Raw genomic sequence first — 47622 nt, forward strand, 5'->3', positions numbered from 1 at the left:
ATGTGTTGCTGATAGAGACAAGCTACCTGCCTTGCTATCTTTGTAGATAGTGTAGAAAAGGATAACCCTTATCTACGTCCTAAGAAAGGTTTTTTGTAATCATCAGAAACCCCCACTTCAAGCTATGCTAAGTGGGGGAGGTTCATACCAACCATAACTCATATTGATTAACTCCTTCTTATACCTGTTTATTTTTTTATTATACCTTATTTAATTCCTTTCAAAGAAACAAGACTATAATTTTTTATAGTCTTGTTTCAAACCTTAGCTCATATGAATATGCGTACTAATAAAGTAATTAATGCCATTTAGAACACAAGGATTAATTGCTACCATTTTTCGTAAAACATGAGAACTAATTGAATGACTGTATCCTTTCACTCTATCTAAATAAATATCCTTCACATCTTTTAATGCAGTTACAATTAGTTCTTCTACTTTTTTCTTTACAATTGTCAAAATAACTTCCCCTTTTTAATAATTTAAATTCTCTTAAAATTGATGGTTTTTAAGAATATGAATACCTGTTAAGAAATAATTCAATCCGCTAATTCCTTTACCTAAAATTACCTCCTGAATTAAAATTTAAAATTTACCTGTTTTATATATTTCTATATATTTTATTAAAATAGTGTTATCTATATAACACTAAAAAAGACCGCAAATACAATGCGGTCTAAATAATATCTTTATATTTATCGAATTTAGGCAACACTTCTCTATCAAAATACGCTTTTAATAATGGTTTGGGTTTTTCCTTAAAAGCCTTTTTGCCTTCCTTTTCTGTTACCATTTTTACATATTGAGCATAATAGCTATCAAATTGACTTTTTTCCATCTTATCAATCATATCACTTTTATTATTCTCAATAATATCATCAATCCCTTTTCCAAGTTCAGTTGCCCACATACAAATATAGATGTTTTTATCAAATTCTGTTTTTAACTTATCTGTCATCTTTTTAAATTGATTATAAACATTTATGTTGTATGACATATCTGCATCATAAGCTACACAGATATGTTTAATTTCTAATCCTGTTTTTTCTTCTATATTTTTTATTTCATTTTCAATATTTCTCCAACTACTAATACCTTGCACAGAAATAGCCACGCATCCATATGTACTTGCTATTTTTCTCGCTTTAAAACGTCCTTCAGTAATAAACAATGTAGTATGTTTAATACGTTCAGGATAAACAACATCTAAAGGAGCTCCTGCACCTGTACCATTCATATACATAGTACGACCGTCACCTTCCTCAGCAAATGTGGAAGAAAACCAAATATATCGTCTTGAATCATCATGTGTCTCATCTAAACGAATTTGAATTCCTGCGATTTGACCCTTCGCATTTTTTATAGGAATGCAGATACCTTCCTGTGTTTTAAAGAGATAAAATGGAACCATTATTTCTCCATCTTCTGTTTGGAAAGGCATTTTGTAATTTTCTGTACAGTAAAAGCCTGGAACATCTTTTAATATTTCTGGTGTGTAGCCAAATTCTTCATACAGAGACTTATAAAAATTCCCGAAATATAAAGAATGTCTTCCAGGAAAAGAAAAGTATCCATCAGATTCAATATCCTTATCTGATAACCCCCTACCCTTCAAATATTCTTTATGCTCTACGGTTAATTTTTCATGACCTTCACATATAGATAAGCCTCTGCTAAATACAGAAAAAACATTATGAAGAACTTCTATATCTGCTCTTTCTTCTTCATAATTAATTTTTTCTTTATAATCAAAATATACTTTTTCAACATTTCCAATCATTTCGGCACTTACATCTTCACCCAAAACCTCATTACATTCTTCTTTTGTAATTAAACCGAATTCTAATGCAATTTTGATTGCTGATTCTCCAAACTTAATCTTGTCATATTTTGTAATAAAACTAATCGCATCTCCTCCTTCATTACAGGAGAAGCATTTAAAAATACCTTTTTTATCACTAATATGAAATGAGCCTAATTTATTGTCATTATGAAAAGGACACTTCGCTTGAAAAGAATATCCTCGTCTTACTACATCAATGCGAGTTTCTAATACACTTGAAATAGGAAGTTCCCTCACCTTTTTAATAACCTCTTCAATAAACTCTTCAATAAACTCTTCTCTGTTCATTTCCATAATAAATACCTCTCCTTATTCTTAATCAATTCTTTCTTTTTGAAATATAGGCAAAAGAAAAGAGCAAGGGATATATCCTTACTCTTCTCCTGGGCTAATCCCTCTTCTTAGAATGGTAAATCGTCATCAGCGATATCAATTGGTTGACCAACTGGATTGTCAACTGGCGTTTGATTTCCTTGTTCTTGATTTTGATTATTATTTGCATAGCGTGTAACTTTAAAATCCCGTGCAACTAAATCAAAATACGTTTTTCCATTATATTCTCTACTTTTTAAATTACCCGTAATGATTACAATGTCACCTTTATGTAATGCTTTTTGCATTCGTTCACCTAAAATTTCCCAACCTGTGATATTAAAAAACGTACTTTCTTCTTGTTCCAGGTTAATCCCTAAGGCGTATTCTATTTTTTTCGCTACATTTTGAGAAACAATAGAAGTTTTTGCAACTTTTTTGCCATTTTGAACATCCTCAATCTCAACTTCTTTTGTTACACGTCCCTCAATAACGCCAAATGGTGCTTTTTCACCTTCACCTTTTGCGAATGATGCGAATGAATAATATTTTTTTTCTGCCATAATAAATAACACTCCTAAATTTTATTTGATTTTATAAAAATACCTAATTTATATATTTCTATGTATTGTATTTTATTAGTTAATTTTTTATAACTAAAGTTAATGATAAATTATATTTTTACTAAAGTCAACGGAAAAAATAGACTATTATGCCTATCTTTTTTGAACTTTTTACTTAATAATTGGCATTGCAAATTCTTTTGAAACATCTAAGGTATATGCCAGGTTCTCTCCACGAATATCTGTAATTTCTAAGCGACTACCTTTTTTAGAATACACATATCCTTTTGAAGCAACACTGTTATTCTTGTCATAATCTACTACTTTTCGATTATCTGGTGTTTTGAATGGTCGAACATCCTTTCTAAACCCATCTTTACTATTCAATACTTGTATTAATTGTTTTGGATGAGTTTTTTCATTCACTTTTTGTGAATAAATCAACGTTTCGTCATCTCCATCGGGAACTAATGGCTCTACACGATTTGACCCCAATTTGTGCATTTCTTTTACATATAAATCATTTGGTTTTAAACGTAAAACAATAGAGTCCTCTTTACCAGTACCAAATTTATTGTAGGCAATAATTTCATTTTTTACTGCAAATAACCCTGTTGTATTGTCACCTATTTCAATCTTTGTTTCTTTTTCAGATTTTAAATCAGCACTATGAATAAAATTACTTGTCGAAAAGACTAACTGACCTTTATCTACTAAAAACTCCCCAACTTCCTCAAGAGATACATATTTTTTGTATGTTGATTTATCTTTTATATGTGTTAACTCTTTTCTGTCACTGGATAAAAGTACCACATTTTTACCATCTGATTGGAATGTATCGAACTCAACTAAAGCATCTGATACAGATACAATTTCTTTTTTCTTCAGTTTCTTTCCATCCACTGTAATTTCATAGAAAGTATGACTGTTTTTGTTGTATGCATATACCGAATCTAAATTCTTACTTCTTGAAAATTTAAACTCATTCCCTTTGCTGTCGCCTAAAGAAATACTGTCTAACTCATCTCCACTTTTCGTATGTAATAAGGATACCTTTCCGTTCTTGTTTCCAGTTATAATCGCATCAGCAAGTTTGATGTTCTTATCAAAAAGTGTTTCTTTTTTTCCTTTATCATCGTTGTCATGAAAGAAAATAAAGTATGCACCTGTTCCAATACCAATCGTTACCGCTATACTCAACGCAACAAGACACTTATCTTTGTGCTTTTGAAATAAGTATTTTAATTTTGTACTGTTCATGCTTTCACGCTCCCTTTTCTTATTTTTTCCTCGATGTATAGTTTAATTGCTGTCAGAGCAATTCCAATTGCATCGGTTTCATGATTCGTATTAGCTTTAATCCCATGTTTCTCGCAAAAATCTTTTATGGCCTTTTTTAAATCTTCTTTTGTTGCCCTTCCATACCCTGCAACATGTTTCTTTACAGTTCCTGGAACAAAATCCTTAATCCATAAACCTAATTCTCCTGCTACAAGAAATACAATTCCTGTTACCATATTTGTTGTCATAATTGAGGCAGATTTATTTCGATTTTCTTTTTTGCCCTTGGCTTGTTCACCACTACTTTTCTTTTTTGTATTTACTTTGGGATTACAAAATAACTTTTCACAAGCTATGATATCTGTATTATATTTAAGATTGTAAGTTTTTATCATTTCATAGATATCAAACAATCTATCCTCTAATTCCTCACTGGATTCTGTAGTCAATGTACCTGTCTCCAATTTCCTATATTCATTTGTATTAATATTATATTCAATAAATGCATAACCTAAATTTGCTAATCCTTGGTCAATTCCACAAGCTATAATTGTATTCACTCTACATTCACATCAACCGATAAACCGCACTTATCAAAAGATTCCTGCAACAACTCGATAAATTCCTTATCTTTGGTAGAGACAACAATCTCTTCTGTTTCCATTAATAATACTAACGATACAATAAAACTCAAATCATGAATTAATGGAGAAAATTCTTCTTTTACTTTATATAATTGAATCCCAAAACTCTCTTCCATCGTGTCTACGGTATAAATATCCTTATCTGTGTCCATAATCTGCACTCGTTCATCATGAAAAGAAATCGAAAGGTTTTTAAACGAATATAACGATTTTCCTTTTTTCATCAATGTTTGAAAGCAGATAAACGGAATATTCGCTTCTTCTACATCCTGCATGACTTCATTTAATGCATTATCCATACTTTGTACAAACAGGGATGTACTTCGTTTCAAACCATATGTGTTAAATCTAATAAAAGTATCTACATGAAGCTCTTTCTCTGTTTGTAAAAATTCTTTTAATTTTGAAATGATTAAATCAATGAGAGGGGGCATTTTTTCTACTTGTTTTAGTAAATCATGACTTAAACAAGCTGAAATATATGCATCTTCAAATCCCTTTTCTTTCATTTCAATTTCACTATATTGCAAAAACGCCCTTTTCGTAATATAGCGAGCTAACACATTCAACATGCGTTTATACCCCTCTTTGTTCGTCCATGTTATGTCTAACTGATTGCTATCCTTTAAAACTGCATAAATCATTAAGGGAGTTAAAAGGAATTCTGCGTATAATTCTTTTAAATCCTCTGTATTTTTTACCGTAATTTTATTCATCGTAACACCTCTATCTTTTTTATTTTTCTAATTAAATTATCTAATTTATACACACTATAGTCAACGTAAAAAGGGTTCATCTCTTTTCTACCCAGAGACAAACCCTTTTTTATTTAAATCTTTATTCCTCTCTTACCTCTTGATTTTAAATCCACTTCAGATAACACAACCTCTTTTCCATTCACTTTCTGTATTTTTGAATTATTTTCATTGTATATACAGAATCCTTCAACAACATCTTCTTCAGGAAGCCCCATAGATTTAACACCTTTTGCATTTTTTCGTAAAATTGGTATTTCATCTATATTAAATCGTAGGACATAACCTTTTTTAGAGAATACAAGAATATCTTTATCTTCTGCTTGAAATGGAGTTACTTGAATTAATTCATCATTATCTTCCAGTTTGGTCGATACAACGACTGCCCGATTCGCAATTAATTCACTACACATTGTTTGTTTTACTAATCCCGTTTTCGTCATCATAATCACATCTAATGTTTCTAACTGTGTATTCGTTGTGATATATAATGGATATTCATTTTTCTGCATTTTGCCTAATACTTGAATAGGTACTCCCTTATCCTTTATTTTCACTTTTGGAATATCTATTAATTTGATTTGATACAATCTTCCTTGATTGGTAAATACAGAGAGTTTTTCTGTATTTTTTGCTAAAATTCTTTGCTTGAACTCATCTATAGTTTCGGTTGAACTTCTTTCTATAGAAATCGTATCCACTGTCTTTGCATATCCAAATTTATCAATTAATACCCAAATATCTTCTTCTTTCATTTCTTCTTTATATTCAATCGTTTTTGCTTCTACAAGTTCCGTTTGTCTTTCACGTCCAAAAGCCTTCTTAAAATCTTTTAAATACTTCTTGATAACTTTCAACATTTCTTTTTCACTACTTAAAACTAATTCATAGCTTTTAATTTCAGTATTTACTTCCTCATATTCATCTTTTAACGCTTCAACTTCTAAACCAATTAGCTTTTGAAGTCTCATATCTAAAATAGCTTGTGCTTGCCTCTCTGTAAACGAAAATCCTTGTGCAATTTTTTCATGTTTTTTCGTTTTAAAATCAATATTATCTGTATTACCTTCCATAAGACACAACTTTACTTCTTTTGATTTTTTGGCTCCCCGTAGCATTTCAATGATAGTGTCCATAACATCTTCAGCTTTAACCAAACCTTCTAAGATTTCTTTTCTGATTTGTGCTTTACTAAGAAGATATTCATATTTCTTTCTTGTAATTTCTTTTTGAAAATCAAAATAGTGTTTACAATACTCTTTTAAATTTATAACAGTTGGGATATTATTAACTAATACTAAGAATTGATAAGATTCACTTGATTCCAAAGGCGTTTTACTATACAACTTATGTAAAAGTTTTTCTATGTTCACACCTTTTTTTACCTCTAAAATAATTCGAATACCATCTTTATCACTTTCATCTCGTACTTCGACAATTTCATCCAATTTCTTTTCAATTACCATTGTAATTAACTTATCAATTAAATTTGTTTTAGAACCTGCAAATGGATATGGGATTTCTTTTACAATTAAATTCGTCCTACCATAACCTGCATCTTCAACATCTATCTTCGCTCGTATAATCGCTTTTCCGATACCTTTTCTATAAAATTCTTTTATTTCATTCTTATTTACAATGATTCCTCCTGATGGATAATCAGGTGCTTGTATAATATCAATCAATTCTTCAACATCAATGTTTTGATTGTTTGCATACGCAATTAATGTATCAATTACACCGTTAACATTATTTGGTGGCGTTTTATAAGCCATCCCTACCGCAATCCCTGAACCACCGTTGACCAGTAAATGAGGAAATTTTGCAGGTAAAACAACAGGCTCTCTTTCAGATACATCGAAATTATCTCTAAAACCTACAACACCTTTTGATAAGTCACTTAACATTTCCATTGCTACATATGATAACCGTGCTTCTGTATACCTCATAGCGGCCGCACTGTCTCCATCTACTGAACCAAAATTACCATGCCCATCTACAAGAGGTGCGTTCTTTACAAACTCCTGAGATAGCTTCACCATAGATTCATACACAGCCGAATCTCCATGAGGATGATATTTACCAATAACCTCCCCTACAATACGTGCTGATTTCTTATATGCCTTATCAGGTAGAAACCCTAAATCATGCATTGCATATAAGATACGTCTATGTACAGGCTTTAAGCCATCCCTTACATCAGGCAACGCCCTATCCACAATGACAGTAAGAGCATAATTTGTAAATGAACTTCTCATTTCTTTAGAATATGATATTGTTTCAATATTTTTTTCCAATTCTATCAACTCCTTTAGTGTTATAACAAGTCAATTCGCTTATTATTCTTCTACACATTCTATTGTTTTTTCCTTATTGTTAATAATTTTTATATAAGTAATAGTCTTTAATTGTTGTAATATAAGCATTCCATTTCTTACATATAAAATGATTATATCATATTAACATTGACTATTGTCAATGTAACGAAGTACTTAAACCTTTATCATTCTACAATGAATTCTACTTTTAGAAAAGCTATGAAGCACAAAAAAGATAGTCCATAAAATGGGCTATCTCAAAGAATTTTACTACAAATTAGTTTTGTTTTTTTGCTTTACGTCTCATTACTAAACTCGCTACTAATGCTAATCCACCTGCAAGAATACTTCCTACACTACCAATTAGGCTTCCACCTGTTTCTGGTAGTTTTTTACCTGTAGAATCTACTTTTGTTTCTTTAGGAGCTTCTTTCGATGTCTGTTTCGCATTTTTTTCTACTTTCTTATCAACAGATTGTTTCACTTCTTCTTTTACTGGCTCTTTTTTATCTTCTGTTACAGCAATTTTATCTTTGTTTTTGCCATCTTGATTTTTTGAAATTGTTCCAGTTCCCTTATCTTCTTTTGCTTTGATTTTATCATCAGTTGTTTTATCTTTATTTTTGTCATTTGTTCCAGTGGTTTTATCTTCTTTCACTTTATCATCTGTTTTAGTACCTTTATCTTCGTTTGTACCTTTGTCATCTGTGCCAGTCCCTTTATCTTCCACCACTTTTACATTCACGAGAGATTCAATTGTAGAACCAGTTGTACCATCTTTCACTGTTACAGTAATGGTTCCATTTCCATTATCTTTAATAGAAACTTTATCATCACCATCTAAACCTTTTACTAATTTTTCTGAAGGAATGGACTGAAGTTTTTCATCGTTTTTAACAGTTACATCTTTTACAAAATCAATGACTTGAACATCTAATGTTTTTGTAGAAACTAACTCTTCTTTATTTGCAACACTTAAACGAATCGTTTGATGACCAACTTTAGATACATCAATATTTTCTTTTACTTGAATTGCATTTGTTACATCACCCTCAATTTCATCTTCTGCTTTTGCTCCTGACTCTTTTACAAAATCAATATTTGTGCCTTTTTTCATAAATAACTTATCTTTTTGAACTGTCATTTTAGGAGCGTGGATTTCTTGAACTTTTACAGAAGCACTTACAGTATCACCACTTACATCATCTTTTACCATTACAGTAATCGTTCCATTATTGTTATCTTTAATGAATACACTGTCTGTATCAACTAAACCTTTTACAAGTTTATCTGATTTGATTTTTTCAACACTGAAACCTTCTTTAATTTTTACTGTGTCTACAAAGTCAACAACATGAATTGTAATTTTCTTCTCAGCAACTTCACCTTGTTTATCAGCTACGATTAATTTAACTGTTTGTGCAGATACATCAGATGCATTTACTTTACCTTCTACTTTAATAGAGCTTGTTAAGTCGCCATCTTCCTTATCTTGTGCAGTTGCATGAACCATTTTTAAGATATCTATATCTTGTCCTTTCTTAACAAGAATTTGAGATTTTTCCACATTAATTACTGGTGCATTGTTTTCTTTTACTTTAACAACTCCACTTACAACACTATCACCTTTTTCATCTTTTACGGTTACAGTAATTGTTTTATCATTGTTATTTTTAATAGATACACTATCTCCTGTATCAAAACCTTGAACCAATTCTTCATGTGGAATGCGTTCATAGTCTGCACCTTGTTTCACTTGTACTTCCTCAGCAAATTTTACAACTTGCACATTAACAGTCTTGCTAATCGCTTCACCGTTACTATCAGTTACACTTAAAGTCACTGTTTGATTTCCTAATTTTTGAGAGTCAAATCCAGTTTCTTTAATTTTACTTGTTAAATCACCATCTTCTTTATCTGTTGCAGTTGCTTGCATCGCAGAAGCTACATTTTTTAACTCGCCTTGTTTTACAAGGATAGATTCTTTTCCAACATGAATTGTTGGTTTGTTACCTACTTGATTTTTCGTAACATTTACCGTTTTCGTGATAGAATTCTCACCATCCGTTACTTTTACGGTAACTTGATTGTTTGCTTCATCTACATTCATGATACTTACGGAAGCTGTACCAGACAAACCTTCAACAAATTCTTTTGCGTCAAGAGTATTGATATCTTTACCTTTTTCAATTACTACCGCATCTTTAAATCGTACTACGTTTAAAATGGCATTTTCATTCACACTTAATCCTGTATTATCTGTAGCCTTAAGCGTTAATTGATGCTCCCCTAATACAGAAATATCTATATTACCTGTCACTTGAATATCTAAATTTCCAGATTCCTTATCGTGAGCCTTTGCTCCTAAAGATTTTACAATATCAACGCTTGTTCCTTGCTCAACAAGAACCTTATGTTTTTCGACAGTAAGAACTGGCATCTCATTTAATACAACAGGAATATCATGAGTGATTGTGTTGCCAAGGCCGTCAGTAACTTGAACCATTACATATTGAATACCATCTTTCTCATGAAGGCGAATAACTTTACCAGTCACTCCATTATCTAAACCGCTCACTACAAATTTTTCGATTGGAAGTTGTGTTGGGTCTTGACCCTGAACGCTGTTAAAACTTTCAGCAAATTTCACATCATTTACCGTATTCTTTTTTTCCTCTTTCTGTTCTTTTGAATCAGATGTTTGCGTTTGTCCTTCATCAACCGCCTGTTTTGGTTGTTCATTTACTTCTTGTTTTTGATTTTCTTGTACGTCTTTATTTTCTGTATTTAATTCTTTCACAGGCTCAATACCATTTTGTTGTCCCACAATCTGTGTTTTAGATACATTCGCTTCTCCATCTTGCAAACTATCTGCAAATGCACTATTTGGATTTCCAAGTACTCCTAACCCTACTACCGCTGTCAAAGCTGTTCCTACAATTCTTGATTTTGTTTTATTTTTCATTCTAATCTCCTCCAGTATATGTATATTTTATTTTTTTAATATTTTCCACGTTTTATATTTTTACTTTATTACAACTATTTAACATTTAATTATAAAATATTTTTTACGAAAAATTTAGGTTTATACTCCTTAAAAACTGGATATATAGCTTTAATAATATATGTTATTTACGGACTAAATAATCCGTAAATAACTGGTATTTATTACTGAATTATCCTTAGTTTAAATATAAATATTTGCATTATGAGCTTCATTTATAATGAATTCTCGTCTTGGCGCTACGTTGTCACCCATCAACAGTACAGTTACATCATTTGCTTCTTTAGCATCTTCTATTTTTACTTTTATTTGTTTTCTTGTTTCAGGGTTTAATGTCGTATCCCATAGCTGAGTTGAAGACATTTCTCCCAACCCTTTATATCGTTGAATTCTCTTGAATTTATTACCTAATTCACCTTTTATAGACTCTAACTCTGCATCTGAATAAGCGTAAATTGCAGACTCTACTTTTTTTCGTCCTTGTTGTTCTTCATGTACAACTTGATATAAAGGTGGTACTGCAATCCAAACATATCCATGTTCAATTAGCGGACGCATGTAGCGATAGAAGAAAGTGAGTAATAATGTACGAATATGAGCACCATCTACATCGGCATCAGTCATAATAACAACTCGACGATAATTAACCTTAGAAATATCAAAATTCTTTCCATGACCACCGCCAATAGCAACAATAATACTCCGAATCTCTTCATTAGATAGAACTTTATCCATTCTGGCCTTTTCTACATTAAGAATTTTCCCCTTTGCAGGAAGGATAGCTTGTGTCTTTCTATCTCGTGCCTGTTTAGCAGTTCCACCTGCTGAATCACCTTCTACTAAATAAATCTCTTTTTTTTCGACAGGTGTTTTAGGAGAAGCAGAAGCTAATTTTCCATTGGTTTGCAATTGAGCATCTTTCTTTTGAATATTTTCAATTCGTGATTTTTCTTCTGTTTCACGTATTTTTGATACTTTAATTGCATTTTCAATAATTGTCGTAACTTCCTTCACATGCAAATCAAAGAACTTAGGACCTTCTACTTTTATAACATCTTCTACAGCTCCTTTTGCGTCACTACTACCAAGCTTCCCTTTGGTTTGTCCTTCATATTGTGGATTGGGATGGCGAATAGACAACACAGCTACTAATCCTGTCCGAATGTTTTTGCCATCAATTGTACCCTCTTTTGCTTTTAACAAACCAAGTTCTTTTGCATATCCATTTATCAGTCGTGTAATTCCCGTTCTTACCCCTGATACATGAGTACCACCCTCAACAGTAACGATGTTATTACAATAACTAACCACATGTTCATTAAATTCTTGTGTATATTGAAACGCAAATTGAACCTCAATATCTTTTGACACACCAGAGAAGAGAATAATGTCTGTCATTACAGGTTTAGAATCATTTAATTGTTTAACTAAACCACAAATCCCCTCTTTTTCATAAAAAGTCTTTTCATAATTTGTTCGTTCATCTACTAATAGGATTTTTAAGCCTTTATTCAAGAATGCAGATTCTTGTAATCTTTTTTCAATCGTATCAAGATTCCATTCCATTGTTTCAAAAATCGTATCGTCTGGTAAAAAACGAACTTTGGTACCATGTTTGTCTGTATCTCCAATAGAAGGAAGTTCACCATTTTCAGTCAGTTCGATTACTGGATTACCACCATTTTCATAACGGTCTTTATACACTTTTCCATCCTTATGAATCTCAACTTCCAAATAAGAACTTAACGCATTAACAACAGATGCACCCACACCATGTAAACCACCTGAAATTTTATACCCATTCCCACCAAACTTTCCACCTGCATGAAGAATGGTATAAATGACCCTTGCAGTCGAATAACCTGTTTTGGAATGAACATCTATAGGTACACCTCGTCCATTATCTTCAATAGAAATAGCATTATCCTCATGGATTCTTACAGCAATTTCATCGCAATATCCCGCTAAACTCTCATCTATAGAGTTGTCAATCATCTCCCAAATTAAATGATGAAGACCTTTTGTATTTGTAGAACCAATATACATCCCTGGTCTTGTTCGAACAGCTTCTAAACCTTCCAATATCTCTATGGAATTCCCATCATATACTTCATTCATATTATCAACTCCTCGCTGTTTTCTCTCTAAAAATATCATACATTTACCATTTACTATTGTCAACGAGATACAGGTTGTAGTAAAGCACTTTTCAAGATTTAAAATGCCGAAAAGACTTATATAATAAGCAATATATAAACACGATACGAAAGGGGAAATGTAAAATGGTATTACTTATTATCAATGTTTTATTAAGTGCCATCTCAGGAATAGCACTATTACTATCTCTCGTTAACCTAATAAAAATGTTAAAGGTACATCATAACTTACCAGATGAAATCAAACAGCAAACGAAAGCAACAATTTTAACCAGTTTTGTACTTTTAGCATTTGCTATTGGATGTATAGTTGGAGCAGTTTTCTTATGGAATCAATTATTCTTCTATGTATTCATTATTTTATCTGGATTCTTATCATTAGCTATTCATCAGTTGATAAATGAAAATTTAGCAGAATTTGTAGACTAAAAAGAAGCAGGATTACCTGCTTCTTTTTTTATTATCCAAGCCAGTTAATACTACTTTTTGTTTGGTTAAACCCTGCAAAATCTAAAATATCGTTTCTTGAATCCTCATCTTGACGTGAAGGGTGACGGCTACAACAAGTATTAACTAACTGTAATCTATCTCCAATCTTCTGTGCATCACGTCCCCATAAAAACCAAACAGCTTGTGGGTTCTTCGTGTTAATATACTGAAGCAATTCAAACGAAAAATCTCTCCAAATATGTCGATGAGTTCTTGCATTTCCTGAACCACTTTTGCAAGTAAAATAAACGTTTAAGAATAAGACCCCTTGCTCCTCTAAAGAACAAAACCATTCTTCAGGTGGCTTTATAACAAACTTTCCATTTTTAATTTCCTGTTGTATTTTTTTATATGTCTTTATATTTTTATAAAATTTAATGTTATTTTCCATTCGATAAATACTTCTAATTATATTTTGAAGCAACTTCCCTACTTCTTCATCTCCCCATCCCTTTATTGTTGCGTCCTCAAAAGACCTCCCTGTTGCCTTACCTTCTATAGGATAAGGGTCGTGTCTGACGGAGTAAAATCTTCTCCAATTTCAGATTCAATCTCCTCTAACTCTTGTTTTCTATCCTCTGTCAAAAACGGTTTCCATGACTGATGCACATTGTTAGGAATCAACATTTTTCAACATCTCCACTATTTAAATAAGTAGTATCAAGCTATACTTCTCGTACAATTCTTTTTCTTCTTTAATTGTACATTAATTAATTGTTCGTTTTGAATGACTGGAACATACTCAAATATCTCCACTCCACCCACCAATTGCAGTGATTCAAAAATGTGATATTCGCATTTAGGCATGAGGGTTATGAACCTAACATCGTTCACTCGTTTCATTTTCTTTATTTCATTTCTATAATACATACTTTGCCATACAATATCTGTATCCTCTGCTACTTTCAACTCTATTACAACATATGTACCCGATATATCTCTGGCCAATATATCAATTCTGCCTTTAGGAAGCATGTATTGTGTACTTACCAACCGCAATCCTTTTTCAATTAAAGATAAATTTTGTTTCATATACAATTCTAACATCTCTTCTGTGATTAATTCGATATTTGTACTCATTTGACTGGAAGAAGCAATACATCGTTTATACATCCCTTCTAATGATTCATGTACATGATTTTCACTATCATAATAAAATCCTTCTATCTTATCAGGATTCGAAATGTAAACACCAAACAATTGATTCAATAATAGTAAGGATTCATATTTTACACGATGCCAATAGTTAACTTCTCTTCTATATTTTTTACAATGTTTTTTTGCTTCCTTCTTAATACAACTGATTGTCTCATTTAAATATTGATGGACATCTTGTAATTTACCTTCTTGATTCATGACAGGTTTTAAAGTAGATACAAAACACCAATCTTCAATAATATTCGAAAAACACTCTCCTATAATAGGTTGTGTAGAAATATCTTCTCCTTTATATCGAATAAAACCCTCTCGAATGACTAATCCCAATTCTGATAATAGAAATTTTATAAAATTACTCTTATGAAGAAAATCGTTTTTATTCTTTTTACTTACATCCATACGACTGCATGTGTATCGCAAAAAAACATAACGATATAGCGTTTCAAAATCATCTATTCCATACATTTCACCTAATTCATTCTTTATTAAAAAAGATATTTCATCTTCATAATAACTCATTAAAACACCTCAAATCTTAAACAATTATCTTGTAATTTATCCAAAGAGAAACTATAATAAGATTATAAAATTCATTGACTATTGTCAAAAGAAAAAGTCAGGTTTATCAATTAAATTATGGATGTAATACATACTTTCTTTTTTAAACATCGTACTTAAACTGATGAAAACTAAATATTAATGGGAGCTGATGTAATAATGGCAAGAGACACTAATTCATTACAAATTATTCGATTCGATGGAAGAGACTGTTTTATGGAGGTCATGAACACGGGATTTGATATCGGAAAAGTTTACATGAATTTCATTTCTTATGACCAAACAAAAAAGGCAGGAGAACGATATACAGCGAAGATTCCTATTTATCTGGATATAGATAAATTCTTAGTTCTTTCAGCAGATATTATGTCTGGAAAAATTCACAAGTTAGCTGAAAATGAAAAAGCAAAAGGTGAAAAATATCCCGCTAAAATTTTCGATGATATGGGTGGTACACCTGCTGAGTCATTAAAACAGCGTGGAAAAGAACGTGAAGATGGTATGAGCGAATCTCGTGTTCTTAAACTGTTCCCTGGTGCTAAACTTCCATTCCTTTTCCAAGCGGAACTTGGAAAAGGCGAAAGAAATGACAAAGGATTAATCGTACCTCGTTATGGTGCAAAACCTGAACAATTGGTTAGGATTCCAATGCAAGGTGATGACTTAAAACGTTTTGCACTTGTCGTAAAGACACATGTTGATGCTTATATTTCTGCTAAATATTCCAATGAACAATCAGAAAAAGCAATTAAAGAATTAAAAGAAACTTCAAAAAAACTGGAAGAGTTACTTAAAAAATTCGACCAAAAAAATCAACAAACAAAATAAGGAAGCTTATAGCTTCCTTATTTTTATAAGAGGTGAAAATACATGATTAGCACATTAAACAAAATTGATGAAAGGCACTTTAACAATTTTATTCTATTATCAAGCTACTACTTTTTGATGACAATGGCATTTTGGTTTCTATCTATCTTATTTGAATCTCAACGAGTCGTAACAATGCTATGTATTGGATTAGAAATCGGATGTATGTTCTTGTTTATAAAGAGACTACAAATCAAATCTCAAAAAGAATTGAATGGATACATCATTGGCCTAATTATTTGGGCTTTATGCAACATCTACATTGGCGGTGGTGGAGTATTTTTTGTTGGAATCCCATTATACATCAATAGTTCTTTATTTGTTCATTACTATTACTTGTTAGGATGGGGACGTATTTTCGTAGAATTAGCATTATTTACTTTGCCGTATATTATTACGTTTAAATTAGCATATAAAAAATCGCAGGAGAACTAAATTAAATAGACTAAACTAATAAGAGGATATTATGTTCAATATATGAGCATATATCCTGTTTTTTTGAGAATGCAAAACCCCTCCGAAACATAAACCTATATACATAACAATTTCATCTATTCGTACTTTTAATTTATTTCTAAAAAACTTTTACATCAAAAACAGCATTATAAAGAACATAAAAATATACAGTAACGAATAATTACTGTACATGACATGCATTGCTATTAAGCAACTTTCTCTTGCTCAATAAGTCTTTTTATTTTTAGTAAGCATTGTTTTTGTATTTTAGATACATTTGCTTGACTCATATTTATATCTTCAGCAATTTGCTTTTGTGTTTTTTCAATTCCATTATCTAATCCATAACGATATGTCATAATATACTGCTCATCTTCAGATAATTTTTTAATCGCTTGTCGAATCATTCGTTTATGGCTATCTTCAATTACTTGGTCCTCTAATGTTTTTTCATCACTATTTGATTCCACAACAATATCTTCTAAATGAAAACCATTCCCATTTTTATCAACTGACAATACTGTATTTAAAGAAACATTGTTTATTGTATGTTTTTTCTCTTTTCTCAAGAAAAATAAAATTTCATTAATAATACAACGAACTGCAAATGTTGAAAATTTTACATCTTTATTTTTATCAAATGCTTTTAATGCTTTTGCATATCCTACCATCCCTGCACTACTTAATTCGTCTGTATCAATTTGTGAGCTTGCAAATTTTTGTACAACGTAATAAACAAGTCTTACATTTTCTCTTGAGTAAATTTCTTTTTCCATTTCTGTTAAATTTGTCATATGATTTATCCCCTCTTTCAAGATTATTAATCTAACAATAAACCATATTATATTCATTAACTATAGTTGATATGCTTGAACGTGTTCAATTAAAAACAGGCTTGAAAAATAAAAAAGAGCACTTCTTATAAGCACTCTTTTAATAAAATATCCATTTTTGAACTTTCACCATATTGATATAGTTTCTCTCTTAATTGCTCTACGCTCATGAAACTATTTTTCGCTGACAACAACAACCCTTTCATCATTTCGAAATTATATACATCAAATAAGGCTTCATATAATCTTCCCTTCATAAATGCTTTTGCTTCCTTTGTTTGTTCATGATATTCTTTAATGAAATTTTTATATGTGATTGAACCTGCATTTTTTTTAAATAGAATGTAATCATTGTAAATTACTCCATAACCTTTTTCTAATTTTCTTTTGTAATAGGTTTTATAATCTAATATTTGTCCATCACAAAAGAAATCCGCAGATTCTCTGAAGATAGGAAAATTATCGTTTTTTCCAAGAAGACGAAATCCAACGACTTCCATCCCTAACTCATCTATATATCCATTAATTTTATTTGGCAATTGTTTCATTTTTAAATTCCGCTCCCTTGTATAAATAATTTATATTAAATACCTGTTTTTATAGTCTTTATATTATATGTAAATCAGCTAATAAGAATTATTAAACTACACATTTTATTGACTATAGTTAATGATGGTGTTAGAATTTGTTTACATAAGGAATGAAAGGGAGTTGATAACGTGAAGCTTCGTAAGTCTTTTGTCGGGCTCATGGCATTTGCAGTTTGTGGTATGATGTTGGGTGGTTGTCAATCTAAAGACACTGCAAAAGAAACACAACAAACAAAAAAAGAAGATACATATACAGAAAGAAAAGTATCCGTTGATTATTCAAAACCTGCGGAAGAAATTCTTCTTTCTTATACTGAAAAAGGAATGAATGAATTCAAACGAAATTTTCCTGATAAGTTAGCAATGGACTTTGCCCTAACTTCTATCGGAAAAGATGCTCCAGATTTTGAATATAAAAATATTAAAGGCGAGACAGTTAAGTTGTCTGAATTAAAAGGAAAGAAAGTAGTCCTTGATTTTATGAGAAATGATTGTCCTGTATGTAAAGAAAGCTTACCTACGGTAACAAAAATGAAAGAGACCTATAAGGATGTAGTATTTTTGCCTATTTTCCCGAAAGACTCTAAAGAAGAAATTGAGAAATTCTTTAAAGATTTGAATTTAGAAGTGAATGAGAATTCAGTTGCAGGAAAAGACAATGGAGAGAATTTATCTATTGTTAAAAACTACAACTTAAAACTTGTTCCAAGCTTTATTTTTATTGATGAATTTGGAAAAATCTCATATACATGGATTGGTTCTACTGATGAAAAAATCTTTAAAGATACAATGGATACCGCTTTTGGTAAAAAGAAGCTCTATGACTTTGTAAAAACTGAAAAGATTGATAAAAATGGAAAAGTGGTAGAGGGAAAAACTGAACAAAAAAAAGAAGAGCCTAACAAAGAAAGTAAAGAGAAGAAATAAGATATTTGTAAAAATAATGAACAATTAAATCATTTATTATAACGAGGTGTGAAAGTGAACCAAAAGACTTTAGATGTCTTGCAGGACTCAATAAATTTATTGATAGAGGTCAGAGATTGGATGTATGTAGTACCACATACGAATTCAAGAGGATTTAGTACAAAAACACATTACTGGTTCAATTATGATGACTTTAAAATGTTCAGAAAACCAGATGAAGTAGGCATAGCTGTCAAAAATGATTTAGGGATATTTGAGCATTTCAGCTACAGTGAATTTTTAGCTTTTTTTGAGCGAGGATGACACGAAAAACGCATCACAGAATGATAATTTGATAGAACGTCCCACTACTCATTACAAATACAAAAATAAAAATGGTGCTCTTCTATAGAGCACTTTTTCTACATAAAAGGAGAGTGATAATCATGGAAAAAGTAAAAGCAATTCCATTAGAGGCACATATATTTTCAATTACAGATAAAGAAGAAAGACAAGCATTAATTGAAGAATATCGAAATGTTATGCATAATTATTATGTAATTAACTTGAAAAAATTTGTAGCTTCTTTATCAAGACAACCACGAAGAATGGCTACTCGTGCATTTAAAAAAAGCGGGATTAATGTTGAAACTACTACAAGTTACATCATTTCAAAAGAAGAATTAGCTTCTTTCGGGATTAATTACTTTGATGTAAGAGAAATGATAAACAAATAAAAAGAGCAAGGGATAATTATATTATCCCTTGCTCTTTTTTTCTTCTAACAAACGAATCAATAAATTCATCAATGTTTTCGAATTTTTTTCGATTTTCTTTTCCGACTTTTTCGGAAACTCTGTATACCTCATATATCCATTAGATGTTTCTTTAAAGCAAATTGCCCCAATAGCAGAGACTGTACCCTGTTTTTCACTTTGCTCATTATGCTCTATGGAATAAATGCAAGAAATAACGTCTTTTCCTTCTTTCACAATGCCTAAGTATAAATTTTCAGAGACATGTAATAATATTTTTTTGTCATGCAATAATAGGTCAGGTAGTAATAACTCTGTTACAACATGAATATGAGAATACGGAACTGGAGAAATTCTGTTAAAATCACCAGAGTTATTCGTTCCAACCTCCCAAATCTTATGAATTGGTGTATTTTGGTCATCTATTAGAGCAAAATATTTACCCCCAATTTCATTGAACGAAAGTAACTCTAATGATTCGGATTTATTAACATAATTAATGAATTCATCTTTTGCTCTTTCAAATGCATTATCCATGTATTCATAGACATCTATTAATTCATTTGGCTCTAAATGAATGTCTCCCTTTGCATTTGTTAGGATTTTCGTTGCATCTGTTTTACCTAATTTGTCAACACTAATTGCCTGATAGGTATTATCAGGATTTTTTTCTAAAACTTTTATGTGAATAATATAATCATTCATTACATAAAAAACTTTTATATATGTTTTCTCTCTAACATTTAATTTATTGATAACAATATTAATTTTCTCTGTCATGAGTCTCACGCCTTTCTTTTTCTATACAAAAATCATATCATATAGTCAATGAAAAAAAGAGGAGTTACATGTCTTAGCAAGTCGTATTATTTTTTATTCAATTATTCTTTCCACCTTATTCTTAAATTCTTCACCTGCTTCAAAGACAGGTGTTTCCTTCGTAGGAACTCTAACTTCTTTATCTGATAATGGAATTTTTATAGTTCTACACTTTCTTTTTTTCTTGTAGAATTTTCCGAAGCCTTTTAAAGAAACTGATTCTCCATTTTGTAAAGCTTCATAAATAACACTTATAAAAGTTTCTACAGCTAATTGATTTTCCGCTTTTGATAATCTATTCCTTTCTTGCATTTTTTCTACTAATTTATTTTTATTCATGCATTGTCCCCCAAATTATCCCAAAAAAACATTTTTTAATATATGCAGGAATTATTTTACAATATATAATCGTTTTATTCAAATATTTAGTAGATGTTTTCTTTTTATTGTCACTCATTTTTATAGAACATAAAAACCTAATAACGTTAACATTGTGTATGCTATAAGGAAAAATGGTGCGAATGGTACCATTGTTTTCTTTCCTTCTCTTTTTAACATAAATATTGTTACCATTGAGTAAACAAAGTGAATTGCACAGGATATAAATAACAAAACAATTGTATAATACCCTCCTAAATACATACCTAATATACCCATAAATCTTATGTCTCCACCCATTTTATGCATCAACGCCATAGCAGGTATTAACAGAAAAACAAAACCTATGAGTCCTCCAAATACATGCGTCCATTGATATGAAATTCCAAATGGAACAATGATTAATGCAAAACGAGTTAATAAAAATACCATATTAAACTTATGGTAAATTTTCATGTTTTTCAAATCCGTATATGTGGCCACTAATAAAAATCCTAATATAATTGCGACCACCCAAATATGACTATTTACATATAATATTTCCTCTTTAATATTTAAAAAGAATCGTTGTATTTCAAGCACAAAATCCCCTCCTAAAAATCATTTTCCTTATAGTAGATTTTTAGAAAAAGATACATATCTGAATTTTGTCTGATTTGGTTTGAGATACGACAGTTCCCCATAATAAAAGAACATAGTTAGAAAAACACTATGTTCCTTTATTTCTATCTGTATACCATTCTTGTAACACTTCGAATAATTAATTCCACAGTTCCATCTTCTTTTTGACCATTGTATGTTACTGTAAAATTCGAATCATTACGAGCACTGTACATATCTTTTGACAATCCACCTAAATTATCAAAGTATGAACTATTTTTAATTCTTACTTTACTCACTGTATCTAATACAATTTGAGGTCTTTTCTTTTGAGATTCTCCTAATCCCCAAGTATCATTGCCAAAGTCCACTTTTACTTGTTCTACATCGAAATTAACAATCGTTTTATTCGTTTTTACGTATTTTCTAATTTCTTGTTTATACTTAGCGGAAATTTTTCTTTCATAATCTGATAAGTTTACAGATTTGTCTCCTGTATCTATTTCATTTTTATTATCAATAGAAAAGATTTCATCACGTAGTTTATGTGTGTCTACGGTAGCTTGCAGAGCATTTATACCTGAAGTATCCATAATGGATTGAATTTCATTTACAGTCCATGACTTAGTTGCAATATCAGAAAATGCGGTTATAGCAAGGAGGACAATGAACACAGTTATTACAACCAGAATAGAGAGTACGCCCTTTGTATTTTTTAAGATTTGTTTAATTTTTTGAAACATCTTGTTCACCTACCCAAACATCATAATTATATTTAAATTCTGAAGTTACATATCTTTTTTGAACTGCATTTTTGTCTTTTGATGCACCTGGAACAATGTATCCCCAAAGATTCCATTTATATTTATAATTCAACTGAATATCCATAGGCGATTGATAATCAACTTTAAAATTTGTAGCAGTTGTTAATTTTTTCGTTTCGACAATTTGACCATTTTCGTTATATCGAATCAAAGTTAAGTCCCATTCATTTTCTTCAATCCCTGCACCTTTTAGATGTTCACGAATTTGTGTTACAAGTTCTCTGGAATCTACATAAGCTTTTTCTCCACCTGGGAAACCTTTTGGTGCTTGATTCATAACTCCACCTTGCACACCTAATTGACGTGCTACTGTGTTCGTTTGCTGTGATACAACATATTGTTTATATGTAATCGTAACAACATCAAATAAAAAACAAATAAGAGCAACAAGAACTAATAAACCTATGACATATTCAAATAAACCAAATCCTTTTTGTTCTTTCAATTTCTCTTTTAATCTCTCTTTCAATCTATTCATGTTTGCACCCCTTTCTATTTCCCTATAAAAAAGGAGCGTTTTCCTCCAACGCCCCCCTTTTTACTCTTTATTAAGATACTTGTAATTTATCGACAGTTCCGCCCGCTCTTGTTAAGAAGTCAACGATTTTATCTTTGAAGATAAATAATGCTGTTGCTAACACTAATACTACAGAAATCCAAACAATGATTTCTACGTTAGATGCACCATCTTCGCCACTTAATACATATTTCGCTCGATTCATTAAATTATGCATTCTACCCTCTCCTTTTTAGCTTTTTAGCTTTTAAATTTTTGTAATTAGTTAACTTGTAATTTATCGACAGTTCCACCTGCTCTTGTTAAGAAGTCAACAATTTTGTCTTTGAAGATAAATAATGCTGTTGCTAATACTAACACTACAGAAATCCAAACAATAATTTCTACGTTAGATGCACCATCCTCACCATTTAGTACATACTTTGCTCTGTTCATTAAATTTTTCATTAGAACATCCCCTCCTTGATTTATTTTTCTTATTTTATTAAGGTTCTATAATCTTTATAACAATTTCGTCGTTGAATATAGTGTTTATCCTTAATTGTTATTACTGGAATATCATATTGAAAAACACATCAATATATAACAAAAAAAAGGCCGATGAATGTTCGACCTTTTTTCTAATATGATTCTTTTTTACATAGATGACAATGTAGTCATTGAATAGAATGTTGGTAATCCAAACGCTCCAATTAGAGTTAGTAGTAACGGACCTTGTAAAGCCATTGCTAATAATTGACGTTTTGCAATCTTATTCATAATTGCTTCAAGTTGCATTTCTCTTACTTTATCTATTTGGCGTTCAAAACTTTCTCTTACATCAGCACCCTGTTCTAAATTAAGTCGGACAAGAGATAATAACTCTCTTACCGCAAAAATATCTACTTTTTCTCTTAATTTATCAATCGCTTCTTCTACTGAATGAATATCGCAGTTTACGATAAATTCTTGGAGAAGTGGTCTCCATGCTTCTCCTACATATGGAATACTTCCTTCAACAGCTTGTGTAAATGGAATTCCTGCCGATAAGTAACCTCTTGTAATTCGAATAAAATCAGGGAAACCTGCAAGTAATTTTGCTTTATTTTCTTTAACTGAGTTGTTAAACAAGAAACCAAATAAGAAAAAGAATGCAGTAAACCAAATTAAAGCAAATGGAATAGATACTGGAATTAATAGAACAAGAGCAACAACGCCAATTATTTTTAACGTAACATTCATTGCCATATATTGACTTGCATTGAAATATTTATCCCATTTTGTCATTTTTAAGTCTTTTTCTAATTCATCCATATTCCTTATTTTCATTTTTGGAATGATGTATCTTAATACAGGTCTCGTGATTTTTTCAACAAATGCTCTTGTTTGTTCATCTTCAGTTAAATCAATATTGTTGTTAAATTCCAATTGCTTTAGCCGTTTTTTATGTGTAGAATAATTTTCTGTTGAGAAAAGGAACATGAAAATATTTCTTACAAAAAACAAAAAACAGATTGTTCCGAGAATCATAAAAATATATTTTATAGTTACCGCAGTCATAGTCAAAACACCCCTTTCTTAATCTAATGGTGCACCAATTTTTTTATTAATAAACCAAATGGAGCCCATTATGATTGCACAAATCACCGTTGAACCAACTTTTCCTACTGTTGTGTGCAACATAAAATCTACATAACTATCCGATGTAGCAATTTGATAACTGATAAGCATTGGAATGGCCGCAACCATAATATACCCTTCACGGACAGGACCAGAAATTTCTTTCTTTAAAGTAGCTTTCATTTTTCGATTTTCCTCGTATTGTTGAAATGCTTCTCCTAATAGATTTTCTCGTGCATCTTCTGTACCTAAAGTTGTAGCAATTTGATAGTAATTAGAGAATCGCTCTAAGTATTTATTACCTGTACGTCTTGCTAAGTTATCCATAGCATCTGTTGTTGGCACCCCTAATTCCATGTCTAATACAGTTTGCTTGATTTCACTATACATAGGTTCTTGTCCCTTAAAATCCTCCAAACACTCTCTTACAGACTTCGGGAAATCACTTTGAGCTTTGTAACGTTCGACTACTAAATTAATAAATGACCCTACTTGTTCTTCAATCATACTTAGTCGTCTATTTCTTATGAAGGAAATAAATTGACCAGGAATCATATATCCCACAAGTATAAATAAAGCAGATAACATTGGATTAGAAGTCATAACTAATGTGAAGATTGGGAATACAATTGCAGAAGTGAATGACATTAATTTAAATTCACCGTAAGTAAATTTGTAACCCGCTTGTAAACACATTGTCTCAACTGTATGCTTTGTCGCTACCTTTGCTTTTGTTTCTACCATTCTTTCCAGTTTCAGTTTCAATGCATTTTCTCTTAATTTAGAAGAAGATTGCGATTTCCTCATATGTAACACAGATTTATCTTCTTTCATTTTATCTTTTGTAGAAATGAAAATAAGTGCTAACATGAAAACTGTAAATACAACTAACGCATATTCCATACATACAACACCACCTTTTATTTTTTTCTAATGTTCCTTTTCAACATTTCTTTATTTTATTATTACATTTTGAAGAATATTTAATAGTCTTAAGCTGACGAACCTTGTTCTACAAGAAAAAGCTTGTTTGTTACACAAGCTTTTTCTTAGAAAGATAACTTTATGCAGTTTTTAACACATCTGTATCCCATCCCTCAACCATAGATTTTAAAGTATCTATTTTTACACCTCTTCGTAACATGGTTTTTGCTTTGTCTTGTGAAATTTTGTTGACTTTTATAAAATCTTCTTTTATAAAATCATATTCATAGATAGGTTTTAATTCGACTCTACCTCTCTCGAAATCAAAGCTTATTTCCGTAATACTTGTTACTTTCTTTCCGATTCCTGGAATATCATCTTGTAAAACAATGTAATCCACTGCACTACCAATAATACGCTCTACTACATCAATGCCTAAAGAAGGCATAGCACTCAGATACTTTGTAACAAGCCTGTTTACGATATTAATAGGTTTTCCACCATGCATCGTAAAAATAGTACTATGACCTGTCTCCATCGCTTCTACAGCACTCTCAGCTTCAACACCACGAACCTCACCAACACAAATATATTTTGGTTTTAATCGCAGTGCAGTGTAAATCAACTCTTGAAGTGTAACCTCTAACCTTGAATCATCATTTTGAGTAGATACTAACTCTAAGGTGTGGTCATTTTTAGGGAATAGCTCTTGTGTATCCTCACAAACTAACATTCTTTTATTTGCCTGTGAAACATAAAAATCAAGTAATGCACGAATAGATGTTGTTTTCCCTGAACCAGTTAGACCGCCATATATAATATTACATTCTCCTAAAATAAGAGTTCCTAAGAAATCAGCAATTTCTTGGCTCATTACATTGTATGCAATAATATTTTCTAACTGAAGTTGCTCTTCTTTATGCTTACGTACTGTTAATGAAAAGTCTTTTGGAGAAACTGCCTTTGAAGTGGCTGTATATCTATCTCCATATAATTCGAAATTCACAATCTTTTTAGCACCATTATTGATTTCTTTTCCCGAATCACGAACTAATCTATCAACAAATATTTTATAATGCTCTGGGTTTCTAAAAGTTTTATGGTACTTTTCATTAACACCATTTTTTTCAACATATATTTTATCCCATTCAAGACAAAAGATATCTGAAACCGATGGATTCTTATACGCATCTGCTAAAATAGAATATCCTGCAAGCTCTTCGACCATATTTGCAATAAACAATTCTATATTCTGTTCATAGCCCCTTACATGCATATTATTACCGTACACAATATCTTCAATTTTCTTTTTAAACTCTTGTTTTTTCTTTCTTAGATATTTTTTGTCTTTTATTATCGCTTCATCTTTTTTATCTTTTCCTGCCTCATCCATTTCTTTTTGTAGTTTTTCGGACATTAAATTTCTAACGAATTCTAAGGCATCATCATAACTCATTATGCCTTTTCCTAAGTTACTATTCTTTGAACCCGTTTTCTGAATATCTTTTCTTAATGATTTAAAATCCATTTCCATTTCCATCATTCCCCCTCTTTCTTTTTTGTTATTATTTAAAAGAAAGAAGAAAAATATTACTGTTTTTAAGCTTTATATTGTTCGATAGAAAAAACGTTTCTATCTTAGAAACGTTTTTTCTGCTTATCTTTATTTTCTGCAAGCTTATTATACTCTTCCTCTAAAAATGGTAGGTTGTCCATTTCCCAAATTTGATTAGCAAGTTTAGCAAATTCTAATCTCGCTTTTAATGTCACAGGATTATTATCTAATACAACAGGTCTTCCTTCATAAAGCCGATTCAGAAAAATTGTTTTTGGCAATAATGGAATCTTTACTTCTAAATCAAATCCATTCTCACTTAAATGATTAGCTGTAAATATTAATTTTTCTGCCTTACCCTCTGTATCTTCAATATCTTCATTTAAAATATATTTCACTCTATCAAAGATATCTAATTCTCTTAATGTCTCTTTGTATCGAGCATTATTGCGAACATTATTAAAATCAAGATTAATAATGTAATAAGCTGTATTTGATAGTCTTAATAAAGGATATGTTGTAACGTGAGCTAAAGAAGAGTTCGAGTCAATGATAATTACATCATAATCATCTACAATAGACTCTATTAGGTAGACATAGTGATATGGCTGAATATTTTCAATTTCTCCCATAGTGAGCTGTGAACCAACTAAAGCTTCTAAGTTCTTGCAGTGGTAATATTTCTTAAAGCAACTCTTAATATAATTGTTTACTTCTTCAATTTTCGCTTCATCGTCAATAACGTCTCCATCTTTTGTCATTACTGTCGATATTTTTTCCATAACCGTTTTTAAATTATGTTTATCGTCTTCCATTTGCAATAATGTACCAACTGATAGATTTTGAAGGTCTGCTTCAATTAATGCAACTTTAGGTGGTTTTCCATTTTTCTTCATACCATATTTTGCAATTGCTGTTGCAAGATTCGTAGAGGCAAATGATTTTCCTGTACCTGGTTTAATAGATGAAACAACGAATACATTTTTATATCCATGTTTTTCAATATCATACAGTTCTCCATCTTCAGGAATGTCTACTTCAATTTCTACTACTTCCTTCTCAACTGTTGAGTTCCTAATGTTTCGTAGTAAATATTCTACATTTTCTTTTTTTCGAGGATTATCAAGTAAATTCTCAATTAATGGTATAGTCAAGTGTGTTTCAGGTAGAATATCGTAAATACCAGATAATACAAACATACTTAATTCATTAACTCGTGCTGTATCTTTCATGTCTAATGTTTTTGTTAGATAAACAATTCGAATCATAGGATTATTTTGTTTTACCGCAATTGCTTCTTCTAACAATGATTCCCTACCTGTTAAGAAATCAGAAATAATAACAATATCGGGATTGTAAAAAGAACACGCCTCTGTTAAATCTTTTTTGTATTTAATTTCTCCTAAAAATTCATAACGGTTTATTTTTTTGATAGCATTATCAAGATTATCTAAGCCTGTAGCTAATAGAATTTTATTCATTATTTATTTCCCCCTTTTTATTTAAAAACGTAACAGAGAGTAAATCTTCTCTCTGTTACTGATTTACTGATTGATTGTTATTTATTATTTTCAGCTAAACCTTCGCCAGAAAAGACTTTATCATATTCACCTACGATAAATCCTGCTGTGTCATAATTTTGACTATCATCAAAACGACCAACAACTCGAATGTTTCCAGATTTTAATCGAGCAGAAATTTGTTCAGCTTGGTCAAGCGTAACGGCTAATGTAACAGTAGATAATTTTCCACCTTCACCCGCAGTATTGATGTCTTTACCATCTTGCATGTCTCCTGCATTCTCACCTTTTACACCTTCACTTTTATCTGTATAACGGAATCCATCATCAGTTGTGACGCTATATACAAGAATATCTTGTAAGAATGCCTTAGAGTATTTAAATCCTTTAGTAGAAGAAGCACCACCATTCTTTTCTCCTTCTCCAATAAATACAAGGTCTACTTTATCGCCATGCTTGATATTTCCACCTAATCCATCTATATAGCTAATAGGAAGTGAAATCTTTCTGTATTTCGTTAAATCCATGCTTTCGAACGGGTCAATATTTTTCTTTTCAACTAATTTTTTCTTAAGTGCATACTCACCTGCAATTAGTTTCGTATTGTTATATTTACCAACAATATCTTTTGGAGATAAAGCAAATCCTTTTGTCACTGCTTGAGCAGGAATTGTTGTTTTTGTTAAATCCCCTTCTGTAATTTGAGTGTTCGCAGGAATATCACGATTAAATTGCCATACCGTAGTAGGTGCTATTTGTTGTTGTGTAAAGTAATAAAATCCTCCCGCAAACAAAATAACCCCACCCATTTGAGCAATTGTAATTGCTACTTGTTTCGTTTTCATATATCCTTCCCCCTTTTCGTTTATTCGAATATCATTTTTTCTATCAAAGAAAAAGCTTTCTGTAATTCTCTATTTTTTGAATACAATAAAACAGGAAGACCAATATAATTTGCATTAATAAAGTCTTTATTCAGAGAAGGAATCGTAATTGGAATCTCTACCTGCATCCACTCTGAAATATTCTTTTGGTTTAATTCTGCTTTTTCGTATTTGTTGATAATATAATAGAGTTTTTTATCTAAATTTATTCGCTTATTAAGTTCGGGCAATTTCCTAAGCCATCCCCCAACATGAGACACGTCTTGTGTAAGAGTAAGAAAAATCTTCGTACTATACGCCATAGATATTTCTGTGAATTCATTTTGTAAATCAGAAGGAGCATCCAAGATAATAAAGTCATAGTTCCTTTGAAAAATAAAATACATAAATAAATCTTTTAACAAGGAAGCATTTATTTTTTCTTTATCTTTTTTGGTAACATAATCCTCTGAATAAAATAATAGGTCCAATGAATCAGGAAATTGTTTATAATTTTTAAGCATCATCGAACTTTTTGGTGTATTTTTTATTATACTTTTCATTGAAATGATTGAATTTTCAACTTGCGTATAGTTTTGTTTTTCTATCCCATTTAAAGCGATATCCAATCCTCTTTCAAAAGAGCCTAACTGATATAAATACTCTATAGTCGAACCGATTTCTTTAAAATCAATATACATTGTTCGAAAACCACTTTTTGAAAGATGTAACGCTGTATTAAAAGCAATTTGTGAGTTACCAACTCCCTGTTCACTACCTAAAAACGTTAAGATTTTTTGCTTCATATGAACAGGAATAATGGTTTCTTTTACAACTGTTTCTGTAATTACTTTCGTCTCTGGAATAGGAATTTCAACTATCTTTTCAGGAGTGAGTTCTTCTTTGTGAGTGTCAGATTCATATGGTTTATCTTCTTTAACTTCCTCAAGTGTAGGTTTCTCTTTTTTATTTTCTTTGGAACCACCTATGAGTCTTGCGAAAAAACCAACCTTTTCCACTTTATCCTCTTTTATACTTTCGAGATTTTCAGCTATATTTTGAACCTTTTCATCAATCTTTTCGTTGAGTTCTTCAGAGTTTTTACAAGTTAATTCTTTAGGTTCTATGTTTTCTTGAAGTTTATCTGACTCTTCTTCAAGATTAAATGCCTCATCTTCAGTAATAACAGGATTTGTGTCATGTTCCGTTTCCTCAAGATTAATTATCTCTACCTCATTTTGAATGGTTACTTCATCGAGATTAATAATTTCAGTCTCAGCTTCAACAGCTTCATCTTTTTCTTTTTCCACTTCTGCTTTTTCTTCAATCTCGATTTCCTTTTCTTGAGGAACCTCTTTTACATCTTGTGTTGTTTTTACGTCTTCTTCTTCACCAGATTCATTTGGAGTCGTTTTATCAAGATAAATTTCTTTAATAACTTGCCTTTCCACTACTTTTGTAGGTGCATCATATAGCTTCTGGTTTGTTTTTTCATCTATTGTTGTCTTTGGTCGTAAATGAAATACATCAGAAAACTCATTTTTCTCTTTTATTAATCGGATAATATCGTTAGCATTTATTTTTTCTCCATATAAAATATCGTAAATACCATAACCTACAATTGTTGCTAATAATACATCTCCAGGCTCACGTTTATTCGCACCAAAAATAATTCTGACATTCTTATAATTCGCTCTGATTTCATAAATAATTTCAGAAATATTTTCATTTCCTTTTAATGACTCTAACAGAACGATAACATCAGGTTTATTCTCTTTAATTGCTTTTATGATTCCTCCACGATATACCGTTGTACCTACAATTGCATACTCACCTTTTGCTTTTGCCTTTATATAATCTTCTACTTGCCTATGTCCAATTGCTAACAAAACCTTTTCCATTCATTTCACCAACTTTCTTTCATTCTCTTATTGAATATTTTAGTTAGGTAAAATAAAATTTATTTTAAATAATTGATTGAGCTATGTTCTATAAAAAAAAGAAGCATTGGTATATACCAATGCTTCTTCCCTTATTATTTATGTTTTAATATTTTTGCTTAAGAAAGTGTTTTTTTGAAGAAGTCAATTTTATCCATAAGCTCTACACTTTCTGCCATTTTAGATTCATCTGTCCATTCCACTTTCATAATAGCATTAAACAAATCAACAATTGATTCCTTTTGTTTTTTTGTTGCCTTTTTCCCATTTAAAGTGAAATTTTTAAAAATAATCATTTCCGCAAATCCAGTCATAGAAGTCCTATCGTTCGAAATGTCTATATTCATCTTCAGTAAAATATCTTCAATCGGCACTTCAAGACCTGATGCTAATTTTTCTACAACTTCAATTGTAGGACTTTTTCTCTTTCCTGTTTCAAGTAAGTGAATATAAGAAGCCGATAAATCTGATAGTCTACCTAAGTCTTCTAAAGAATAGCCTCTTGATAGTCTAAGATGTTTTAGTAAAGCTCCGAAATCATCTTGTATGCTTTTTTTAGAACGATTCTGGAAAGATTTTAGTTTTTTATTAAATTCTCTTTTTGCTAAGTCATTATGAAATGGAGATAAATTTCTTTCTATATATGGAAGAACGTCTTCCTTATATTTATATTCAAATTGTTTTATATCTTCTTCTATTGAATCATCTGGCTTATCATCAATCACTTTCACCAAATTGATTAAATCTAAAATAGGTTGCCAATTATATTTTTCCGCTTCAATTATAAAAGCATCCCATTTTTGTAATTTAATTCCTTTGTTTCTATACACTGTATCTCGTATGTCATTGATATAAGTTTTTAACACTTTCTCTACACGAGCATACTTTGTTTTTTTATATGTTTTCTTTAATTCATCCGTTATTGCATCAAATTTATTATTTATTATTTCTATATCTTTTTCTTGAGGTTGTTTTAATGAATTATTTATTGCCTCTACAATATCTCTTAAGAAATGTTCTCCATCTTTTAACACTTCTTCATTTAATTCTTTCCACTGGTCTTGAATAGCCATTCAAATAACCCCCTGACTTTTTTCAGATTTCCATTGACTTTAGTCTATGAAAAATATATAATTTAATTGTAGGAAATAGTTCATCCATAACGCATTTTCATTCATTTCTGAGAGGAGAATGAAAATATGGCAGATATGGAACAAGTAAAATTAACAAGAGGTACAAAAGCATTAATAAAAATGGCAATTAATGAAATTGAACCTGACTCTAAAAATAATAGATATGCAATTTGTGAAAAAATTGCTCAAATCGTAGAGCAACGATATGAAGGACATAATTTAGATTATCAGTTAAACCGAATGGGTTTAGAGACAACTAAAGATATCCTTTCAAAAATTGATATGTACTTCTATAAACATGTCAAACATTTTTAATTTTTCATCATTTCATTCGTTTGTTTTTTCATAAACATCTTATCATTGACTACTGTTGATGTCAATGAAGGATTATGAAAATTATTAAAAACTTTAGTTAATGAATTGAGCTTTATCTCTGTTATGAGATGGGGCTTTTTTTTATATAACGAATAGATATATTCAAAATGAAAGAGGTGCATAGATTTGAAGCCTTCAACTTATGAAATTGCAAAAGAACTTAGGAAACAAGATTTAGATTTTCTTTATAATATCTACTTATTAAGGTGCTTAACCATTCGACAAGTCTATAAATATTTCTTTTCTGACACAATAGATTCGTTTGAATTATTTACAGAGACAAAGCTATTAGACTTATTTGAATTAGAAGTGATTGATTCTGTAGAATTCAATTTAAATAATCAAGCCATTTTTTTAACTTCTCAAGGAATTGAAATTGTTCGTTATCAGTTTGACCTACCTACCGACATTTTAGACACGAAACGTAAAATTATTAAGAGAGGTTACTATCGTGCAGGTGAACTAAAGATGAATCCACGACTCATAAATCATCAAATACACTTGAACCAATTTGTTTTAGATTTTAAAGAAAGAACAAAAGAAAATGATATGAAATGGCGATATTTCGATGAAAAGTACGTTTCACAATACAAGAACATCCGTCCTGATGGTTTAATTCAAATTTTCGATACGGACTTTTTCTTAGAAATGGACATGGCAACAGAAAGTAAGAAACAGTTGTTAGAAAAATGGAATCATTACCGTTCTTTTCTTCAGACCAGTGAATATTTCTATAAAGATAAGAAAATCATAGTGTTATTTCTCATTGAGAATACCGAAAAGATTGAACGCAGAAAAGATTTAGTACGGTTTACCGCAGTTGAGTCTCTACTTGATGGTTTTGATAATGAATTTGAATTATACATTGGCACTTCGAATGAATTATTAGACTTGATGTGTGATAAACTCATTCCGAATTTACAACATAGTAATTGGGGACAAGAAGAGGTATTAAGAATTATTCATGAGAAACATGGATTTCATTTTTCGAACGGAGAGAAACTTCGGAAGGTTTTACATGAAACAGATTATGGGTTTTATATAAGAAAAATTAAAAAAGATAATAATCTGTTAGTTGAAAATGGTCGAATTCAAGAGTTCTTATTTGACGATTATACCTCTCAGCCACTTTCTATCTTGAAGAAAATTGCATATCACGAAAGGAATATAGCTCCTTTTAATAGAAGGTTCGGCAGAGAAATTGGCTATCTTATTCTTGTAAAAAGTGAAATAGAAGCTTACCATGATTTACAAGTAGCAAATGATTTAATAGGTGTCAAAAACATTTATTTTACAACATTAGAAAGGTTAAATTCAAAACCTATACATGAAGCCGTTTATCAGTATGATAGCTTAGGTAATATTCATCATTTTTCAAATAGTGGATTTCAAGAACGGATATATGAGGCGAGCGTGAAATAAAAAAACAGGGATTAATTTCTAATCCTTGTTTTTTTATCTCTCTTTTGTAATGCTGTTAATTCCATCCTCGCTATTTTTCTTTCTTTTTCATTGAGAGACATATCATTCATTTTCTTTATTAGATAAATTTCTCTAATGATGTATGTAGAATTCATTTTATCCCCTCCTTATTTATTAATCTCTTTATCTTATATGCGATTTATTGATAAATATAATTTATTAGACTAAATACTTTTCTAATTCAATAGTTAATTTATACGCTACTAAGGACGGAATTCCAGAGCACCGTTCATATTGCTTACTAAGCGGAATGTCTTCCGAAAAAGAAAACCAATCTGGTACGGTTTGCAGTCGTAAACATTCTCTAACCGTAAACCTTCTTGGTGGTAGGATATCATACATATCCATTTTGCGAATATCATAGTTTGCAGGTTCAGGATAAAGAGGTAATTGTCGAGCTTCTGAAACAATAGTATAAGATGCTTCATCCCACTGTTTTTGTCGATTTCTACTTAAATAACGTGGAGAGAAACCACCTTCATAATACTTATCTTGATTATCAATGATTTGAGCATTGTTTTTACCGTTCATAAGACTTGTAATTGTGTATGCAGGTTTATCAAAAGATACTTTTCTTAGGAATCCTGTTTTCCCTCCTCCACTTTCAAAAGCTCCTCCCATAAATCTTCGGGCATCTTCTTCATTTAAATCTTTCCAATTGCCTCCCACGGGGATTTTATCGACAAATTCTTTTTCATCATTTCGAATCCCATATCCGATATGATTCTGGAATGGGCTCTGTTTTGCAGATTCATATTGAATGTCTTTCGAAGAATTTATAACTTTATCAGGGTTAGGTAAATCTCCAATTGCATCTCGTATTGTTTTTCGTTCATTTTCAGGAACTATCTCTGGGAATTCGAAAGTTTTACCTAAATCACTCCTGATTCCTACCATAAATACTCTTTTTCTATGTTGTGGAACTCCATATTCATAGCAATCTACAACTTTCCAAGTAACATTGTATGAAATATCTTCAATCTCTTTAACAAACTTTTCAAACTCTGGCTTGTTCTTTTTACTTACGATTCCATTCACATTTTCAAATAAAAATGCTTTTGGTTTCTTAGCTTTTAATAATCGAAAGAATTGATGTGGTAAATCTCCAAAATCTTTATTATCAAATCCATCTCCTTTTCCTGCAAAACTAAAACTTTTACATACAGGTGTAGCTATCATTACATCATGGTCAGGAATCTCTTCAGGATTTACTTTCCGAATATCTCCTAAAACAGCATGAGGTCCAATATTCTTATTGTAGGTATGAACAGCATATGCCTTATTATCTATTGCATAAAGCATCTGATAACCTGCTAATTTTACTCCACAAGCTCCTACTCCTGCACCACAAAATAAATCTATAGAGGTCAATCCATTTCTTGGTCTTTCTATCATTCCCCATCTTAATTCATGCAATTTCATCCTATCTCCTCCTATAATTTCATTTACTAAAGTTAATAAATTATAGTGAAGATAGTTTTTATATATAAGAAAAACAAGCGTTTAAGCTTGTTTAATCGCAAGATATCCAACAAAATTTAAGCATTTAAAGAATTCATCCACTACCATCCCTTTGCTTTCTAAAAATAATTTATTTTCATCCGCATTGTTTATTCGAAATATGCCTCTTAAAGATTTGTCTTTATCTCTGATTTCTGTTTTTGAAAAACCTTGTTCTTCTTTAAAATCATGGTGTAATTGAGTGAAAATATCTTGATGTATGGAATGTTTTGCATATGCTTTTTCAACAAGAATTAAGGCTCCACCTTTTTTAAGTAATCTGATTAAAGATTCTATATGTTTCTTCCGCTTATTCATTGAAACAAACGGATTTGTTAAACAACTGATAATAACATCAGCTTTCGGCAAGGCCACTTCTGAAATATCTGCATTTAAAAAGAAAACATCTTCTGCATTAGAGAGTTTTTCTTTTGCTTTCTTAATCATTGGTTCGGAAGTATCCAGTCCAAAAGCTGAAAATGTTTTAGGAATAACTTCTTTTAGTCGCTTAATGGTTTCCCCTGTAGAGCACCCAACGTCAACGACAACACCATTTTCTTCTATAAAAAATTGAGCAATCCCACAAATTAACTCTTGCATCATTTCGTAAGATGGCACGGACTGTCGAACATGAGTATCAAATATTTTTGTTGTTTCTTCATTAAAAGACCATGTTTCAATTGCTTTCATTTTTCTACCTCTTTTCTTTAGATAAAACAAAAATAAGGAGAAAAATCTCCCTATTTTATATCCATGTTTTCATTTTCAAATTCTTTAACTGTAATTCCACTCATATTCGGTAAGTCAATATATGTATACTTAACCTTATCTCCCTCTTTACTCAATGGTAATTCTTTAGAAATAGAAGATGGGACCATTAATAGTGTGTTTGGTCTTTCTTTTAGTAGAATATAAAAAACTTGTCTGTTTTCATTTGTAATAGAACCAATTCTTTCGATAGTTCCTATTTCTTTTTTTTCAACTCCTGTGGACTTCAAATCCGTATGAGACCCTTTACCTGCTAAAGATTTAATATAATTATTCAATGTGTCTTGTAGTGTATCTCCAACTGCTACAAGGTTGTAATTCTCTACATTCACCATTCCGTATGATTTAACTAACCCCTTTTTATCTTTTAATGTTAAAAAGTATGTTGGCTCACTTTGTACATTGATTAAAATTGGAAATGTAGCTGTATATCGTAACTGTTGAACACTTCCCTCTGCTGACTGCATACTGGCTGTCTCTGTAGCACCTGAAACTTTATAGAAATTTGTTTTGCCTGTTCGAGTATTCACTAAGACAAAACCTACTGTAGACTCATCTTTACCTACTGAGGAAATTCCTGTATAAAAATAACATTCTCCATTGTTATAAACGACCTGCATTCCCTCTGTCGTTTTCAACTTGTCTTCATTTGAAAAGTTAATGTATCCATGTACATATTCTCCCCAATAATCTAAATAATCAGCTACTGTAGATTTAGGTTGAATGATATCTACCCATTTAGGAGTATCTTTAATGGAGTATTCTTTCATCTTTCCAGTCTGTGCATCGATAATAAGTGTTCCACTGACAACCTCTCCAGAACGCCCAATAACTCGTTTATGAACGGAAGCCACCCAATAAGGATTACCTTCATCGTCCAATTCGAACGTATAACCCTTTAAACCTTTTGTTGGGTTATTCATATAAGCGTGTCTATAAAGGTTAGAATTGAAATAAGCACTTGGCAAATATTTAAGGTTAATGTCTTTTCCCTTTAAACTTGTTACCAATTGAACATCTTGAGAATCTGTTGCACTTACTTTTATGTATCCTTTTGTACCTTTACTGTTTTTAAACCATTTAAAAATACCCGTATGTTCAAGTGGAGCTACATAATAAAGTTTCCCTTTAATCTGCTGAATGGTTAAATCGCCAACTTCCATTTGACTACCTAACGCAGGGATTTCTCCCAATTTTTTATCCGCATAATTTCTCGCTAAATCTTTATCAATTGTCGGCAATTCTTTTAAGTCAACATTTGACACGTCTTTTTCAAATTTCTTTTCTTCTACTTTACCGATTAACTCTCGATAATCTTTACTATGAAATATAGGTGTCGTCATACAAAAGAAAATAACATTTGATAAAATTAAAAAACAAAAAGCTATTGTTCCTACAGAAAAGATTTTTCCCTTATCAATATCCTTATAAAGATAAGAAAACATCCCACTAAAGAAAATAAAGATAAGCAAGAATACATTCATCTTACTTCCCCACCTAAAATGAAACGGACTTGTATTGAAATAAGAATATACCCCAAATACAATCAGTGTAAAAACAAGACTACACACAAATCCCTTCAAAAAATAACGCTTATCATTCATGTAAAAAAGCACAACCTTCCTATATATTTAATTGTTAATAAAATAATACCACATTGACTATAGTTGATACAATATGATATTTATTAAACAAAATCAAAGGAGGCTGTTATAATGAAAATTTCAATACAGACAGGAGATATAACAGATTTTGCTGTGACAGTAGATGTAATAGTTAATGCATGGAATCGTAATTTCATACCTTATTGGTTATTGCTCCCGCATGGTGTTTCAAAATCAATTAAGAAAAAAGCAGGATATAAGCCCTTTAAAGAAGTTCAAAAAAGAGGACTATTATCTTTAGGAGAGGCTGTATTGACTTCAGCAGGGAATTTGAAATGCAAAGGGATTATACATGTAGCAGGAATCGGGATACTTTGGAATTCTTCAGAAAAAGCTATTAGACTATCAACGAGAAATGCTATAGCACTATGCATAAAACATTCCTTTACAACTATCGCAATTCCTCTTATTGGTTGTGGAGCAGGAAAATTCAGCGAGGAAACGTGCATTGAATTAATAAAGGAAGAATGTCAGAAGTTTTCTACGGAATTAGATGTAATAATCGTAAAGTATAAATAAAGAATCTCGTCTTTCCTATCGCCTTTTTTTGTTTGCGGGGTCATAAAAACATTTATTATATTTCTTGTAAAAAATAATTGACGTAATAGATTTAAATTGATATAATAATTTATGAGGATAAGCAAAACAATAAATTATCACTTAACAAATTAAATTTATAAACTAAAAAACTTTTTTTACATATTAGGAGGAATTAATAATGAATTTTAAAAACGTACTTGCAACTGGTTTAATTACTGCAACTCTATTTGGAGCAACAGCTACAACTCAGGCACAAACTACACATTTTAACGATGTGCCAAGTGGACATTGGTCTGAAAACTCTATTAACTATTTAGCTGATAAGGGAGTAGTTTTAGGTTATGGTAATGGGGCTTATGGATTTGGGGATAATGTAACTCGTGGTCAAGTAACTGCTATTATCGCAAGATACCTAAATTTGAATTACGATGGAAGTGAAGTCAAGCACTTTTCAGATATTGAAGGACATATGTTTGAAAACAGCATTAAAGCGGTTTCCCAAGCAGGGATTATGAATGGTGACAATACTGATAAATTTAGACCAGACGATACACTAACTCGATATGAAATGGCAGTCATTTTACAAAAAGCCTTTAATTTAGATGCAAAAACAAACGATACTTTCCATGATATCCCAGATAATCATTGGGCTAAAGACAATGTTCGTGCACTATATAGTAATGGTGTAACAGTCGGAATTGGAAGCTATCAATATGATGGAGAAATGAATGTAACAAGGGAACAATTTGCAAAATTCATGTATAAAGCAATCTTTGTAGACCCAAACTTTGTACCAGAACCAATTCCTGAAAAAGAGAAAAATAGTGAATTGTCACAAGTAAAAAATGTAGCTCAATCTTATGGGTTCTTCCCTAATGGTACAGGTTATACTTATAACTTATATGGTGCAGAAGGAGATTCTATGTTTAACCTGATGGATTTATTTGTTCATGAAGGAGAACAGTGGGAAGTTAAGATGTTTATTTACAGTGGAGATTCTGTATTAGACGAACCTGTTAAACAAATGTTCAATACTCTTTTACCTACACAAAGTGATTATCTATTCAACATCATTAACAACAAAGGACCTAAGGAACAAACTTTCGAATTAGATGGTAGAACCGTAGAAGTTAAAAGACAGGCAGGTATGAGTATCTTGTTCGGAGCTAAAAAATAATTTATAACAAAAAAGAGATTGGGAATTTCCCAACCTCTTTTTTTATTGAGCAATATGTCCTTTTAAATCATCTGTTGAGCTACCTGCAACTTCCAGTTTTAAACCAGTAAGATTATCACACAACATATTTCCAACACTTTTTAAAACGCCACCCTCCATTTTTGATTTTGTTGCCAAACCGTTAATTTCTGGCGTGAATACTTGTAGATTATACACACCGTCTTTTGTATTTGGGTCAACATAAATTTTAGGAGCTTTCTTAATACCTAACGTGTCTTTAGGTTTAATCGTATACGTCATAAGTACTTTATTTTTATCTCCTTCCCTTTTTACATCAAGACCTGCATTTGTTCCATGCACACCAGAAACAGATAAAATTTTTCCATCAGGAGTTTTTACATATAGTTCATTTGGGATATTTGGTTCTACATGAGTAGGACGTACCCATTGTCCTGCACCATTTAAAGCCCAAGGTTTTGGCTCTGTTTTAAAAGCATCTGTATTGTACTCTACATCTACTTTCAATTCATAACCATATCCTGCTTTTATTTTACCAACTTCTCCTTTTGCTAAATCAACCCATCCATCTTGTTTCGCACCAAGTTTCAAATCTTCTGTTAGCTTAGATTTAAATAAGACGTTATTAATCTTATACTCCTCTTGTTGCTTGATGTTTTGAGATTCTGTTTTTCCTCCTTTATATTTATAGAATTCATATGACTTACCATTAGCAGAATATCTTTTTAAATCTCCAGTCCATTCATGGAGATTATAATATTGATTCCATTTATTTTCTGTATTTTTCCCGAGAGAACATGCTTTCTCAAAAGGATTAAATGGTTTTTCAATTTTTGCCCCTGCGGTTTTATCAGTACCTGTAATGATTTTGTCTGTGTCTTCTTTGTTATCTGCTTGAGTAGGCAAATCTTCTTCCCATGCATTTTTATCAATATTTACATAGACTTGAGCATCTACTTTAGACATTGTTTTAGGGCCAACCCATACTTTTACTTCTTTCACAATATTTTTATTTTCTCCCATACGAACATGTTCATCAAATAAATATTTTTGCCCATTAATTGTAATTCCGATTTTAATGTCTTTTTCAAAATCCTTAACTTCAGAAGGAACTTGATTTTCCACATCAAATTTTACAGCAAATGTTTGATAACCCGCTTCTGTAGGTCTCTCAGTTTTAGGTAAGAGCTCAACATTTTTAACTTTGTAGTTATATAAACTATGCCAAGATTTCTTAGCTGTGTCATCTTCCTTATCCATGTTAGCATAGTCATAATTATTATCTAAGCTTGTCCTTATAGAAGTCGAAATAATAGGAATTTCGTAAGTCGTGTATTCAGGCGTAATAAATTCAAATCTTGTACCATTTCGTAATTGCATTTGTTGTGATAGATGACCATTAATTACATCCCCTTCTCCTTTAGGTAATTTTCTATCAATAGCATAAAAAGCATCAATATTTACCTCTGGATAAAACCAATGGTCAAAGACTTTTTTTGTACCCCAACGAGTACAACTACCCTTATCATCACGAGAATCACAGACATCTATTGACCTATATACAGGTTCTCTGATGTCTTCACCTCGATATACAAATTTATATTTTATTTTATAGTCTTCACCTGGAATTGGTTTTGCTACTTCTCTTCCATCCCTATCAATCAAAACAATATTTTCAGCTTTCATATTACCTGAACCTTGGACTTCTACAATCAACTGTGCATCATCGTCATTAGGGTTCACATTATCTCCTGCCAAGAAATGGTCTTTATTAATACTCGCTGATAACCCTATATATTTTTTTGCATTTTCAGAAATTGCAAGGTTATCATAGGTAAAGGTAATTGTTTGACCAGGATTAAGAGTCGTATCTTCTGACAATGTTGTATTCCAATTATTAATACCTTTTCTCAATGCGGTAGAATTTAAACTATATCCAATATCCACCTTAGTTGGATTAAATGTAGTAACTTCATTTGAATCATTTTTAACTCGAACAACGAGTTTGTAACTGTCTCCCCGCACTAATTTCTTGAAAACTTTTGAACTTCCCATATCCACTCCATCTCTTCTTGAGAAGGTAGCTACAACATTCCCCCCATTATCAAGGATAGTATAATCTGTAATTCTTAGATTTTTAGGCTTATCAGATTTAACAGTCAGCGTTCTATATTTACGTCCACCTTGTCTTGTGCCTTTAAAAACAGCCGTTTCTTCATCAGGGTCCGAAATTAAAGATAACCTATCTGCCCAATAATACGGATTCGGGTCTAAAATTTTCATAGATGGCTCTTGGTCTAACAATCTTTCTATTGCTTCTATTTTTTTAGGGAATAACCTTTCATTATATGGATTATCCCAAACTGACATACCTCCAGGAAGCCATTTAGAACCAAGATTGTAAGGTTCTAAATCCCAAGGATAGCTACCTGGTGTGTCATTTGTAAAATAGTCAGGAGGAAAATAAGGATTTTCAACAGCACTACCATATGTAGTATATCCTAAGTGTCTCCACTCACCACTAACACCTCTATATTCCTCATATTCATTATAATAATTAGGTGCTCGAAGATATTGTCTACTCGTTTGGTTAAGTACAGTAGACTTCACTTTGAAATTTGGATAATCCCAATCATGCCTTTCTGCTCTCGATGCACCAGAACCAAGTTCTCTATCATTCATATTAAAATTCTCTAAATTATAAAAGTAAGACCGCATACCTGTCATATATTCTAACTGTTTAGGTGGAACAGGGGAATAAAAGACAACTCCATTGTAATTTGTTCTAAATAAAATATTTTCATCGTTTCGTTCATACCAGGCTTTTCGATACCCATCTTTATCAGTAAATTTCATCATTGGTGGTTTGATTCTTCCTATCAAGTGTTGAGGGACACCATCCCAGACTGGCTCAAGAGTAGTATTAACCCCATCTTCTATACTATCTATAGCATGAACTTGTATAGGATTTGCTAATAAAGCTAATAAGCCTAATGATAAACCACTTACACCCATAGCCACGTTTTTTCCGTTCATTCCAGACATCCCCTTTCGATTACTGTTTCTATTTATGTCAATCAATTTGTTATCATATTTAATATTTCATTATAGTTACATTGATATGAAACTTATAACAATATTAATCACCTTTTTAACACTTAATCGGTTTTATGCAAAAAAGAGTGCCTTAAGTAGACACTCTTAAAATTTAAAAGAATATATTTGACAATGTTTCACATGAAACATGACATTTCGACATTTATCATTGAATTGGACCAAAAAGAATAGCTAAATCTTTGTTTTTTTCGATTTTTATTTTACGTCCATCTAACAGTAATTCTTGAGACTGAATTCCAGGGGTATCTAATATTGAATATAATTTATTTCCTTGTGTAGGTAGCATTTTATTTAATAAAACTTTTAAAGGCTCATTGATAGAGTTGTTATTATTATAAATAAACATTTTTACATCCCACGCACCATTACCTGGTGTAAACAAATCAGCAACAATAAACATGTCATCCCCATCTTTTCCATAAGGATTAAATTTCAGTCCTTTTTCGCTATCCACAAAACCTACGGAATATGCTAATTGCTTCACCTCAGGAGCTGTATATACTTTTTCTTGTGAAGCTTGATTGTTTTGCTCAGTATTCGGTTCGTTTTGATTCTTTTGTTCCTGATTATTATTTTTCTCATTGTTTACATGGTTATTGGGTTGTTTGTTTGTATCTTTGTCTTTATTTTCTTTTACGACATCTTTTTGTTTTGACTCATTCTGTTTTTCATTGTTTTGACGGACTTCGTTCGATGTGTTTTCACTATCTTTCTTTAATTGATTTGTAGCTTTATTATCTTCATTCGCAGGATGTGCAGTTGTATTACTATCTTTTGGTTCTTCTTTTTTCTTTTCAACATCAAATTCAATATTACTTCCATTCATTTTGATATGTAATGCATCTGCAATAAAATCAGCAGGAACCATTACATCCTCAGATGTATATATAGGTTCCCAATAAGTAGGAAATGTAAATCCATTTATTCTTTCTTTTTTATAGGGTTGAATCTCCCCGTTAACAAAAGCACAAGATTGCTTTTCATGGATTTTTATAGATTTGTCTCCCACAATGAAAACTTTGTAATCACCATCCTCATCACTACCTTCTTGAACTTGCCCTCCCATCTGATGTATTAATTCATTCATAGGGATTACTTTTTCCCCTTGCATCTCTTGAATTTTGATTTCTTTTTTTTCAGTATCAGCATGAACCGAAGCAGGAATTCCTGATGTCAGAATTACTCCTGTTGCTAATAAAGAAATCATTCTTTTTCTTTGTTTCATCTCATCCATCTCCCTTAATTTTTTCATTAACTATATTATACACATTTACTAATTATAAGTAAAATATACTTTACATTAATCACCACCATTTATTTCTTTTTATATTATGTGCATCATATTTTATAATAGATTTATTTATACACTTTTGTTGTTATTAAAAGAGAGATTGTAAATTGAATACAATCTCTCTTTTTGTTTATACACTATTTTTTCTTGATTTGAATGGTAGATGTTTCGCCATCCCAAATCATATTGTAGCCAAAAAGTTCTACCATTTCTTGAATTTCTCCCATAAATATATCATTTTTATATTCTGGACTTGTAACGGTTTGTACATCTCTACTATTAAGTGTGATGAAGTCTTTTTTGTCTCGATACACAACAACATTATTACCTTTCTTTAATGTCAGAATATCTCCCTTTCTTTCAATAGTAGCACCAAGTTCTTTGGCTATTTGTTCTACAGGCAATAAGACCCTTTCATCTTTTACAATTGGATTCGTTTTTAACTCAATCATTTTCTCATCAATTTGTACATTCTTAGCTTGCTTACTTACAATTCGTTCTTCTAAGCTTTGAGATTTACCAATCCTTGTTTCCATGATTCTTACATCGACCTTCTTAAAATTTTTAAAGATAGATTCTATTTCTTCTTTTGAATATTCGTTTTTAATATCTTTAATAAGAATTGGTTTTCCTTCAACAATAGCCAGGACCTTCCCTTTATCTTCTACTACATGTCCCTTTGATTTTACAGCTACTTGATAAAGAATATCTTTAAACTGCTCATAAGAAGCGGTTCCACTTAATGAGACACGAATGCCTGTATCATAGTAATATGGTTTTTGGCTCTGTCTATCAATTGTGTATTGTAAGGTTAAATTACTTTCCGAATTCTGAGCTTTTACAAGATAATCCCAATTATCAGGGATTTTTTGCTGTACATTTTTACTACCATAGTCAACATAATCTAATATGCCACAATACACATAATCCATTTTAGGTGCTTCACTTTTCTCCTGTCTTTCTTGTGCTCCATCTGCATAAAATGTTGTTATCTTATAGCACATACTACCCTCTTGCTTATAATTTATGGTTTGAGAACGAATAGGCTCTGCCTTCGGTTGCTCTGCAACTTGAGATTCTGAATCATCTGGAAAAGCTGTATTCCTTCCACTTTCAATTACTTTATCAAGTTGTTCTCTTGTAGGTGCTTCAAGCTCTTTTATTGAACCATCTGGATTCATAACTTCCATATCAGGAGGTGCTGTGATTATGTATTGAATTTCCGAAACATTCTTGTTTAAAGTATCTTTAATTTCAGGGATTTCATTTTTATTGTTTATATAAAAGAGGTATTCTTTATAAAACGTACTTGTTCCCATCTTGATTAGACTTGTCAATTCATTATGGAACAAAACAATCTTTTCGTTCTTTTCCGCACCATTTAAAGTATTTATTGTATTGTACAATTTAAAAAATGCTTGGTCATAAATATCACCACTTTGATGTAGTATAAAATCTTTATTTCCTAATGATTTATGCATATCTACAAAAGCGGTTATAGCATCATCAATATCTTCCATTGTCATTGTTTGTTCTGCATTATCAATTATTTTCATTAATTCCATTGCTTGGTCAATTGTTTCTTTACTAAAAGTTTTTTTGACTTGTACCTCATTTGACTCGCCTTCTGCATGAGCCACTGTCATATTCCCCACAAAACCACTTGCTATGACACCAACTGAAAGAATTGATACTAATTTCTTCTTCATATTCTCCCCCTCTTTCATTTCATATTTTATAAGCTATAAATCACAATCCATCATCATTTTTCTGTATTTTATTTTATTAAACAAAATGAAATAAAACTATATATAATTTGCACTATCTATTATTAGCAAGAAATAGTAACTTATATTATATGATGATACAAATATTTTCTATCATCTATAACTTATTTTATTTTTTGTTCAACTAATTTCCTCTTACAATCTATCAATTCACTTCAACATTCGCTAAAATAATCCAATTAACGCTAAAAAACCTTATCCCTTCAAGAGGAATAAGGCATACTTCTAAAAACCCACAATATTCGTATCTTTTACATTAAACTGCACGGTAACATTGTTATTCCATATATTGAGAGAAGGGTAACCTAATGCTTTTATATTCTTAGGTTCTCTCATATCTTTATAGATATCAGCTCGATTGAACATGATGATTTCTAATTTCTTCTCTTTTAATTTAAGATGATTTTTATTTTGTCCCATATAATATACAGAATCTACCTTGAAACCTTTCAGTCCGAAATTCGGTTTAGCAAATGCCTCTCCAAATGGCTTCAGCACTTCTAATTCTTCTACCAGTTCAGTTGTAACATCTTTAGGTTCTACCACTGTATCAACCATGATACGAGGTATGAAATCACTCTCTGTTAACTGTGATTCAGCAAGTCTACAAATTTTCTCTTCAAAGGTTTCTAAGTCTTCTTCTTTTAAAGATAAGCCCCCTGCCATCGGATGCCCACCATAACCAATTAAATATTCCTTTGTTTCATCAAAGGCTTTCTTGATATGGAATTTAGGAATACTACGAGCTGAACCTTTAATAAATCCATGCCCTTTTGCAAGAACAATCACAGGTCTAAAATACCTTTCTTTTAACCTACCTGCAATCAAGCCTACAATCCCTTCATGGAAAGAAGGATGATAGATAACAATTACGGGTTTTACACCTTTCTCTTCTACCATTTGAATTGCTAACTCTTCTTGTTCCTCTGTGAGTTTTTTACGATATTCATTTGTCTCAATAACTTTATCTACAATCTCAGGAATCTTCTCTTTATCTTGAGAAACAAACATTTCAATAGCTTCATCAACATCACCAGTGATTCGACCCAACGCATTAATCATAGGGACATATTTGAATCCGTATGTCTCTTCCGTAATCTCCTTAACTCCTGTTTTCTCTTGTAATACTTTGAATACATGTCTTTCGGCACGTTTGACTTGTCGAATACTTTCTGATACAAACACTCTATTCTCATCAACAAGAGGCATAATATCTCCTACTGTTGCAACTCCCACAATATCAAGCATATCTTGTACGTAGTCTAAATCCTTGTCTAACTCCCAATAGAGTTGAAGCATTACTTTATAGATAACACTCGCTCCACAAAGACCTTTAAAAGGATACTCACAATCATGCCTTTTGGGATTTACAACTGCATCCGCTCCTTCTGGAAGATGGTCTCCTGGGTCATGGTGGTCTGTAACGATTACTGTTAACCCTAATTCTTTCGCTTTCTTAATACCCTCATATGCCACAATTCCATTATCAACAGTTAGTACCACATCTACATCGGGATACTTTTTCATCATATCCTCTAAACCACTCACGTTCATGCCATATCCATGCTTGAATCTATTGTTAACAAAGTAACTAACTTTCAATCCTAAATTCCTTAAAGCTAAGACAGCAATTGCGGTTGCTGAAACACCGTATAGTGATAGGTAAGCTTTTGATGTTATCTCTGGCTTTTCCCCCACTTCACACCGTGCGTGAGATTTTCACCTCACACGGCGTTCCATCGG

The 47622-nt window shown here is 31.3% G+C and carries 46 protein-coding genes; 10 read left to right on the forward strand and 36 right to left on the reverse strand.

Features of this window, described 5'->3' with window-relative positions; translation table 11 throughout:
* Window positions 1-264: 264 nt before the first annotated feature.
* The 9 genes from ACIQ7L_RS26255 to ACIQ7L_RS26295 all read right to left on the reverse strand — a co-directional run bounded on the left by ACIQ7L_RS26255 (window position 265) and on the right by ACIQ7L_RS26295 (window position 12838).
* A complete protein-coding gene (locus tag ACIQ7L_RS26255) occupies window positions 265-459 on the reverse strand; it encodes a hypothetical protein (RefSeq protein ID WP_400572889.1) in 195 nt (64 codons plus the stop codon).
* A 217-nt stretch (window positions 460-676) separates the two neighbouring features.
* Entirely contained in the window at window positions 677-2137 is a 1461-nt protein-coding gene (locus ACIQ7L_RS26260) for a CHC2 zinc finger domain-containing protein (RefSeq protein WP_400572891.1), read from the reverse strand.
* Window positions 2138-2244: 107 nt separating this feature from the next.
* Window positions 2245-2718 (reverse strand): single-stranded DNA-binding protein, encoded by a 474-nt coding sequence (locus ACIQ7L_RS26265; protein WP_400572893.1) that lies wholly within the window; start codon window positions 2716-2718, stop codon window positions 2245-2247.
* A gap of 171 nt (window positions 2719-2889) precedes the next feature.
* Window positions 2890-3978, reverse strand: a complete 1089-nt coding sequence (locus tag ACIQ7L_RS26270; RefSeq protein ID WP_400572895.1) for a hypothetical protein — start codon at window positions 3976-3978, stop codon at window positions 2890-2892.
* Window positions 3975-4559, reverse strand: coding sequence for a crossover junction endodeoxyribonuclease RuvC (locus ACIQ7L_RS26275; protein ID WP_400572897.1), 585 nt, complete (start codon window positions 4557-4559; stop codon window positions 3975-3977). Before ACIQ7L_RS26275 ends, ACIQ7L_RS26270 begins: the two co-directional genes overlap by 4 nt.
* A complete protein-coding gene (locus ACIQ7L_RS26280) occupies window positions 4556-5359 on the reverse strand; it encodes a hypothetical protein (RefSeq protein ID WP_400572898.1) in 804 nt (267 codons plus the stop codon). Before ACIQ7L_RS26280 ends, ACIQ7L_RS26275 begins: the two co-directional genes overlap by 4 nt.
* A 113-nt stretch (window positions 5360-5472) precedes the next feature.
* Window positions 5473-7695 carry a DNA gyrase/topoisomerase IV subunit A gene (locus tag ACIQ7L_RS26285; protein WP_400572900.1) on the reverse strand — a complete coding sequence of 741 codons (2223 nt, stop codon included), beginning with the start codon at window positions 7693-7695 and terminating at the stop codon, window positions 5473-5475.
* 298 nt (window positions 7696-7993) lie between these two features.
* On the reverse strand, window positions 7994-10681 hold the full coding sequence (locus ACIQ7L_RS26290) for an immunoglobulin-like domain-containing protein (RefSeq protein ID WP_400572902.1): 2688 nt from the start codon (window positions 10679-10681) through the stop codon (window positions 7994-7996).
* Between the two features lie 222 nt (window positions 10682-10903).
* The gene (locus tag ACIQ7L_RS26295) at window positions 10904-12838 is read right to left on the reverse strand and encodes a DNA gyrase/topoisomerase IV subunit B (RefSeq protein WP_400572904.1); all 1935 of its coding nucleotides are present in this window, start codon (window positions 12836-12838) and stop codon (window positions 10904-10906) included.
* A gap of 164 nt (window positions 12839-13002) precedes the next feature.
* Here ACIQ7L_RS26295 and ACIQ7L_RS26300 point away from each other — a divergent pair, with 164 nt between their 5' ends.
* The gene (locus tag ACIQ7L_RS26300) at window positions 13003-13305 is read left to right on the forward strand and encodes a hypothetical protein (protein ID WP_400572906.1); all 303 of its coding nucleotides are present in this window, start codon (window positions 13003-13005) and stop codon (window positions 13303-13305) included.
* Window positions 13306-13336: 31 nt separating this feature from the next.
* Here the strand turns inward: ACIQ7L_RS26300 and ACIQ7L_RS26305 are convergent, their stop codons facing one another.
* The 3 genes from ACIQ7L_RS26305 to ACIQ7L_RS26315 all read right to left on the reverse strand — a co-directional run bounded on the left by ACIQ7L_RS26305 (window position 13337) and on the right by ACIQ7L_RS26315 (window position 15042).
* On the reverse strand, window positions 13337-13756 hold the full coding sequence (locus tag ACIQ7L_RS26305; RefSeq protein WP_400572908.1) for a uracil-DNA glycosylase family protein: 420 nt from the start codon (window positions 13754-13756) through the stop codon (window positions 13337-13339).
* 104 nt (window positions 13757-13860) lie between these two features.
* Window positions 13861-13992: a hypothetical protein gene (locus ACIQ7L_RS26310; RefSeq protein WP_400572910.1), complete on the reverse strand. Its 132-nt coding sequence runs from the start codon at window positions 13990-13992 to the stop codon at window positions 13861-13863.
* A gap of 33 nt (window positions 13993-14025) precedes the next feature.
* Window positions 14026-15042, reverse strand: a complete 1017-nt coding sequence (locus ACIQ7L_RS26315) for an endonuclease NucS domain-containing protein (RefSeq protein ID WP_400572912.1) — start codon at window positions 15040-15042, stop codon at window positions 14026-14028.
* A gap of 255 nt (window positions 15043-15297) precedes the next feature.
* Here ACIQ7L_RS26315 and ACIQ7L_RS26320 point away from each other — a divergent pair, with 255 nt between their 5' ends.
* A complete protein-coding gene (locus tag ACIQ7L_RS26320; protein WP_400572914.1) occupies window positions 15298-15909 on the forward strand; it encodes a hypothetical protein in 612 nt (203 codons plus the stop codon).
* Between the two features lie 42 nt (window positions 15910-15951).
* The gene (locus ACIQ7L_RS26325; RefSeq protein WP_400572916.1) at window positions 15952-16383 is read left to right on the forward strand and encodes an iron permease; all 432 of its coding nucleotides are present in this window, start codon (window positions 15952-15954) and stop codon (window positions 16381-16383) included.
* A gap of 227 nt (window positions 16384-16610) precedes the next feature.
* On the opposite strand, the gene ACIQ7L_RS26330 is transcribed toward ACIQ7L_RS26325, so the two are convergent.
* Window positions 16611-17198, reverse strand: a complete 588-nt coding sequence (locus ACIQ7L_RS26330) for a sigma-70 family RNA polymerase sigma factor (RefSeq protein WP_400572917.1) — start codon at window positions 17196-17198, stop codon at window positions 16611-16613.
* Window positions 17199-17323: 125 nt separating this feature from the next.
* Window positions 17324-17785, reverse strand: a complete 462-nt coding sequence (locus ACIQ7L_RS26335; protein WP_400572919.1) for a hypothetical protein — start codon at window positions 17783-17785, stop codon at window positions 17324-17326.
* A 171-nt stretch (window positions 17786-17956) separates the two neighbouring features.
* Here ACIQ7L_RS26335 and ACIQ7L_RS26340 point away from each other — a divergent pair, with 171 nt between their 5' ends.
* From ACIQ7L_RS26340 to ACIQ7L_RS26350, 3 genes are all read left to right on the forward strand, one after another.
* Window positions 17957-18754, forward strand: a complete 798-nt coding sequence (locus tag ACIQ7L_RS26340; protein WP_400572921.1) for a TlpA family protein disulfide reductase — start codon at window positions 17957-17959, stop codon at window positions 18752-18754.
* A gap of 54 nt (window positions 18755-18808) precedes the next feature.
* Entirely contained in the window at window positions 18809-19057 is a 249-nt protein-coding gene (locus tag ACIQ7L_RS26345) for a hypothetical protein (protein ID WP_400572923.1), read from the forward strand.
* Window positions 19058-19179: 122 nt separating this feature from the next.
* The gene (locus ACIQ7L_RS26350; RefSeq protein ID WP_400572924.1) at window positions 19180-19470 is read left to right on the forward strand and encodes a hypothetical protein; all 291 of its coding nucleotides are present in this window, start codon (window positions 19180-19182) and stop codon (window positions 19468-19470) included.
* Window positions 19471-19491: 21 nt separating this feature from the next.
* Here the strand turns inward: ACIQ7L_RS26350 and ACIQ7L_RS26355 are convergent, their stop codons facing one another.
* The 14 genes from ACIQ7L_RS26355 to ACIQ7L_RS26420 all read right to left on the reverse strand — a co-directional run bounded on the left by ACIQ7L_RS26355 (window position 19492) and on the right by ACIQ7L_RS26420 (window position 32100).
* Window positions 19492-20268: a hypothetical protein gene (locus ACIQ7L_RS26355; RefSeq protein ID WP_400572926.1), complete on the reverse strand. Its 777-nt coding sequence runs from the start codon at window positions 20266-20268 to the stop codon at window positions 19492-19494.
* Between the two features lie 93 nt (window positions 20269-20361).
* Window positions 20362-20646, reverse strand: a complete 285-nt coding sequence (locus tag ACIQ7L_RS26360) for an HU family DNA-binding protein (protein ID WP_400572928.1) — start codon at window positions 20644-20646, stop codon at window positions 20362-20364.
* A 120-nt stretch (window positions 20647-20766) separates the two neighbouring features.
* Window positions 20767-21267 (reverse strand): prepilin peptidase, encoded by a 501-nt coding sequence (locus ACIQ7L_RS26365; protein ID WP_400572930.1) that lies wholly within the window; start codon window positions 21265-21267, stop codon window positions 20767-20769.
* 143 nt (window positions 21268-21410) lie between these two features.
* Window positions 21411-22028 carry a hypothetical protein gene (locus tag ACIQ7L_RS26370; RefSeq protein WP_400572932.1) on the reverse strand — a complete coding sequence of 206 codons (618 nt, stop codon included), beginning with the start codon at window positions 22026-22028 and terminating at the stop codon, window positions 21411-21413.
* Window positions 22012-22587, reverse strand: coding sequence for a hypothetical protein (locus ACIQ7L_RS26375; protein WP_400572934.1), 576 nt, complete (start codon window positions 22585-22587; stop codon window positions 22012-22014). The genes ACIQ7L_RS26370 and ACIQ7L_RS26375 overlap by 17 nt, the downstream gene beginning before the upstream one ends.
* 70 nt (window positions 22588-22657) lie before the next feature.
* Window positions 22658-22843, reverse strand: coding sequence for a hypothetical protein (locus ACIQ7L_RS26380; protein ID WP_400572936.1), 186 nt, complete (start codon window positions 22841-22843; stop codon window positions 22658-22660).
* Window positions 22844-22887: 44 nt separating this feature from the next.
* Window positions 22888-23073 (reverse strand): hypothetical protein, encoded by a 186-nt coding sequence (locus ACIQ7L_RS26385; RefSeq protein ID WP_400572938.1) that lies wholly within the window; start codon window positions 23071-23073, stop codon window positions 22888-22890.
* A gap of 189 nt (window positions 23074-23262) precedes the next feature.
* Window positions 23263-24165 carry a type II secretion system F family protein gene (locus ACIQ7L_RS26390; RefSeq protein WP_400572940.1) on the reverse strand — a complete coding sequence of 301 codons (903 nt, stop codon included), beginning with the start codon at window positions 24163-24165 and terminating at the stop codon, window positions 23263-23265.
* A gap of 18 nt (window positions 24166-24183) precedes the next feature.
* The gene (locus ACIQ7L_RS26395; RefSeq protein WP_400572941.1) at window positions 24184-25128 is read right to left on the reverse strand and encodes a type II secretion system F family protein; all 945 of its coding nucleotides are present in this window, start codon (window positions 25126-25128) and stop codon (window positions 24184-24186) included.
* Window positions 25129-25288: 160 nt separating this feature from the next.
* Window positions 25289-26689: a TadA family conjugal transfer-associated ATPase gene (locus ACIQ7L_RS26400; RefSeq protein WP_400572943.1), complete on the reverse strand. Its 1401-nt coding sequence runs from the start codon at window positions 26687-26689 to the stop codon at window positions 25289-25291.
* 98 nt (window positions 26690-26787) lie between these two features.
* Window positions 26788-28185, reverse strand: coding sequence for a CpaE/TadZ family protein (locus ACIQ7L_RS26405; RefSeq protein WP_400572945.1), 1398 nt, complete (start codon window positions 28183-28185; stop codon window positions 26788-26790).
* A gap of 77 nt (window positions 28186-28262) precedes the next feature.
* Complete coding sequence (gene cpaB / locus ACIQ7L_RS26410) at window positions 28263-29069, reverse strand: Flp pilus assembly protein CpaB (RefSeq protein ID WP_400572947.1); 807 nt, start codon at window positions 29067-29069, stop codon at window positions 28263-28265.
* 20 nt (window positions 29070-29089) lie between these two features.
* A complete protein-coding gene (locus ACIQ7L_RS26415; RefSeq protein ID WP_400572949.1) occupies window positions 29090-30988 on the reverse strand; it encodes a CpaE/TadZ family protein in 1899 nt (632 codons plus the stop codon).
* Between the two features lie 158 nt (window positions 30989-31146).
* Window positions 31147-32100: a helix-turn-helix domain-containing protein gene (locus ACIQ7L_RS26420; RefSeq protein WP_400572951.1), complete on the reverse strand. Its 954-nt coding sequence runs from the start codon at window positions 32098-32100 to the stop codon at window positions 31147-31149.
* A gap of 126 nt (window positions 32101-32226) precedes the next feature.
* Between ACIQ7L_RS26420 and ACIQ7L_RS26425 the strand changes: the two genes are divergently transcribed.
* On the forward strand, window positions 32227-32475 hold the full coding sequence (locus tag ACIQ7L_RS26425; RefSeq protein ID WP_400572953.1) for a hypothetical protein: 249 nt from the start codon (window positions 32227-32229) through the stop codon (window positions 32473-32475).
* Between the two features lie 186 nt (window positions 32476-32661).
* Entirely contained in the window at window positions 32662-33957 is a 1296-nt protein-coding gene (locus tag ACIQ7L_RS26430) for a replication-relaxation family protein (RefSeq protein WP_400572955.1), read from the forward strand.
* Between the two features lie 11 nt (window positions 33958-33968).
* On the opposite strand, the gene ACIQ7L_RS26435 is transcribed toward ACIQ7L_RS26430, so the two are convergent.
* From ACIQ7L_RS26435 to ACIQ7L_RS26450, 4 genes are all read right to left on the reverse strand, one after another.
* On the reverse strand, window positions 33969-34112 hold the full coding sequence (locus ACIQ7L_RS26435) for a hypothetical protein (protein ID WP_400572957.1): 144 nt from the start codon (window positions 34110-34112) through the stop codon (window positions 33969-33971).
* Window positions 34113-34176: 64 nt separating this feature from the next.
* Complete coding sequence (locus ACIQ7L_RS26440) at window positions 34177-35439, reverse strand: DNA cytosine methyltransferase (protein ID WP_400572959.1); 1263 nt, start codon at window positions 35437-35439, stop codon at window positions 34177-34179.
* Window positions 35440-35520: 81 nt separating this feature from the next.
* Window positions 35521-36207, reverse strand: a complete 687-nt coding sequence (locus ACIQ7L_RS26445; RefSeq protein WP_400572961.1) for a methyltransferase domain-containing protein — start codon at window positions 36205-36207, stop codon at window positions 35521-35523.
* A gap of 50 nt (window positions 36208-36257) precedes the next feature.
* Complete coding sequence (locus ACIQ7L_RS26450) at window positions 36258-37769, reverse strand: cell shape-determining protein (RefSeq protein ID WP_400572963.1); 1512 nt, start codon at window positions 37767-37769, stop codon at window positions 36258-36260.
* 231 nt (window positions 37770-38000) lie between these two features.
* On the opposite strand from ACIQ7L_RS26450, the gene ACIQ7L_RS26455 reads away from it, so the two are divergent.
* Both ACIQ7L_RS26455 and ACIQ7L_RS26460 read left to right on the forward strand, forming a co-directional pair.
* On the forward strand, window positions 38001-38468 hold the full coding sequence (locus tag ACIQ7L_RS26455; RefSeq protein WP_400572965.1) for a macro domain-containing protein: 468 nt from the start codon (window positions 38001-38003) through the stop codon (window positions 38466-38468).
* A gap of 199 nt (window positions 38469-38667) precedes the next feature.
* Complete coding sequence (locus ACIQ7L_RS26460) at window positions 38668-39666, forward strand: S-layer homology domain-containing protein (protein WP_400572967.1); 999 nt, start codon at window positions 38668-38670, stop codon at window positions 39664-39666.
* Window positions 39667-39708: 42 nt separating this feature from the next.
* Here the strand turns inward: ACIQ7L_RS26460 and ACIQ7L_RS26465 are convergent, their stop codons facing one another.
* The 4 genes from ACIQ7L_RS26465 to recJ all read right to left on the reverse strand — a co-directional run bounded on the left by ACIQ7L_RS26465 (window position 39709) and on the right by recJ (window position 47577).
* Window positions 39709-42720: a hypothetical protein gene (locus tag ACIQ7L_RS26465; RefSeq protein ID WP_400572969.1), complete on the reverse strand. Its 3012-nt coding sequence runs from the start codon at window positions 42718-42720 to the stop codon at window positions 39709-39711.
* 226 nt (window positions 42721-42946) lie between these two features.
* Window positions 42947-44026, reverse strand: coding sequence for a hypothetical protein (locus tag ACIQ7L_RS26470; RefSeq protein WP_400572971.1), 1080 nt, complete (start codon window positions 44024-44026; stop codon window positions 42947-42949).
* Between the two features lie 203 nt (window positions 44027-44229).
* Window positions 44230-45801, reverse strand: a complete 1572-nt coding sequence (locus tag ACIQ7L_RS26475; RefSeq protein WP_400572973.1) for a stalk domain-containing protein — start codon at window positions 45799-45801, stop codon at window positions 44230-44232.
* Between the two features lie 303 nt (window positions 45802-46104).
* Entirely contained in the window at window positions 46105-47577 is a 1473-nt protein-coding gene (recJ, locus tag ACIQ7L_RS26480) for a single-stranded-DNA-specific exonuclease RecJ (RefSeq protein WP_400572975.1), read from the reverse strand.
* Window positions 47578-47622 lie beyond the last annotated feature (45 nt).

The sequence above is a fragment of the Bacillus sp. NPDC094106 genome, assembly GCF_044764345.1.
Taxonomy (GTDB): domain Bacteria; phylum Bacillota; class Bacilli; order Bacillales; family Bacillaceae_G; genus Bacillus_A.

Bases quoted from the DNA above. Each gene is read 5' to 3' on its own strand.
- ACIQ7L_RS26470 (WP_400572971.1), bottom strand. From the start codon at position 44,026: ATGAAACAAAGAAAAAGAATGATTTCTTTATTAGCAACAGGAGTAATT.
- ACIQ7L_RS26360 (WP_400572928.1), bottom strand. From the start codon at position 20,646: ATGAATAAAAATAAATTAGTAGAAAAAATGCAAGAAAGGAATAGATTA.
- ACIQ7L_RS26400 (WP_400572943.1), bottom strand. From the start codon at position 26,689: ATGGAAATGGAAATGGATTTTAAATCATTAAGAAAAGATATTCAGAAA.
- ACIQ7L_RS26355 (WP_400572926.1), bottom strand. From the start codon at position 20,268: ATGACAGAGAAAATTAATATTGTTATCAATAAATTAAATGTTAGAGAG.
- ACIQ7L_RS26335 (WP_400572919.1), bottom strand. From the start codon at position 17,785: ATGAAACAATTGCCAAATAAAATTAATGGATATATAGATGAGTTAGGG.
- ACIQ7L_RS26385 (WP_400572938.1), bottom strand. From the start codon at position 23,073: ATGAAAAATTTAATGAACAGAGCAAAGTATGTACTAAATGGTGAGGAT.
- ACIQ7L_RS26395 (WP_400572941.1), bottom strand. From the start codon at position 25,128: ATGGAATATGCGTTAGTTGTATTTACAGTTTTCATGTTAGCACTTATT.
- ACIQ7L_RS26315 (WP_400572912.1), bottom strand. From the start codon at position 15,042: ATGAGTTATTATGAAGATGAAATATCTTTTTTAATAAAGAATGAATTA.
- ACIQ7L_RS26350 (WP_400572924.1), top strand. From the start codon at position 19,180: ATGGAAAAAGTAAAAGCAATTCCATTAGAGGCACATATATTTTCAATT.
- ACIQ7L_RS26265 (WP_400572893.1), bottom strand. From the start codon at position 2,718: ATGGCAGAAAAAAAATATTATTCATTCGCATCATTCGCAAAAGGTGAA.
- ACIQ7L_RS26450 (WP_400572963.1), bottom strand. From the start codon at position 37,769: ATGAATGTATTCTTGCTTATCTTTATTTTCTTTAGTGGGATGTTTTCT.
- ACIQ7L_RS26380 (WP_400572936.1), bottom strand. From the start codon at position 22,843: ATGCATAATTTAATGAATCGAGCGAAATATGTATTAAGTGGCGAAGAT.
- ACIQ7L_RS26445 (WP_400572961.1), bottom strand. From the start codon at position 36,207: ATGAAAGCAATTGAAACATGGTCTTTTAATGAAGAAACAACAAAAATA.
- cpaB (WP_400572947.1), bottom strand. From the start codon at position 29,069: ATGAAAACGAAACAAGTAGCAATTACAATTGCTCAAATGGGTGGGGTT.
- ACIQ7L_RS26290 (WP_400572902.1), bottom strand. From the start codon at position 10,681: ATGAAAAATAAAACAAAATCAAGAATTGTAGGAACAGCTTTGACAGCG.
- ACIQ7L_RS26260 (WP_400572891.1), bottom strand. From the start codon at position 2,137: ATGGAAATGAACAGAGAAGAGTTTATTGAAGAGTTTATTGAAGAGGTT.
- ACIQ7L_RS26415 (WP_400572949.1), bottom strand. From the start codon at position 30,988: ATGGAAAAGGTTTTGTTAGCAATTGGACATAGGCAAGTAGAAGATTAT.
- ACIQ7L_RS26420 (WP_400572951.1), bottom strand. From the start codon at position 32,100: ATGGCTATTCAAGACCAGTGGAAAGAATTAAATGAAGAAGTGTTAAAA.
- ACIQ7L_RS26330 (WP_400572917.1), bottom strand. From the start codon at position 17,198: ATGACAAATTTAACAGAAATGGAAAAAGAAATTTACTCAAGAGAAAAT.
- ACIQ7L_RS26465 (WP_400572969.1), bottom strand. From the start codon at position 42,720: ATGAACGGAAAAAACGTGGCTATGGGTGTAAGTGGTTTATCATTAGGC.
- ACIQ7L_RS26405 (WP_400572945.1), bottom strand. From the start codon at position 28,185: ATGAATAAAATTCTATTAGCTACAGGCTTAGATAATCTTGATAATGCT.
- ACIQ7L_RS26320 (WP_400572914.1), top strand. From the start codon at position 15,298: ATGGAGGTCATGAACACGGGATTTGATATCGGAAAAGTTTACATGAAT.
- ACIQ7L_RS26370 (WP_400572932.1), bottom strand. From the start codon at position 22,028: ATGTTTCAAAAAATTAAACAAATCTTAAAAAATACAAAGGGCGTACTC.
- ACIQ7L_RS26435 (WP_400572957.1), bottom strand. From the start codon at position 34,112: ATGAATTCTACATACATCATTAGAGAAATTTATCTAATAAAGAAAATG.
- ACIQ7L_RS26375 (WP_400572934.1), bottom strand. From the start codon at position 22,587: ATGAATAGATTGAAAGAGAGATTAAAAGAGAAATTGAAAGAACAAAAA.
- ACIQ7L_RS26295 (WP_400572904.1), bottom strand. From the start codon at position 12,838: ATGAATGAAGTATATGATGGGAATTCCATAGAGATATTGGAAGGTTTA.
- ACIQ7L_RS26440 (WP_400572959.1), bottom strand. From the start codon at position 35,439: ATGAAATTGCATGAATTAAGATGGGGAATGATAGAAAGACCAAGAAAT.
- ACIQ7L_RS26455 (WP_400572965.1), top strand. From the start codon at position 38,001: ATGAAAATTTCAATACAGACAGGAGATATAACAGATTTTGCTGTGACA.
- ACIQ7L_RS26310 (WP_400572910.1), bottom strand. From the start codon at position 13,992: ATGTTGATTCCTAACAATGTGCATCAGTCATGGAAACCGTTTTTGACA.
- ACIQ7L_RS26325 (WP_400572916.1), top strand. From the start codon at position 15,952: ATGATTAGCACATTAAACAAAATTGATGAAAGGCACTTTAACAATTTT.
- ACIQ7L_RS26390 (WP_400572940.1), bottom strand. From the start codon at position 24,165: ATGACTGCGGTAACTATAAAATATATTTTTATGATTCTCGGAACAATC.
- ACIQ7L_RS26305 (WP_400572908.1), bottom strand. From the start codon at position 13,756: ATGGAAAATAACATTAAATTTTATAAAAATATAAAGACATATAAAAAA.
- ACIQ7L_RS26460 (WP_400572967.1), top strand. From the start codon at position 38,668: ATGAATTTTAAAAACGTACTTGCAACTGGTTTAATTACTGCAACTCTA.
- ACIQ7L_RS26425 (WP_400572953.1), top strand. From the start codon at position 32,227: ATGGCAGATATGGAACAAGTAAAATTAACAAGAGGTACAAAAGCATTA.
- ACIQ7L_RS26475 (WP_400572973.1), bottom strand. From the start codon at position 45,801: ATGAAGAAGAAATTAGTATCAATTCTTTCAGTTGGTGTCATAGCAAGT.
- ACIQ7L_RS26270 (WP_400572895.1), bottom strand. From the start codon at position 3,978: ATGAACAGTACAAAATTAAAATACTTATTTCAAAAGCACAAAGATAAG.
- ACIQ7L_RS26280 (WP_400572898.1), bottom strand. From the start codon at position 5,359: ATGAATAAAATTACGGTAAAAAATACAGAGGATTTAAAAGAATTATAC.
- ACIQ7L_RS26300 (WP_400572906.1), top strand. From the start codon at position 13,003: ATGGTATTACTTATTATCAATGTTTTATTAAGTGCCATCTCAGGAATA.